The 51664-nt window shown below is 69.2% G+C and carries 57 protein-coding genes and 1 tRNA gene (2 of these 58 only partly in view); 20 read left to right on the top strand and 38 right to left on the bottom strand.

Translation table 11 applies throughout. The annotated features are described in order from the left end of the window. Both ispE and ispD read right to left on the bottom strand, forming a co-directional pair. Positions 1 to 593: the 5' portion of a 4-(cytidine 5'-diphospho)-2-C-methyl-D-erythritol kinase gene (gene ispE / locus ACYQ0J_RS12350; RefSeq protein WP_460172406.1), read on the bottom strand. The gene continues 226 nt to the left of window position 1, outside the view; the window shows 593 of its 819 coding nt (coding positions 1–593); it begins with the start codon at positions 591 to 593; its stop codon lies beyond the left edge, outside the window. Then, positions 581 to 1231, bottom strand: a complete 651-nt coding sequence (gene ispD / locus ACYQ0J_RS12345) for a 2-C-methyl-D-erythritol 4-phosphate cytidylyltransferase (RefSeq protein ID WP_460172405.1) — start codon at positions 1229 to 1231, stop codon at positions 581 to 583. The genes ispE and ispD overlap by 13 nt, the downstream gene beginning before the upstream one ends. 6 nt (positions 1232 to 1237) lie before the next feature. Here ispD and ACYQ0J_RS12340 point away from each other — a divergent pair, with 6 nt between their 5' ends. Then, complete coding sequence (locus ACYQ0J_RS12340) at positions 1238 to 2023, top strand: undecaprenyl-diphosphate phosphatase (RefSeq protein WP_460172404.1); 786 nt, start codon at positions 1238 to 1240, stop codon at positions 2021 to 2023. On the opposite strand, the gene ACYQ0J_RS12335 is transcribed toward ACYQ0J_RS12340, so the two are convergent. After that, a complete protein-coding gene (locus ACYQ0J_RS12335; RefSeq protein WP_460172403.1) occupies positions 2015 to 3076 on the bottom strand; it encodes an aminotransferase class V-fold PLP-dependent enzyme in 1062 nt (353 codons plus the stop codon). The two genes, ACYQ0J_RS12340 and ACYQ0J_RS12335, sit on opposite strands and share 9 nt — an antisense overlap. A gap of 147 nt (positions 3077 to 3223) precedes the next feature. Between ACYQ0J_RS12335 and ACYQ0J_RS12330 the strand changes: the two genes are divergently transcribed. The 3 genes from ACYQ0J_RS12330 to ACYQ0J_RS12320 all read left to right on the top strand — a co-directional run bounded on the left by ACYQ0J_RS12330 (position 3224) and on the right by ACYQ0J_RS12320 (position 5162). After that, positions 3224 to 4273 (top strand): DnaJ C-terminal domain-containing protein, encoded by a 1050-nt coding sequence (locus ACYQ0J_RS12330; protein ID WP_460172402.1) that lies wholly within the window; start codon positions 3224 to 3226, stop codon positions 4271 to 4273. Positions 4274 to 4387: 114 nt separating this feature from the next. Beyond that, positions 4388 to 4609, top strand: coding sequence for a cold-shock protein (locus tag ACYQ0J_RS12325; RefSeq protein WP_014516375.1), 222 nt, complete (start codon positions 4388 to 4390; stop codon positions 4607 to 4609). A gap of 79 nt (positions 4610 to 4688) precedes the next feature. Further along, positions 4689 to 5162 (top strand): GNAT family N-acetyltransferase, encoded by a 474-nt coding sequence (locus ACYQ0J_RS12320; protein ID WP_460172401.1) that lies wholly within the window; start codon positions 4689 to 4691, stop codon positions 5160 to 5162. Positions 5163 to 5248: 86 nt separating this feature from the next. On the opposite strand, the gene ACYQ0J_RS12315 is transcribed toward ACYQ0J_RS12320, so the two are convergent. From ACYQ0J_RS12315 to ACYQ0J_RS12275, 9 genes are all read right to left on the bottom strand, one after another. After that, a complete protein-coding gene (locus ACYQ0J_RS12315) occupies positions 5249 to 5488 on the bottom strand; it encodes a ferredoxin (RefSeq protein WP_015716251.1) in 240 nt (79 codons plus the stop codon). A gap of 61 nt (positions 5489 to 5549) precedes the next feature. Further along, the gene (locus ACYQ0J_RS12310; RefSeq protein WP_460172400.1) at positions 5550 to 6089 is read right to left on the bottom strand and encodes a CBS domain-containing protein; all 540 of its coding nucleotides are present in this window, start codon (positions 6087 to 6089) and stop codon (positions 5550 to 5552) included. Positions 6090 to 6093: 4 nt separating this feature from the next. Continuing rightward, positions 6094 to 6786, bottom strand: coding sequence for an NTP transferase domain-containing protein (locus ACYQ0J_RS12305; protein WP_460172399.1), 693 nt, complete (start codon positions 6784 to 6786; stop codon positions 6094 to 6096). 61 nt (positions 6787 to 6847) lie between these two features. Beyond that, a complete protein-coding gene (locus tag ACYQ0J_RS12300; RefSeq protein WP_460172438.1) occupies positions 6848 to 8464 on the bottom strand; it encodes a PEGA domain-containing protein in 1617 nt (538 codons plus the stop codon). 68 nt (positions 8465 to 8532) lie between these two features. Then, positions 8533 to 9483: an acetyl-CoA carboxylase carboxyltransferase subunit alpha gene (locus ACYQ0J_RS12295; RefSeq protein ID WP_460172398.1), complete on the bottom strand. Its 951-nt coding sequence runs from the start codon at positions 9481 to 9483 to the stop codon at positions 8533 to 8535. Further along, entirely contained in the window at positions 9467 to 10324 is an 858-nt protein-coding gene (accD, locus tag ACYQ0J_RS12290) for an acetyl-CoA carboxylase, carboxyltransferase subunit beta (RefSeq protein WP_460172397.1), read from the bottom strand. The genes ACYQ0J_RS12295 and accD overlap by 17 nt, the downstream gene beginning before the upstream one ends. Beyond that, positions 10324 to 10686 carry a bactofilin family protein gene (locus ACYQ0J_RS12285; RefSeq protein ID WP_460172396.1) on the bottom strand — a complete coding sequence of 121 codons (363 nt, stop codon included), beginning with the start codon at positions 10684 to 10686 and terminating at the stop codon, positions 10324 to 10326. The genes accD and ACYQ0J_RS12285 overlap by 1 nt, the downstream gene beginning before the upstream one ends. A gap of 10 nt (positions 10687 to 10696) precedes the next feature. Continuing rightward, the gene (locus ACYQ0J_RS12280; RefSeq protein ID WP_460172395.1) at positions 10697 to 11596 is read right to left on the bottom strand and encodes a peptidoglycan DD-metalloendopeptidase family protein; all 900 of its coding nucleotides are present in this window, start codon (positions 11594 to 11596) and stop codon (positions 10697 to 10699) included. A gap of 141 nt (positions 11597 to 11737) precedes the next feature. Continuing rightward, the gene (locus tag ACYQ0J_RS12275) at positions 11738 to 13009 is read right to left on the bottom strand and encodes a thymidine phosphorylase (RefSeq protein ID WP_460172394.1); all 1272 of its coding nucleotides are present in this window, start codon (positions 13007 to 13009) and stop codon (positions 11738 to 11740) included. Positions 13010 to 13031: 22 nt separating this feature from the next. Between ACYQ0J_RS12275 and ACYQ0J_RS12270 the strand changes: the two genes are divergently transcribed. Beyond that, positions 13032 to 13550 (top strand): Uma2 family endonuclease, encoded by a 519-nt coding sequence (locus ACYQ0J_RS12270; protein WP_460172393.1) that lies wholly within the window; start codon positions 13032 to 13034, stop codon positions 13548 to 13550. A gap of 88 nt (positions 13551 to 13638) precedes the next feature. Here the strand turns inward: ACYQ0J_RS12270 and fba are convergent, their stop codons facing one another. From fba to panC, 3 genes are all read right to left on the bottom strand, one after another. Beyond that, a complete protein-coding gene (gene fba, locus ACYQ0J_RS12265; RefSeq protein ID WP_460172437.1) occupies positions 13639 to 14556 on the bottom strand; it encodes a class II fructose-1,6-bisphosphate aldolase in 918 nt (305 codons plus the stop codon). 141 nt (positions 14557 to 14697) lie between these two features. Further along, positions 14698 to 15807: a type IV pilus twitching motility protein PilT gene (locus ACYQ0J_RS12260; RefSeq protein WP_460172392.1), complete on the bottom strand. Its 1110-nt coding sequence runs from the start codon at positions 15805 to 15807 to the stop codon at positions 14698 to 14700. After that, entirely contained in the window at positions 15804 to 16634 is an 831-nt protein-coding gene (panC, locus tag ACYQ0J_RS12255; RefSeq protein ID WP_460172391.1) for a pantoate--beta-alanine ligase, read from the bottom strand. The genes ACYQ0J_RS12260 and panC overlap by 4 nt, the downstream gene beginning before the upstream one ends. A 21-nt stretch (positions 16635 to 16655) precedes the next feature. Here panC and ACYQ0J_RS12250 point away from each other — a divergent pair, with 21 nt between their 5' ends. After that, on the top strand, positions 16656 to 16937 hold the full coding sequence (locus tag ACYQ0J_RS12250) for a hypothetical protein (protein ID WP_460172390.1): 282 nt from the start codon (positions 16656 to 16658) through the stop codon (positions 16935 to 16937). A 4-nt stretch (positions 16938 to 16941) separates the two neighbouring features. Here ACYQ0J_RS12250 and rsfS read toward each other — a convergent pair whose 3' ends face one another. From rsfS to secG, 9 genes are all read right to left on the bottom strand, one after another. Next, positions 16942 to 17283, bottom strand: coding sequence for a ribosome silencing factor (gene rsfS / locus ACYQ0J_RS12245; RefSeq protein ID WP_460172389.1), 342 nt, complete (start codon positions 17281 to 17283; stop codon positions 16942 to 16944). A gap of 6 nt (positions 17284 to 17289) precedes the next feature. Continuing rightward, positions 17290 to 18387: an LCP family protein gene (locus ACYQ0J_RS12240; RefSeq protein ID WP_460172388.1), complete on the bottom strand. Its 1098-nt coding sequence runs from the start codon at positions 18385 to 18387 to the stop codon at positions 17290 to 17292. Then, the gene (yqeK, locus tag ACYQ0J_RS12235; protein ID WP_460172387.1) at positions 18377 to 18931 is read right to left on the bottom strand and encodes a bis(5'-nucleosyl)-tetraphosphatase (symmetrical) YqeK; all 555 of its coding nucleotides are present in this window, start codon (positions 18929 to 18931) and stop codon (positions 18377 to 18379) included. Before yqeK ends, ACYQ0J_RS12240 begins: the two co-directional genes overlap by 11 nt. Next, the gene (nadD, locus tag ACYQ0J_RS12230) at positions 18906 to 19466 is read right to left on the bottom strand and encodes a nicotinate-nucleotide adenylyltransferase (protein WP_460172386.1); all 561 of its coding nucleotides are present in this window, start codon (positions 19464 to 19466) and stop codon (positions 18906 to 18908) included. The genes yqeK and nadD overlap by 26 nt, the downstream gene beginning before the upstream one ends. Then, positions 19466 to 20716 carry a GTPase ObgE gene (obgE, locus tag ACYQ0J_RS12225; protein ID WP_460172385.1) on the bottom strand — a complete coding sequence of 417 codons (1251 nt, stop codon included), beginning with the start codon at positions 20714 to 20716 and terminating at the stop codon, positions 19466 to 19468. The genes nadD and obgE overlap by 1 nt, the downstream gene beginning before the upstream one ends. 13 nt (positions 20717 to 20729) lie before the next feature. Next, the gene (rpmA, locus tag ACYQ0J_RS12220) at positions 20730 to 20987 is read right to left on the bottom strand and encodes a 50S ribosomal protein L27 (RefSeq protein ID WP_460172384.1); all 258 of its coding nucleotides are present in this window, start codon (positions 20985 to 20987) and stop codon (positions 20730 to 20732) included. A 3-nt stretch (positions 20988 to 20990) separates the two neighbouring features. Next, a complete protein-coding gene (gene rplU / locus ACYQ0J_RS12215; RefSeq protein WP_460172383.1) occupies positions 20991 to 21296 on the bottom strand; it encodes a 50S ribosomal protein L21 in 306 nt (101 codons plus the stop codon). A gap of 101 nt (positions 21297 to 21397) precedes the next feature. Further along, positions 21398 to 21473, bottom strand: a tRNA-Ala gene (locus ACYQ0J_RS12210). 36 nt (positions 21474 to 21509) lie between these two features. Beyond that, positions 21510 to 21737 carry a preprotein translocase subunit SecG gene (gene secG / locus ACYQ0J_RS12205; protein WP_460172382.1) on the bottom strand — a complete coding sequence of 76 codons (228 nt, stop codon included), beginning with the start codon at positions 21735 to 21737 and terminating at the stop codon, positions 21510 to 21512. Between the two features lie 64 nt (positions 21738 to 21801). On the opposite strand from secG, the gene ACYQ0J_RS12200 reads away from it, so the two are divergent. Next, on the top strand, positions 21802 to 22734 hold the full coding sequence (locus ACYQ0J_RS12200) for a threonine/serine dehydratase (protein ID WP_460172381.1): 933 nt from the start codon (positions 21802 to 21804) through the stop codon (positions 22732 to 22734). A 22-nt stretch (positions 22735 to 22756) separates the two neighbouring features. Continuing rightward, positions 22757 to 24388, top strand: coding sequence for a formate--tetrahydrofolate ligase (locus tag ACYQ0J_RS12195; RefSeq protein WP_460172380.1), 1632 nt, complete (start codon positions 22757 to 22759; stop codon positions 24386 to 24388). On the opposite strand, the gene carA is transcribed toward ACYQ0J_RS12195, so the two are convergent. The 5 genes from carA to ACYQ0J_RS12170 all read right to left on the bottom strand — a co-directional run bounded on the left by carA (position 24389) and on the right by ACYQ0J_RS12170 (position 29030). Continuing rightward, positions 24389 to 25564: a glutamine-hydrolyzing carbamoyl-phosphate synthase small subunit gene (gene carA, locus ACYQ0J_RS12190; RefSeq protein ID WP_460172379.1), complete on the bottom strand. Its 1176-nt coding sequence runs from the start codon at positions 25562 to 25564 to the stop codon at positions 24389 to 24391. It abuts the gene before it with no gap. Between the two features lie 85 nt (positions 25565 to 25649). Then, complete coding sequence (locus ACYQ0J_RS12185) at positions 25650 to 25913, bottom strand: type II toxin-antitoxin system HicB family antitoxin (protein WP_460172378.1); 264 nt, start codon at positions 25911 to 25913, stop codon at positions 25650 to 25652. A gap of 1 nt (position 25914) precedes the next feature. Then, entirely contained in the window at positions 25915 to 26448 is a 534-nt protein-coding gene (locus ACYQ0J_RS12180; protein WP_460172436.1) for an N-acetyltransferase, read from the bottom strand. A 1-nt stretch (position 26449) separates the two neighbouring features. After that, entirely contained in the window at positions 26450 to 27838 is a 1389-nt protein-coding gene (gene argH, locus ACYQ0J_RS12175) for an argininosuccinate lyase (protein ID WP_460172377.1), read from the bottom strand. Beyond that, positions 27828 to 29030, bottom strand: coding sequence for an argininosuccinate synthase (locus tag ACYQ0J_RS12170; RefSeq protein WP_460172376.1), 1203 nt, complete (start codon positions 29028 to 29030; stop codon positions 27828 to 27830). The genes argH and ACYQ0J_RS12170 overlap by 11 nt, the downstream gene beginning before the upstream one ends. A 129-nt stretch (positions 29031 to 29159) precedes the next feature. Between ACYQ0J_RS12170 and ACYQ0J_RS12165 the strand changes: the two genes are divergently transcribed. The 3 genes from ACYQ0J_RS12165 (at position 29160) to ACYQ0J_RS12155 (ending at position 32679) form a co-directional block, all read left to right on the top strand. Then, on the top strand, positions 29160 to 30737 hold the full coding sequence (locus ACYQ0J_RS12165) for a hypothetical protein (RefSeq protein ID WP_460172375.1): 1578 nt from the start codon (positions 29160 to 29162) through the stop codon (positions 30735 to 30737). Between the two features lie 14 nt (positions 30738 to 30751). Beyond that, a complete protein-coding gene (locus ACYQ0J_RS12160; protein ID WP_460172374.1) occupies positions 30752 to 32176 on the top strand; it encodes a S8 family serine peptidase in 1425 nt (474 codons plus the stop codon). 77 nt (positions 32177 to 32253) lie between these two features. After that, positions 32254 to 32679, top strand: a complete 426-nt coding sequence (locus tag ACYQ0J_RS12155) for a hypothetical protein (RefSeq protein WP_460172373.1) — start codon at positions 32254 to 32256, stop codon at positions 32677 to 32679. On the opposite strand, the gene lpdA is transcribed toward ACYQ0J_RS12155, so the two are convergent. From lpdA to ACYQ0J_RS12140, 3 genes are read right to left on the bottom strand one after another with little or no spacing between them, the layout of a single operon-like run. Beyond that, positions 32633 to 34000 (bottom strand): dihydrolipoyl dehydrogenase, encoded by a 1368-nt coding sequence (lpdA, locus tag ACYQ0J_RS12150; RefSeq protein WP_460172372.1) that lies wholly within the window; start codon positions 33998 to 34000, stop codon positions 32633 to 32635. The two genes, ACYQ0J_RS12155 and lpdA, sit on opposite strands and share 47 nt — an antisense overlap. Before the next feature lies 1 nt (position 34001). Then, positions 34002 to 35201 carry a 2-oxoglutarate dehydrogenase complex dihydrolipoyllysine-residue succinyltransferase gene (gene odhB, locus ACYQ0J_RS12145; protein WP_460172435.1) on the bottom strand — a complete coding sequence of 400 codons (1200 nt, stop codon included), beginning with the start codon at positions 35199 to 35201 and terminating at the stop codon, positions 34002 to 34004. 11 nt (positions 35202 to 35212) lie between these two features. After that, entirely contained in the window at positions 35213 to 37891 is a 2679-nt protein-coding gene (locus ACYQ0J_RS12140; protein ID WP_460172371.1) for a 2-oxoglutarate dehydrogenase E1 component, read from the bottom strand. A gap of 89 nt (positions 37892 to 37980) precedes the next feature. Here ACYQ0J_RS12140 and ACYQ0J_RS12135 point away from each other — a divergent pair, with 89 nt between their 5' ends. Both ACYQ0J_RS12135 and ruvA read left to right on the top strand, forming a co-directional pair. Beyond that, entirely contained in the window at positions 37981 to 38745 is a 765-nt protein-coding gene (locus ACYQ0J_RS12135; protein WP_460172370.1) for an enoyl-CoA hydratase/isomerase family protein, read from the top strand. Next, positions 38742 to 39317 carry a Holliday junction branch migration protein RuvA gene (ruvA, locus tag ACYQ0J_RS12130; RefSeq protein WP_460172369.1) on the top strand — a complete coding sequence of 192 codons (576 nt, stop codon included), beginning with the start codon at positions 38742 to 38744 and terminating at the stop codon, positions 39315 to 39317. The genes ACYQ0J_RS12135 and ruvA overlap by 4 nt, the downstream gene beginning before the upstream one ends. Here the strand turns inward: ruvA and ACYQ0J_RS12125 are convergent. Further along, positions 39289 to 40512, bottom strand: a complete 1224-nt coding sequence (locus ACYQ0J_RS12125) for a sensor histidine kinase (protein ID WP_460172368.1) — start codon at positions 40510 to 40512, stop codon at positions 39289 to 39291. The genes ruvA and ACYQ0J_RS12125 overlap by 29 nt on opposite strands. Continuing rightward, positions 40502 to 41161 carry a response regulator transcription factor gene (locus tag ACYQ0J_RS12120; protein WP_460172367.1) on the bottom strand — a complete coding sequence of 220 codons (660 nt, stop codon included), beginning with the start codon at positions 41159 to 41161 and terminating at the stop codon, positions 40502 to 40504. Before ACYQ0J_RS12120 ends, ACYQ0J_RS12125 begins: the two co-directional genes overlap by 11 nt. 101 nt (positions 41162 to 41262) lie before the next feature. Between ACYQ0J_RS12120 and ACYQ0J_RS12115 the strand changes: the two genes are divergently transcribed. Genes ACYQ0J_RS12115 through ACYQ0J_RS12105 form a run of 3 tightly spaced genes read left to right on the top strand, consistent with a single transcriptional unit; the run spans position 41263 to position 43154 of the window. Then, positions 41263 to 42066, top strand: coding sequence for an FAD:protein FMN transferase (locus ACYQ0J_RS12115; protein WP_460172366.1), 804 nt, complete (start codon positions 41263 to 41265; stop codon positions 42064 to 42066). Next, positions 42029 to 42562 carry a DUF2271 domain-containing protein gene (locus ACYQ0J_RS12110; protein ID WP_460172365.1) on the top strand — a complete coding sequence of 178 codons (534 nt, stop codon included), beginning with the start codon at positions 42029 to 42031 and terminating at the stop codon, positions 42560 to 42562. The genes ACYQ0J_RS12115 and ACYQ0J_RS12110 overlap by 38 nt, the downstream gene beginning before the upstream one ends. Further along, positions 42540 to 43154, top strand: a complete 615-nt coding sequence (locus ACYQ0J_RS12105) for a PepSY-associated TM helix domain-containing protein (RefSeq protein WP_460172364.1) — start codon at positions 42540 to 42542, stop codon at positions 43152 to 43154. The genes ACYQ0J_RS12110 and ACYQ0J_RS12105 overlap by 23 nt, the downstream gene beginning before the upstream one ends. A 113-nt stretch (positions 43155 to 43267) precedes the next feature. On the opposite strand, the gene ACYQ0J_RS12100 is transcribed toward ACYQ0J_RS12105, so the two are convergent. Next, the gene (locus tag ACYQ0J_RS12100; RefSeq protein ID WP_460172363.1) at positions 43268 to 43756 is read right to left on the bottom strand and encodes a chlorite dismutase family protein; all 489 of its coding nucleotides are present in this window, start codon (positions 43754 to 43756) and stop codon (positions 43268 to 43270) included. Next, complete coding sequence (gene hemQ, locus ACYQ0J_RS12095; RefSeq protein ID WP_460172362.1) at positions 43753 to 44505, bottom strand: hydrogen peroxide-dependent heme synthase; 753 nt, start codon at positions 44503 to 44505, stop codon at positions 43753 to 43755. Before hemQ ends, ACYQ0J_RS12100 begins: the two co-directional genes overlap by 4 nt. Before the next feature lie 32 nt (positions 44506 to 44537). Between hemQ and ACYQ0J_RS12090 the strand changes: the two genes are divergently transcribed. The 3 genes from ACYQ0J_RS12090 to ACYQ0J_RS12080 all read left to right on the top strand — a co-directional run bounded on the left by ACYQ0J_RS12090 (position 44538) and on the right by ACYQ0J_RS12080 (position 50129). Beyond that, a complete protein-coding gene (locus ACYQ0J_RS12090) occupies positions 44538 to 45593 on the top strand; it encodes a mechanosensitive ion channel family protein (RefSeq protein WP_460172361.1) in 1056 nt (351 codons plus the stop codon). Between the two features lie 10 nt (positions 45594 to 45603). Next, positions 45604 to 47871 (top strand): hypothetical protein, encoded by a 2268-nt coding sequence (locus tag ACYQ0J_RS12085; RefSeq protein ID WP_460172360.1) that lies wholly within the window; start codon positions 45604 to 45606, stop codon positions 47869 to 47871. Positions 47872 to 47948: 77 nt separating this feature from the next. Beyond that, the gene (locus ACYQ0J_RS12080; protein WP_460172359.1) at positions 47949 to 50129 is read left to right on the top strand and encodes a RelA/SpoT family protein; all 2181 of its coding nucleotides are present in this window, start codon (positions 47949 to 47951) and stop codon (positions 50127 to 50129) included. On the opposite strand, the gene ACYQ0J_RS12075 is transcribed toward ACYQ0J_RS12080, so the two are convergent. Together ACYQ0J_RS12075 and ACYQ0J_RS12070 are read right to left on the bottom strand one after the other, a co-directional pair. Beyond that, entirely contained in the window at positions 50126 to 50506 is a 381-nt protein-coding gene (locus tag ACYQ0J_RS12075; RefSeq protein ID WP_460172358.1) for a secondary thiamine-phosphate synthase enzyme YjbQ, read from the bottom strand. The two genes, ACYQ0J_RS12080 and ACYQ0J_RS12075, sit on opposite strands and share 4 nt — an antisense overlap. A gap of 118 nt (positions 50507 to 50624) precedes the next feature. Next, positions 50625 to 51416, bottom strand: a complete 792-nt coding sequence (locus tag ACYQ0J_RS12070; RefSeq protein ID WP_460172357.1) for a class I SAM-dependent methyltransferase — start codon at positions 51414 to 51416, stop codon at positions 50625 to 50627. 34 nt (positions 51417 to 51450) lie between these two features. Here ACYQ0J_RS12070 and ACYQ0J_RS12065 point away from each other — a divergent pair, with 34 nt between their 5' ends. Continuing rightward, positions 51451 to 51664, top strand: the 5' end (the start) of a protein-coding gene (locus ACYQ0J_RS12065) for a glucose-1-phosphate thymidylyltransferase (protein WP_460172356.1). The gene runs 833 nt beyond the window's last position; the window shows 214 of its 1047 coding nt (coding positions 1–214); its start codon is at positions 51451 to 51453; its stop codon lies off the right edge, out of view.

Genomic DNA, 51664 nt, shown 5'->3' with positions numbered 1-51664 from the left:
TAGGGGGGTTCCCGCCCCTGCTCCAGGGCCGCCACGATCTCCGCCACGGGAAGCTCGGGACCGAAGTCGTGGGGTTTCACCTCCCCGTAGACCCTGGGGGTGGAGAGGCGCAGGCCGGGGGCGAAGACCACCACGGGCAAGGGCGGGAGGATGAGGGGCTTGAGCCTTTCCCCCACCCCCCGGGCCTCCGCCGCCCCCCCCAGGAGGAAGAAGGGCACGTCCGCCCCCAGGGACCGGGCCAGGGCCAGGAGGTCCACCTCCGCCGGATAGAGTGCCTTCAGCCCCAAGAGCACCTGGGCGGCGTCCGAGCTACCCCCGCCCAGGCCCGCCCCCTCGGGCAGGGCCTTCTCCAAAACGATGCGCACGCCCCCGGGCCATCCCGCGGCCTGGAGGTAGGCCTCCGCCGCGCGGTAGGCCAGGTTTCTCCGCCCGTAGCGGCCCCGGAAGGCGATGCCCTCGGGGATGGGCTCCAGAAGGAGCCGGTCCCCGAAGGAGAGGGCGGCGAAGAGGGTGTGGAGCTCGTGGTAGCCGTCGGGCCGCCTCCCCAAGAGGGAGAGGCCCAGGTTCACCTTGGCCACGGCTAGCCGCTCCATGCCCTCGCCAGCGCCTCCGCCAGGGGGAGGTCCTCCGGGTAGGTGATCTTGAAGGCCGTCCGCTCCCCTTCCACCAGGGCCACGGGGTAGCCCAGGGCCCGCACCAGCTGGGCATCGTCGCTGGCGGCAAGCCCCCGCTTGCGGGCGTGGGCGTGGGCCTCCCGCAAGAGGGCGGTGAAGAAACCCTGGGGGGTCTGCACCAGGCGCAGGGCCTCCCGGGGCACCACCTCCCCATAGGCCCCCTCCTCGGGGCGGACCAGGGTGTCGGGGACGGGCAAAACCGGCACCGCCGCCCCCGTGGCCCGGGTAGCCCGCAACACCCGCTCCACCAAGGCGGGGCTCACGAAGGGCCGGGCCACGTCGTGCACCAGCACCAGGGGCAGGCTTGCCGCCTCCAGGAGGCGGGCCACGGACTCCTGCCGCGTCCTGCCCCCCTCCAGGAAGGTGGCCCTAAGGCCCTCCGGGGGCCTGGCCCCCGGCGGCAGGGCCACCAGCACCTCCGCCGCCTCCCGGAAGGCCTGAAGCGTCCACTCCAAAAGGCTCTTCCCCCCCACCCGGAGGAAGGCCTTCGGGCCCAGGCCGAGCCGCTCCCCGTTCCCGGCGGCGGGGATGAGAACGGAAACCTCCACGTTGCCCATGGTAGCATGGGCCGCGTGAGCGCCTGGGAAGCCCTTCTCCTGGGGTTCGTGGAGGGCCTGACGGAGTTCCTGCCCGTCTCCTCCACCGGCCACCTGACCCTCCTCTTTCACCTCCTGGACCTGCCCATAGAGACCGAGGCCTTCCTGAAGACCTTCCTCATCGCCATCCAGCTCGGGGCCATCCTGGCCGTCCTCCTTCTCTACGGAAGGCGCTTCCTGGTGGACAAGGACCTCTGGGTGCGCATCGGCGTGGCCTTCGTGCCCACGGCGGTGATGGGCTTCCTCTTCTACCCCCTCATCAAGGGGGCCATCCTGGGCAAGGACGGCATCGTGGTCTTCTTCCTCTTCTTCGTGGGCCTCCTCCTCCTCCTGGCCGACCGGCTGGCGGAACGGGCCCGGTACGGGGACGTGAAGGAACTCCCCCTCCTCCAGGTGGCCTGGATCGGCTTCTTCCAGGGGCTCGCCGCCCTCTTCCCCGGCACGAGCCGGAGCGGGGCCACCATCCTGGGAGGGCTCCTCCTGGGCCTAAAGCGGAAGGCGGCCGCGGAGTTCAGCTTTCTCCTGGCCCTGCCCACCATGCTGGCGGCCGTGGGCTACGACCTGCTAAGGAGCGTCCAGGAGGTGCCGAAGGAGGGCTGGGAACTCCTCCTGTTGGGCTTCGTCGCCGCGATGGTGACCGCCCTCTTCACCGTGCGGGGCATGCTCCTCCTGGTGGAGCGGTGGGGGTTCCGCCCCTTCGCCTACTACCGCATGGGCCTGGCCCTGGTCTACGCCTACTTCTTCCTACGCTAGGGCCAAGACCCGGTCTAAGGCCTCCAGGAAAGCCTGGTAGCGCTCCTTGCGGGCCCCTTCCCCCATGAGGCCGAGCCGGAGCACCTGGCCCCGGGTGAGGCCGATGCCCCCGGCCACCGCCACCCCCTCCCTGTACAAGGCCCCCACCAGGCGGTCCGCCTCCACCCCTTCCGGGGGGCGCACCACCAGGACCGTGGGCAGGGGGCTCGCCTTGGGGTAGGGGCGGAAGCCCCGCTCCTCCAGGGCCTTAAGAACCCAGGCGTAGACCTCCCGGGCGCGTTTTTCCCGGGCCTCTAGGCCCTCCTCCAGGACCAGGTCCAAGGCCTCGAGGAGGGCGTAGTGGAGGAGAACCGGGGTGGTATGGTGGTACCCGCCCCGCTCCCAGTGCTCCGCCACCCTGGCGAGGTCCAGGTACCAGCCCCGCTTGGCGGTGAAGGCCTTGCGCCCTTCGGCGGAAAGGGCGATGGGGGCGAGGCCAGGCGGGGCGGAGAGGCACTTCTGGCTTCCCGTGAAGGCGTAGTCCACCCCCATGCCCCGCATGGAGAAGGGGAGCATCCCCAAGGTGGTGACGGCATCCAGGAAGAAGAGGGCCCCGGCCTCCTTGGCCAGGGCCCCGATGGCCTCCGCGGGGTTCAGGACGCCGGTGGAGGTCTCCCCGTGCACCAGGGCCACCATGCGGTAGCGCCTCCGCCGTAGCTCCCGGCCCACCGCCTCGGGGTCCACGGGCTCCCCCGGGGGAAACTCCAAGATGGTGGGCTCGAGGCCGTGCAGGGCCGCCATCTCCGCCACCCGCTGGGAGAAGGCCCCGTTCACCAGCACCAGGACCGGACCCCGGTCCAGGTTGGCGAGCCCCGCCTCCATGCCCAAGCTCCCCGAGCCCGCCAAGGCCGCCACCAAAGCCCCCTCGCCGGGGTCAAAGAGGGCCCGCAGGCGCTCCTGGATGGCCCGGTTCACCGCCAGGACCTCGGGGTCCAGGTGGCCGCGCACGGGGCGCAGGAGGGCCTTTTGCACGCGTTCGGGGATGGGGGTGGGTCCGGGGGTCAAGAGCAGCATCCTCGTGCCTCCTCAAAAGCCGAGGCCCCCGCGGGCAAACCCGGGGGGGCCCTTCCCGAAGGAAGGGGCCCCCTACCGGATAGCTCGCAGGAGCCTCATTGCCGGGTACTTTAGCAAAACCCCCTTCCCTTGTAAAGTGCTAGCTGGATGAAGGACTACTACGCCATCCTGGGGGTGGGCCGGGAAGCCACCCAGGAGGAGATCAAGAAGGCCTACCGTCGGCTCGCCCTCCAGTACCACCCCGACAAAAACCCCGGGGACAAGGAGGCGGAGGAGCGCTTCAAGGAGATCAACGAGGCCTATGCCGTCCTCTCCGACCCCGAGAAGCGGGCCCAGTACGACCGGGGGCTTCTGGGCGAGCCCGGCTTCCAGACCGAGGACCTCTTTGACCTCTTCGCCCAGGTCTTCGGCTTCCGCACCCCCCGGGCCGCCCCCAGGGGGGAGGACCTGGAGGCCCAGGTGGAGGTGGAACTCCCGGACCTCCTGCGGGGCAAGGAAGCGGAGGTGGCCTACACCCGCCTGGTGCCCTGCGAGGCCTGCCAGGGCCAGGGAGGCAGGCGGGTGGCCTGCCCCACCTGCGGCGGCCGGGGCGTGGTGGAGACCTACCGCCAGGGCCTCTTCGGGGCCTTCGTGCACCGGTCCACCTGCCCCCACTGCAAGGGCCAGGGCCACCTCCTGGCCGAGGCCTGCCCCGCCTGCCGGGGCCGGGGCCGCGTGGCCCGGGAGGAGCGGATCACGGTGAAGATCCCCCCGGGTATGGGGGAGGAGCACCTCCTCCGGGTACCCGGGTACGGCAACCTGGGCCCGGGTGGCCCCGGGGACCTCTACGTGCGCCTTAAGGTGCGCCCCCACCCCCACCTGGAGCGGGAGGGGGTAGACCTGGTCTACCGCCTGAAGATCGGCCTGGCCCAGGCGGCCCTGGGGGCCCGGGTGGAGGTGCCGGGCCTGGAAGGCCCCATCCCCTTGGACCTCCCTCCCGGCACCGGGCACGGGGAGGTGTTCGAGCTCCCCGGGGAGGGCCTCCCCCACCCCGGGGGCCGGGGCCGGGGAGCCCTGCGGGTGGTGGTGGAGCTCAAGGTGCCGAAGAAGCTCTCCCCCAGGGCCAAGGAACTCCTCCGGGCCTACGCGGAGGAGGTGGGGGAGGAAGTGGCCCCCGAGGGCTTCTGGGAAAGGCTCAAGGGGTTCTTCCGCAAGTAGGCCCCCCGTGGTATAGTGAGGTATTCCGGGTCGCTTCAGGGTGGCCCCACAGGGTCTAAAGCAACCCCTAAAGTCCCGGATACGGGCCCTCGGGTCCGGAAGAGAAGGAGCGGTATGCAGAAGGGTCGGGTCAAGTGGTTCAACGCGGAGAAGGGCTACGGCTTCATTGAGCGCGAGGGGGACACGGACGTGTTCGTCCACTTCAGCGCCATCAACGCCAAGGGGTTCCGCACCCTGAACGAGGGCGACATCGTCACCTTTGACGTGGAGCCGGGCAAGAACGGCAAGGGCCCCCAGGCGGTGAACGTCACCGTGGTGGAGCCGGCCCGCAGGTAAAAAGCCCCCGAGGCCGCCCCGGGGCTAGCCCCGGGGCGGCCTCCTTTCATCACCCACCTCTCAGGGAAGGAAGGGTAGCATGGGGGGGATGCAGACCCTACGCCTAAGCCTTCGCCCCGTGCTCCCCGAAGACGCTCCCCTCCTGCACCAGCTTTTCCTGCAAAGCCCCGGCTATTTCGCCTTGATCGGGATGGAACCCCCCACCCTCGAGGACGTGGTCCAGGACCTCCGCACCCTGGCAAAGGACGAGCGCCGCCGGGCCTTCCTGCTCCTTCTGGAGGAGGAGGCCGTGGGCTACCTGGACTACAAGCTCCACTACCCCGAACCCGAGGACGCCACCTTGAGCCTTCTCCTCATCCGCGAGGACCGCCAGGGCCAGGGGCTGGGGCAGAGGGCCCTCAAGTACCTCGTGGGCCACCTGGCGGGGATGGCGCGGCTTTACGCGGTGGTCTACGGCAACAACGCCCGGGCCAAGGCCTTCTTCCAGGGCCAGGGCTTTCGCCACGTGAAGGACGGGGGGCCAGCCCTGAGCTGGTACGTGCGGGAGCTTTAATGCCACCCCATGTCGGCTTAAGCCGATACAGGGCCAAAAGGGAAAACCCCACCCCTTGGGTGGGGGGCAAAGCCAGGGGCAGGGGCCTACCCTAGCCCGGCCAGCTTGCGGTTCTTCTCGATGTAGGACTTCCACTGCTCGGGAACGTCCTCCTCGGGGAAGATGGCGTTCACCGGGCAGGCGGGCACACAGGCCCCGCAGTCGATGCACTCCTCGGGGTGGATGTAGAACTGGTCCCCCCCGTCGTAGATGCACTCCACAGGGCACACCTCCACGCAGGACTGGTCCTTAACGCCGATGCAGGGCTCACAGATCACGTGCGGCATCCTTCACCTCCCGAGCAACCGCTCCCCCCTATTTTAGGCCAGCCGGCCTCCTGTCAACGGCCTAGACCCCGAGGTGACGGAAGAAGGCCTCGCGGGAAAGGGCCCCCAGCACCTCCTCGCCCCGCACCACCAGGACCAAGGGCTGCCGGAGAAAGAGGGGGTAAAGCTCGCTCACCGCCACCTCCGCCTCCACGCTGGGCACCTCCTCCAGGGGCAGGATGTGGTCGGAGAGGCCCAAAAGCCCCACAGGACGCCCCTCCTGCACCAGGAGGGCCACCCCCCGGCCCTCGTAGGCCTCGAGGGCCTCCACCCGGGGCAGGGGCTTGGCCAGGCGCCGGGCCGGGGTGGGCCAGACCAGCCCGGCGGTGAGCAGGGTGGTGCAGGGCACCCGCACCGCCTTCTTGGCCAGGTAGAGGGAGAACGTAAAGACGAGGAGGAAGGCCAGACCCTCCAATAGGCCGAAGAAGTTGAAGCTTCCCCAGCCCAAGCGGCCCCCGCCCCCCAGGAGGGCGTGGACGAGGTAGGAGGAAAGAAGCCCTAGGACCAGGGCGGCCAGGTAGGCGAAAAGCCCGGCCAGGCGGAGCTCCTTCACCGTGCGCATGGGCTTAGCTTACCAGGTCCGCCTCCCGGTCCACGTCCACCCCCACCTCGGGGAAGGGGGTGAGGAGGGCCCGGGCCTCCACCCCCAGAATCCTCCCCGCCCGCGCCTCCAGTTCGGCCACGGAGAGCCGCCCCAGAAGGAGCTTAAGAAGGACGTCCAGGCCGATCATTCGGGCCAGGGCCAGGGGCCTTTTCCTTAGCGCCACCACCCGCTTGGCCAAGGGGAGGGCTTGGAAGAAGAGGGCTCTGTCCAAAAGCACCAGGTTGCCCCCGGTGAAGGTGCCCTCCCTGAGCCGGGCATAGGTGCGCTTCGTGTGGGGAAAGCGGGCCTCCACCCTTTCCTTGGGCACGATGGGGTAGACCAAGGCGGCCGCAGGGGCCCTTTCCAGGACGAAGCGCACGGCCTCGGGGGTGAGGTGGGGGATGTCCGCGGTGGCCACCAGCACCCGGCCCTCCACGTGGGCCAAGGCGGCCTCGAGGTTGGCGAGCAGGCTTCCCTGGTCCTCGAGGCTTAGCCGGGGAGGGGGGGAAAGCCCCGGGTTCTCCCCCACGTAGACCACGCTGAGGCCCGCCTTTTCCAGGGCCTCCAGCACCCACTCCGCCATGGGCCTCCCCCGGTAGGGCACCAAGGCCTTGCTCCTCACCCCGTACTTCTCCGCCCAGGGCTCCTTGCCCCCCGCCAGGACGATGGCCTCCATGCCCCCATGCTACCCCCCATCCTGGCTCTGCCAGGATGGGGGGCCCTCGAGGGCCATGGGGCTAAAGGGGCTTAAGCTCGATCCGAAGCACCTGGTTGCCCGTGAGGCGGAGGCTCTGCACCCAGGTGCGGTAGCCCCTGGCCACCAGGGTGAGCTCGTGGTCGCCATGGGGGACCTCGAGGCGCAGGTAGCCCCCGCGGGCCAGGCCCACCTCCTCCCCGTCCAGGAAGACCCGGGCCTCCACGTTCAGGTAGAGTTCCAGGACCGCCCGCACGGGAAGGAGCTCCACGAAGAGGCGCAGGCTCTCCCCGGGGCGCACCTCCACCTGGGCCCGGTACTCCGCATACCCGGGGGCCAGGACCCGGACCTCGTGCTGGCCGGCCTCCAGGGCCACCCGCAAGGGCGCCCGGCCCATGGGGCGCCCGTCTATGTAGACCTCGGCTCCCTCAGGCCGGGCCTCCAGGTACACCTCCCCGGTGCGGAGGGGCCTGAGGCTTGCGGCAAGACGGGTCTCCCGGCCCCTTTCCACCCGCACCGTGGCCTGATAGGGCTCGTACCCCGGGGCCCGGAGCTCCACCCGGTAGGTGCCCTCGTTCAGGGTGAGGCGCAGGGGGGTGCGGCCCTGGAGGCGGCCCTCCAGGTAGACCTCGGCCCCGGAGGGGCTGGACTCCAAGAAAAGGGTGCCGGTGCGGGGAAGGGGGGTAAGGCGCACGTCCAGCCGGGTGGTCTCCCCCCGGCGCACCTCCACCTGGGCCCGGTAGGTCTCGTAGCCCGAAAGCCTAAGCTCCACCTGGTACCGGCCCTCGGGGAGGCTCAGGGCGAGGGGGGTGCGGCCGCGCAGGGCCCCGTTCACGTGGACCTCGGCCCCGGAAGGGGTGGAGGCGATGGAAAGCGTGCCCGGCCTCACCTCCGGCACCAGCTGGGCGAAGACCTGCACCCGCTCCCCGGGCCTGGGGTTTACCGTCACCCGGTAGGGCTGGTAACCCACAAGCCTGAGCTCCACCTCGTGCCGCCCGGGGTTCACGGAGAGGGTCAGGGGGGTGCGGCCCTGGAGGCGGCCGTCCAGGTAGACCTCGGCCCCCTGCGGCCGGGAGTCCACCCCCAGGGTGGCCGTGGCCGGGGCGGGGGGCGGGGCCGTGATCCGGCCCACGAAGTAGCGGGCCACGTCCGTGACCCAGTCCTTGGCGGGCACGGGCTCGATCACGATGGAGAGGGCCCGGGCCAGGCCCTCAGCCCCCTGGACCCGCACCCGGTTCCCCTCCACGTCCAGGATCTCCCCCAAGGAGAGGGGCCTGCGGCTGGCCACCGCCAGGATGCGGTCCTCCCCCTCGGGACCGGTTACCGTGTAGCGGTAGCGGCCCCCCTCCGGGGGAAAGCGCCGGGTCTCCCCCGCCCGCAGGAAGTTGTCCCGCTCAAAGGCGTTGGGGAGAATGGGGTCAATGCGCCCGTCGGCGTTGATGTTGAAGAGGTAGACATAGGCGTCCTGGTTGACGCTCACGTAGATGTAGATGGGCTCGCCCACCTGGTAAAGGGCGTTCCCCCGCTTGCCCGGGTCCTTGTCCACCCAGACCCTCACCTGAAGGTCCGTGGGCACCGGGTTCACGATGATCCCCTGGGGACTCATCTGCTGGGCCAAGGCCGCCCCCAGACCCAGAAGCGCGAGAAGGAGTTTCCGCATCTTCCTCACCTCCGCCCTCAGCCTAGGGCATCCCTGTGAAAATCCCGAGGGAGAAGGGACAAGGAACCTTAAGGCTCCGCGTAAGCCCCCAAGGCGCGGAAGCGGCGGTAGCGGTCCTGGTAGAGGGCCTCCGGGGAGAGGCCCTTGAGTTCCTCCAGGGTCCTTAGAAGGGCCTCCTTGATGTTTTGGATGGCCTTCCCGGGGTCCTTGTGGGCCCCGCCCTCGGGCTCGGGGACGATGGCGTCCACCACCTTCTGGGCCAGGAGGTCCTCTGCGGTGAGCTTCAAGGCCTCGGCGGCCTTGGGGGCCTCCTTGGCGTCCCGCCAGAGGATGGCGGCGCAGGACTCGGGGCTGATCACCGAGTACCAGGCGTTCTCCAGGATGAGGACCCGGTTGGCCACCCCGATGGCCAAGGCCCCCCCGCTTCCCCCCTCCCCCAGGATGAGGGCGATGGCGGGCACCTTGAGGCGGCTCATCCGCTGGATGCTCTGGGCGATGACCCAGGCCTGGCCCCGCTCCTCCGCGGACACCCCGGGGTAGGCCCCAGGGGTGTCGATGAAGCTGAGGAAGGGGTAGCCGAAGCGGTCCGCCAGGTCCATGAGGCGCATGGCCTTGCGGTACCCCTCGGGGTGGGGCATGCCAAAGTTGCGCTGGAGGTTTTCCTTGGTGTCCCGCCCCTTTTGGTGGCCCACCACCACCACCTTCTCCCCCTCCAGGTAGGCGAGCCCTCCCACGATGGCGGGGTCATCGGCGAAGGCCCGGTCCCCGTGGAGCTCGATGAAGTCCTGAAAGGCCTTCTCCAGGACATCCAAGGTGGTGGGCCGCCCCTGGGCCCGGGCCAGCTGCACCCGTTGCCAGGGGGTGAGGTTGGCGTAGGTCTCCTGCTTGAGCCGGGCCAGGCGCTCCTCCAGGAGGCGGATCTCCGCCTCGAGGTCCACCCCTGTGGCGCGGGCGGTCTCCTTGAGTTCGGCGATGCGTTTTTCCAGCTCCAGGATGGGCTTCTCAAACTCCAGGGGCATAGGGTACTCCCGGGTGCAGGTGGCGAAGGACCTGGACCAACTCCACCTTGAGCCGGCGGCGATCCGTGACCCGGTCCACCATGCCGTGCTTCAAGAGGAACTCCGACCGCTGGAACCCCTCGGGAAGCTCCTGCCGGATGGTCTGGCGGATGACCCTAGGCCCGGCGAACCCGATCAGGGCTCCGGGCTCGGCGAAGATGACGTCGGCCAGGGCGGCGAAGCTGGCGGTGACCCCGCCCGTGGTGGGGTCGGTGAGAACGGCCACGTAGGGGAGGCGCTTTTCCCAGAGGCGATCCAGGCTCATCACCGTCTTGGCCATCTGCATGAGGGAAAGGGCCGCCTCCTGCATCCTGGCCCCCCCCGAGGCGGCCACGATGACGAGGGCCCTCCCCTCTGCCGCCGCCCGTTCTGCCCCCCGGGCGATCTCCTCCCCCACCACGCTCCCCATGGACCCCCCGGCGAAGGCGTAGTCCATCACGAGGAGCACCGCGGGCACCCCCCCGATCTGGCAGGTGCCCCCCAGGATGGCATCGGGCCTGCCCGTTTCCTTCTGGTAGGCGAGGAGGCGCTCCGCGTAGGGCTTGGTGTCCACGAAGCCCAGGGGGTCCAGGGGCCGGAGCCTTGTGGTCTCCTGGAAGGTGCCCGGGTCGGCCAGCATGGCCACCCGCTCCCCGGCGGGAAGGCGGTGGTGGTGGCCGCACTTGGGGCAGACGTAGAGGTTTTCCCGGAACTCCTTCTTGTAAAGCTGGGCCCCGCAGGCCTCGCACTTGGTCCAAAGCTCCGGGACATCCCGGTTCTCCCCGCTGGGGCGTTTTCTGCGGAAAAGCCTCTCCAGGGCCATCAGGCCTCCTTGGGGGCCTCGAGGGCCTTGTGCTCCCCGGCCACGCTCTGGCCGATGAAGACCGCCCCCGCCTCCACGTCCAGGGCCTGGGCCCGCACGGTGCCGGTGAAGCGGGCGGTCTTGGAAAGGGAGACCCTCCCCGCCACCAGGTCGGCCCGGACCTCCCCGTGAATCTGGACCGCCTGGGCCTCCACCCTTTCCCCTTCCACCCGGCCCGTGCGGCCCACCTCCAGCTCCCCTTCCACGTAGACCGAGCCCCGCACCAAGCCGTCTATGCGGACCTGGCCCTTGGCCTTCAGGTCCCCCTGGACCTCGGTGTCCGGGCCCAGGTAGGTGAGAACCCCCTGTTTCCTGCCAAACATCCGCCCCATTTTACCGGTGGGCGAGGGGGGGGTCCAGGTAGGGCCTGGGGTCCAAGGGGGTGCCGTGGCGGTAAACGGCGTAGTGCAGGTGGGGGCCGGTGGAGCGGCCCGTGGAACCCACGTAGCCCAGGACCTGCCCCCTTTCCACCCGCTGCCCCGGGCGCACCGCCAGGCGGGAAAGGTGGCCGTAGAGGCTCTGGTAACCCTCCGCGTGGTCCAAGAGGACGGCCAGGCCATAGGGGCCCATCCACCCCGCCCGGGCCACCACCCCGGTTCCCGTGGCGTAAACGGGAGTCCCGTAGGGGGCGGCAAAGTCCAGGCCGTCGTGGAACTCCCACCCGGGGCCGAAGGGGTTTCTCCGCAGGCCAAAGGGGGAACTCACGCCCCCGTGCCCCCGCAAGGGCAGGCCCAAGGGGCGGCTTCGTTCCACCTCCAGGGTGCGCTCCAGGGCGGGGGCCACCTCCTGAAGCTGGTTCCTCAGGTCCAAGACCGCGGCCCGCACCTCCGCCCAGGCCCCCATGGCCCCGCCCCCTTGCCCCCCCGCCTGGTAGCGCACGGGCCGGGCGTTCAGGGGGGAAAGCCCCGCCCGGCGGCGGAGCTCCTCTATGGCCTTCCTGAGCTCCTCCAGCTCCTTTTTGGTGCGGGCCGCCTCCTGGGTAAGGGTTTCCTTCTGGGTCCTCTCCGCCTCCAAGGCCAGGGAAAGCCTCCTGGCCTCCTGGGCAAGGGCCCGAAGGCGGGCCTCCAGGGCCCGGGCCTCCCGGCTCTTGTGCCAGAAGTAGAGGTTGGCCCCGGACCACAGGCCGAGGAGGGCGAGGAAAAGGAGAAGCGCCCATCCCGGCAGGGAAAGGGCGCGGCTCCCCCCGCCGCTTCGGGCCAGGAGGAGGGTGTAGCGCACGGGCCGCCTTTTCATCCCTGGCAGTATACCAGCCCCCTCCCCCCAAGGCCCCATCTCCCCCTTCGTCCTGGGAGATGGGAGAGTCCGGCGCCAGGCTCTTTGGCCAGCCCGCTAGGGCTTCGCGGGAACCTTTTTGGGGCCTCCACTCTGAGGTACTTAGACCACCTCGAGGACCAGGGGCAGGGGCCTGGCCTCCTCCCCCAGGGCGTAGGCCTCCCGCAGGTGCCCGAGGGCCTCCTCCAGGCCCCGGCCCCGGTGGTAGACCAGGGCCAGGGCCTCTCCCCGCTCCACCCGGTCCCCGGGCTTTTTGAGGAGGTAGACCCCCACCCCGTGGTCGATGGCCTCCCCTTTCCGCCTCCGCCCCCCGCCCAAGGCGAGGACGGCGAGGCCCACCCGGTAGGCGTCCACCTCCCGCACCACGCCTTCCTCCTGGCTCAAAAGGGGAAGCTCCTCCCCCAAGGGGAGGAGGGAGAAGTCCTCCACCACCCGGGGATCCCCCCCTTGGGCCTCGAGGAAGGCGCGGAACTTCTCCAAAGCGGCCCCGGTCTCCAGGGCCTTCCGGGCGAGGGCAGGGTCCAGCCCTTCAAGCTTCAAGGCCTCCTCCGCCAGGGCCAGGGCCACCGCCAGGAGGTCCCCAGGGCCCTCCCCCTTAAGGGCCGCGATGGCCTCCCGCACCTCTATGGCGTTGCCCACCGCTTGTCCCAGGGGGGCCTCCATGGAGGTGAGGAGGGCCCGCACCCTCCTTCCCGCCCCCTGGCCGATGGCCACCATGGTCTTGGCCAGGAGGCGGGCCTCCTCCCGGGTCTTCATGAAGGCCCCCCGGCCCACCTTCACGTCCAAGACGATGCTCCGCGCTCCCGCCGCCAGCTTCTTGCTCATGATGGAGCTGGCGATCAGGGGGACGCTCTCCACCGTGGCCGTCACGTCGCGCAGGGCGTAAAGCTTCCCGTCCAGGGGGGCGAGGTCCGGGCTCTGGGCGGCGATGACCAGGCCAACTTTCCGGGCCAGCTCCAAAAACTCCGCCTCCGTCATCTCCCCCCGCCAGCCCGGCACCGACTCCAGCTTGTCTACGGTCCCCCCGGTGTGGGCCAGGCCCCGGCCCGACATCTTGGCCACCGTGCACCCGCTTGCGGCCAGGATGGGCCCCACCACCAGGCTCACCTTGTCCCCCACCCCCCCGGAGGAGTGCTTGTCCACGGGATGGGGAAGGCCGGAAAGGTCCAAAACCTTCCCCGAGCGGGCCATGGTCTCGGTGAGCCAGAGGGTCTCCTCCAGGTCCAGGCCCCGCAGAAAGGCCGCCATGAGCCAGGCGGAAACCTGGTAGTCCGGCACCTCGTCCCGGAGGTAGCCCAGGAGGAAGGCCTCGAGGTCCTCCCGGCGGTGCTTCATCCCTTCCCGCTTCTCCCGGATAAAGAGCACGGGGTTCATGGGCCCATGCTACGCTAAGGCCATGGCCACCCGGTACCGGTTCGAGCTGGAGGAGTACGAAAGGCTCTTCCGGGGGGTACGGGACGTGGAGCTTTTGGCAGGGGAGGTCTACCGGATGAGCCCCATCGGTCCCAAGCACGCCTGGAGCGTGGCCCGGCTTAACCGCCTCTTCACGGAAGCCCTGGGGGATCGGGCCGTGGTCTGGCCGCAAAACCCCATCCGCATCCCCCCCCACTCCGAACCCCAGCCCAACCTGGCCCTTCTCCGGCCCAAAAGCTATGGGGAGGGGCTTCCCACCCCCGAGGACGTGCTCCTCCTGGTGGAGGTGGCCGAAACGAGCCTGGAGCACGACCAGGGTCTTACGCTTTCCCTCTACGCCCAGGCGGGCATCCCCGAGGTGTGGGTCCTGGACCTCCAGGAAAACCGCCTCCACGTCTACCGCACCCCCAAGGCCGGGGTATACACGGAGCACCGCATCCTCCTCCCCGGGGAGGAGGCCGAACCCCTCGCCTTCCCCGGGGTAAAGGTCCCCTGGGATTAAGCGCCAGCGCCTTGTTTCCGCCGCGCGCCTTCGGCCCTATCTCCTTCGCTGGGGCCCCCATGCCGGCCTAGGCCGGCATGGGGTGGCATTAAGCCTTCCCGACGGAGCCAAAGAGGGCCATGCGGTTTTTCACCACCTCCTTCACCGCCTCCCGGGCCGGCCCCAGGTACTTCCTCGGGTCGAACTCCTTGGGGTTTTTCCCCAGGGCTTCCCGAATGAGGGCAGTGAAGGCCAGGCGCAGGTCGGTGTCGGTGTTGATCTTGGCGATGCCCAAGGAGATGGCCTTCTTGATGTCCTCCGGGTGGATGCCCGCGGCCTCCCCGATCTCGCCCCCTGCGGCGCGGAAGCGCTCCACCAGCTCAGGGGGCACGGCGCTCGCCCCGTGGAGGACCAGGGGGGCGGGCACCAGGGCCGCGATCCGCTCCAGGCGGGGGTGGTCGATGAAGGGCCTTCCCTTCCCCTTGTAGGCCCCGTGGCTCGTGCCGATGGCCACCGCCAGGTAGTCGGCCCCCGTCCTCTCCATGAAGAGGCGGGCCTCCTCGGGGTTGGTGAGGAGGGCGTCCTTCTCGTCCACGGCCACGTGCTCCTCAATCCCCGCAAGCCGCCCAAGCTCCGCCTCCACCGTGACCCCCACCGCGTGGGCCGCCTCCACCACCCGCTTGGTCTCCCGCACGTTGGCCTCAAAGTCCTCGTGGGACTTGTCGATCATGACGCTGGTGAAGCCCTCCCTCAGGGCCCTTAGGACGCTCTCGTAGCTAGAGCCGTGGTCCAGGTGGATGGCCACGGGCACCCGGGCCTCCTGGGCCAGGGCCACCGCCATCCGGGTGAGGGCCCTTCCCCCGTACTTCAAGGCCCCTTCCGAGAGGGCCAGGATCACGGGGCTTTTCGCCTCCTCGGCGGCCTCGAGGATGGCCTGGGTCAGCTCCATGTTGTTGGTGTTGAAGGCCCCCACCCCGTAGCCCTCCGCCCGCGCCTTCTGCAGGATCTCCAAACCGGTCACCAGCATAACCGCCTCCACCCGGGATTATACCCATCCCCTTATGGAAGCGTGGAAACCCTTGGGTTGTTGGCTCCCTTGCCGCAGGAAATCCCCACCAGGCCTCCCTACCGGGGCCCCCATGCTGGCCCAAGCCAGCGTGGGGTGGTATCAGTAGGCCTGCCCCGTGGCCTTGGTGAGGAGGAGGCGGAACTCGTGGGGGCTGGTGGCGGCGGAAAGGGCGTCCTCCAAGGAGATGAGGCCCTGGGTGTAGAGCTCCACCAGGTGCTGGTCAAAGGTGCGCATGCCATGGATGGCCCCCTCCATCATGGCCTCCTTGATCTGGGGCGTCTTGTCCTCGTCCTTGATGAGCTCGCGCACATAGGGGGTGGCGATGAGCACCTCGAGGGCCAAGACCCGCCCCGTGCCGTCCGCCCGGGGCAAAAGGCGCTGGGAGAGGATGCCGAGAAGGGACTCCGCCAGGAGGATGCGCACCTGCTGGTGCTCGTGCAGGGGGAAGAACTCGATGACCCGGTTGATGGTGCGCCAGGCGTCCAGGGTGTGCAGGGTGGAGAGGACCAGATGCCCCGTCTGGGCGGCCATGAGGGCGGCCTCCACCGTCTCCTTATCCCGCATCTCCCCGATGAGGATCACGTCCGGGTCCTGGCGCATGGCGTACTTGACCCCGGAGTAGAAGCTGTCCGTGTCCAGGCCCACCTCCCGCTGCACCACCAGGCTCTTCTTGTGCCTGTGCAGGAACTCTATGGGGTCCTCAATGGTGATGATGTTCTTGGCGTAGTGCAGGTTGATGTGGTCGATGAGGGCCGCCAAGGTGGTGCTCTTGCCCGATCCCGTGGGCCCCGTGACCAGGATGAGGCCCCGCTCCTTGGCGGCGAGGCCCTCCAGCACCTCCCGGGGGAGGCCCAGGGCCTCAAAGCTCGGGATCACCTCGGCCACCACCCGCATCACCAGGCCAAAGCTCCCCCGCTGCCTCATGAGGTTGCAGCGGAAGCGGGCCACCCCGGGGATGGTGTAGGCGAAGTCCATCTCCTTGCGGTACTCCACCTCCTCCAGCTGCTCCGGGGTGAGGAGGGCCTTGGCGATGGCCTCGGTGTCCTTGGGGGTCAGGGGGCGGTTGCCGAAGGGCCTGAGCTTCCCGTCCACCCGGATGACGGGCGGGGCCCCCGCCTGCAGGTGGATGTCCGAGGCCCGGGCCTGGACCATGGCCTTGAGCATCTCCAAGAGGCTCTGCTTCCCCTCCTGGGCGTAAGCCTCGCTCATGGGTAGACCTCCAGGTTGTCGATGAGGCGCACCTCCGGGAAGCGCCCGGCGGCGATGCCCCTGGCCCCCGGGACCCAGTCGGAAAGGGGCAGGAGGGTCTCGGGGTGCACGAGGGCCAGGTAGTCCACGCGGAACTCGGGCACCTCCCGCAGCACCGCTTCCCCCTCCCGCAAGGCCAAGGCCACGCTCCCTCCCCGCTGGGCCACCTCCCGCATGGCCGAGAGGGCCCGGTAGAGGACCGTGGCCTTCTTCCGGGTCTCCGGGGCGAGGTAGACGTTGCGGCTGGAAAGGGCCAGGCCGTCCTCCTCCCGCACCGTGGGCACCCCCACCACCTCCAGGGGAAAGCCCAGGTCTCGGACCATCTTCCGGATCACCAAAAGCTGCTGGTAGTCCTTCTCCCCGAAGTAGGCCCTCTCTGGCCCCAAAAGGAGGAAAAGGCGCGCCACCACCGTGGCCACCCCCTGGAAGTGGCCGGGGCGCACCGCCCCCTCCCAGAGGGCGGTGAGGGGTCCCTCCACCCGGACCCGGGTGGCGAAGCCCTCGGGGTACATCTCCTCCACGCTGGGGGCGAAGAGGAGGTCCACCCCCGCCTCCTCCAGGAGGGTCTGGTCCCGCTTTAAGTCCCGGGGGTAACGGTGGTAGTCCTCCCCGGGACCGAACTGCAAGGGGTTCACGAAGATGGAAACCGCCACGAAGGCGTTTTCCCTCCGGGCCCTTTCCACCAGGGCCAGGTGGCCCCGGTGGAGGTAGCCCATGGTGGGCACGAAGCCCACGCCCTTCCGGGGCAGGGCCGCCCGAAGGTCGGCCACGGTGCGGACCACGTTCACGGGGCCCAGTATACTTTGCCCGTGGGCAAGAAGAAGCGGGAGGAGAAACTGAAGAAGAAGGCGCTGAAGGAGTGGGAGGAGCGAAGGCCCAAGTCCTTCCGCGAGGCCCTCAGGTACTTTCCCGGGGTCTTCCTGCGCACCACCTCGGTCATGGCCTTGGCGGTGGCGGTCCTCGTCCTCCTGGCCGGGCTTGGGCTTAGGCTAGCGGAAAGCTTCTGGTTCCAGCTTCTGGTTTACCTGGGGTTTTACCTGGCCTTCCAGAGATTCATCATGGGGCCCTTGGCTCCCCCCCGGGTCAAGTAGGGCCCTAAATCCGCTCCGCGTCGGCCCAGAAGCCCTCGAGGTCGTAGTACTCCCGGGCCTCGGGGGTCATGAGGTGGACCACCACCTCCCCGTAGTCCAGGACCACCCAGCGGGGGCTCTGGCCCTCGGTGGGCCGGGGGCGGAGGCCCTCCTCCTCCAGCTTCTCCTGCACGTGGCGCTCCAGGGCCTGCAGGTGAGGGGCGCTGGTGGCGCTGGCCACCACGAAGTAGTCCAAGCTCTCGGAAACGGCCCTCAGGTCCAGGGCCACCACCTTCTCCGCCTTCTTTTCCCAAAGGAGATCCTTGATGCGTCCGACCAGCTCTACCGCCTCCTTGGTCTTCACCATCCGCCCTCATTGTACCAGGTCCTTCCCCAGCTCCACCACCACGCCCGGCGTGGGCCCGTGGGGCAGGAGGAGGGGCAGGTGGAAGAGGTCGGCGTAGTAGGCCCCGGCCTTGAGGTCCTGGGCGTACACGGCGCTCCGCGCCACCACCGCCTCCTCCAGGATGGGCTCCACCCCCTCCCGCCGCAAAAAGGCCTCCCCCCAGAGGAGGAGGCCGCGCTCCCCTCTAAGCCGCACCGGGACCTGGGGGGGCAAGGCGGGCGGTGTCGCCCCCAGGAAGTCCTGGAGGATCCGGGCCCTGGCCGCCTCGTCCACGTAAAGGAGGGTCCCCGGCCCCTCCCAGGTGGGCAGGGTGGCCAGGGAAAGCCGCAGGCCCCGGACCCCGGGCAGGTACCCCAGCACCTCCTCCAGGGAGAGGTCGGTGTCCAGCTCCCGCCAGGCCTCCCGCAGGGCCAGGGCCAGGGCAGGCCAGGTGCGGGGGTCCTGGGCCTTCTTGAGCACCTGGCCGAGCACCCCCTTGATGCGGTCCAGGCGGGCGTAATCCCCTAGGGCATCGTGGCGGAAGCGCATGTACTTCACCGCCTCCTCCCCGCTTAGGTGCACGTACCCCGCGGGGAGGTCGATGAAGAGCCGGGCCGCCCGGTCGGTGTAGCGCATGGGCCTTTCCAGGTAGACCTCCACCCCCCCCACCGCGTCCACCACCCGGGCCACGCTCTCCAAGGTGAGGATGAGGTGCCTCTCCACCACCAAGCCCGTGGCCTCCTCCACGGCCCTCTTAAGCAGTTCCGCCCCGCCCCGGCCGTAGGCGGCGTTGATCTTGCCCCCGGCCAGGGGGCTGTAGAGGTCCCGGGGCACGGCCAGCCCCCTCACCTCCTGTCCCGCCAGGCGCACGTAGAAGATGGTGTCCGTGCGGCTCCCGGGGCCGCAGGGGGTGTGGTAGCCGCAGTAGTCGATATCCCGGGCCGCCACCACCACTGCCACCTCCGGCAAGGGCCCCACCCGCTCCGGGCGCAAGGCCTCGTTCCCCTTGCCCCGGGGCCAGGAGAGCACCCCGCCCAGGGCGAAGAGGGCCAGGCCCAAGAGGAGAAAGGAAAGCCTAGGGCGCATGGAGGCTACGGTAGACCGCGAGGGTCCTGGGGTGGATGGGAACCCCCTTGGCGGCGAGGTAATTCACCTTGTTGGCCACCGCCAGCCGGTAGGCCTCGAGGAGCCCCCCCCTTAGGGCGAGCTCCCGGATCTCCCCGTTGACCCCCCTTCCCGGCTCGGAGACATCGGCTACGTAGAGGGCCATGCCGATGCCGTTTTTGGGGTCCACCCCGTAGACATGCCCCTCCACCGCCTCCAAGATCTCCCCGTCCCCAACCCCCCAGGCCTCCGCCAGCCTCCGGGCGGCCCGGCCGTGGAGGGAGAGGGGGTGGGCCTCCTCCACCTCGTTTTCCGGGGGGGCCAGGCGCCTTAGCTCCCCCTCGGGGAGGTCCCGGGCGGCGTCGTGGAGGAGGCCGGCCAGGTACGCCCTCTCCCCGTCCAGGCCGTTGCGCTCCGCGATCTCCCGGGCCAGGTGGGCCACCCGCAGGATGTGCTCCAGGCGCTCGGGGCGCACCAGGGCCCTCACCTTCTCCAAGAGTTCACCGGTAGAGACCGTGCTTCGCAAGGTACACCTCCACGGGCCGGGGCACCCAGTGGCGCACGCTCCGCCCCTCCTTGAGCCTGCGCCTTATCTCCGTGCTGGAAATCCCCACCTCGGGCACCAGGAGGGGGACCACGGGAACGGGCACCCCCTCCAGGGAATACCCGGGCCGGGCCACGGCCACCAGGGTGGCGAGCCTGGCCAGCCGATGCCCCTCCTTCCAGGTGAGCACGTCCCGGTAGGCGTCGGCCCCGGTGATGAAGAAGATTTCATCCCCCGGATAAAGCCTCCGGGCCTCCTCCAAGGTGTCCACCGTGTAGCTGGGCCCGGGCCGGTCCAGCTCCAGGCGGGAGGCGAAGAAGCGCTCCTCTTCCGCCGTGGCCAGCAGGACCATCTCGTAGCGGGCCTCGGGAGGGGCCACCGGGGTCTTGTGGGGGGGACGGGCCGCCACCACGAAGAGCACCCGGTCCAGGCTTAGGGCGCTTGCCGCCTCGCTGGCGGCCAGGAGGTGCCCCAGGTGGATGGGGTCAAAGCTTCCGCCGAAAAGGCCCAGGCGCATCAGACCTCCGGGACGTACTCAAACTCCAGGCCCGCCAGGCGCACCACATCCCCGGCCCGCACCCCCTTGGCCCTAAGGGCCGCCTCCACCCCGTGGCGCTTGAACACCTCCTGGAGGTAGCCTGCGGCCTCGGAGAGGTCCCCCTTGAGGCGCTTGAGGTAGCGCTCCACCTCGGGGGCCCGCACCTCGTAGACCCCTTCCGCCACCGGCACCACCTCCACCCCCGCCTCTACCTCGGCCCTGGGCGCGGGCTTGGGAAGCTCGGGGGCCGGGGTGGACCGGACCAGGCTCCAGAGGGCCTCCTTAAGCTCGGCCAGGCCCTCCCCCGTGAGGGCGCTCACGGGGAGGACGGGAAGGCCCTCTTGGGCCAGCTCCCCCACCCGGGCCCTGACCTCCTCGGGGGAGAGGAGGTCCACCTTGTTGAGGGCGATGAGGCTCGGACGCTGCAGGAGGTCCTTATCGTAGGCCCCCACCTCCTCCCGCAGGGTGCGGAAGGCCCGGAGGGGCTCCTCCGTGGCGTCCAGCACGTAGAGGAGCACCCGGGTGCGGGCGATGTGGCGCAAAAACTCCAGGCCCAGGCCCTTGCCCTGGCTCGCCCCCGCGATGATGCCGGGGATATCGGCCAGGGTAAACCGCCCCTCCTCCCCCACCTCCACCACCCCCAGGTTGGGGCTCAGGGTGGTGAAGGGGTAGGGGGCGATCTTGGGGTGGGCCCGGGTGGTGGCGGCCAGGAGGCTGCTCTTCCCCGCGTTGGGGTAGCCCACCAGCCCCACGTCGGCGATGAGCATGAGCTCCAGCCTGAGCCTGCGCCGCTCCCCCTCCTCCCCCGCCTCGGCGAAGCGGGGGGCCTGGCGGGTGGGGGTGACGAAGTGCAGGTTGCCCCTGCCCCCTTCCCCGCCTCGAGCCACCAAAAGGGTCTCCCCCTCCTGGGTGAGGTCGCCCAGGAGTTCCCCGGTGTCGGCATCGTAGACCCGGGTGCCCCGGGGCACCTCTATGTAGAGGTCCCGCCCGGCCCGGCCGTGCTGGCCGCTTCCCTTGCCGTGTTCTCCGTCCTCGGCCTTGTAGGTGCGCTTGGAAAGCTCCGAGAGGGAGTCCACGCTGCCCTTGGCCCTCAGGTAGACGTTCCCCCCCCGCCCCCCGTCTCCCCCGTCCGGCCCTCCCTTGGGCACGAACTTCTCCCGGCGGAAAGAGACCGCACCGTCGCCACCCCTGCCGGCGGCGACGGTGATCTGGAGAACGTCTTGGAACACCGAGGTTAGCGGCCTACGCCAAAGGGCGCACGCTCACGAAGCGGCCCAGCCGCCCCTTGTCCTGGAACTCCACCACCCCGTCCACCAGGGCGAAGAGGGTGAAGTCCCGGCCCATGCCCACGTTCTTCCCGGGCTTGAACTTGGTGCCCCGCTGGCGGACCAGGACGTGGCCCGCCCGCACCACCTGGCCCCCGTAGCGCTTGACCCCGAGGCGCTTCGCCTGGGAGTCGCGGCCGTTCTTGGTGGAACCCAGACCCTTTTTATGCGCCATGGCTCACCCCCGGATCTCCTTGATGAGGATCTCGGTGTAGGGCTGGCGGTGCCCCTTCTTGCGGCGGTACTGCACCTTGGCCTTGAAGCGGGAGATGGTGATCTTCTTGCCCCGGCCGTGGGCGAGGACCTCCGCCACCACCTTGGCCCCCTCCACCACGGGGGTGCCCACCGCGGCTTTCTCCCCGCCGAGGAAGAGGACCGGAAGCTCTACTTGGCTGCCCGGCTCCGCCGCCAGCCTCTCCACCCTTAGCTTCAGACCGGGCTCCACCCGGTACTGCTTGCCTCCCGTCTTGACGATTGCGAACATGGCCTTCCCCTTCCCAGGGCCCCGAAGGGCCTACCGGTCTTTCACTATACCGGAGGCCCCGGGCTCCTGCAAGCCAAAGCCCCCCGTGCGGGGGGCTTTCCTGGTGGAGCCGAGGGGATTCGAACCCCTGACCTCCTCAATGCCATTGAGGCGCGCTCCCAACTGCGCCACGGCCCCAGGCAACGCCTATGGTACCGAGGGGGAGGCTTCTTGTCAACGGGGCCAGAGGCCGATGAGGAGGGCCAAGGCGGCGAAGACCGCCCCCAGGATGACGGTGAGGCGGTAGAGGCCCCCGGTGACGCCGCGGGCGGAGAAGAGGTCCGCGGAGCCGCCCATGAGGTCCCCCGCCCCCTGCTTGGGCTCCTGCACCAGCACCAGGTAGACCAAAAGCCCCGCCACGCCGAGGAAAAGGAGGATGACCAGGGTGTAGAGGAAGTCCATACCTCTCCCACTTTAGCGCGGGGAAGCGGGGGTGTCCACCCCAACGAAGGGGCAAGATGGGGCCATGGACCTGTCCGAGATCCACGCCGCCTTCCGGCGCATCGCCCCCTACACCCACCGCACGCCCCTTTTGACCTCGAGGCTCTTGGACGAGCTTCTGGGCAAGCGCCTCCTCCTCAAGGCCGAGCACCTGCAGAAGACCGGGAGCTTCAAGGCGCGGGGGGCGCTTTCCAAGGCCCTCGCCCTGGAAAACCCCAAGGGGCTTCTGGCGGTCTCCAGCGGCAACCACGCCCAAGGGGTGGCCTACGCCGCGCGGGTGCTTGGGGTCAAGGCCCTCATCGTCATGCCCGAGGACGCAAGCCCCCTCAAGAAGGCGGCCACCCGGGCCTACGGGGCCGAGGTGGTGGACCAAGGGGTCCGGGTGGAGAACCGGGAGGAGGTGGCCGAGGCCCTCCTCCGGGAGACGGGCTACGCCTTCATCCACCCCTTTGACGATCCCCTGGTCATGGCCGGGCAGGGAACGGCGGGGCTGGAGCTTCTGGCCCAGGCGGGGAAGCGGGGCCTCTTCCCCGAGGCCGTCCTCGTCCCCGTGGGGGGCGGGGGGCTCCTCGCCGGCATCGCCACGGCGGTGAAGGCCCTCTCCCCCAAGACCCTGGTCCTGGGGGTGGAGCCCGTGGGGGCCGACGACGCCAGGAGGAGCCTGGAGGCGGGAAGGATCCTCCGCCTGGAGGCGCCCCCCAGGACCCGGGCGGACGGGGTGCGCACGCTAAGCCTGGGCAAGCACACCTTTCCCATCCTCAAGGAGAAAGTGGACGGGATCCTCACGGTGAGCGAGGAGGCGATCCTCGAGGCCGAGCGCCTCCTCTTCACCCGCACCAAGCAGGTGGTGGAGCCCACGGGGGCCCTGCCCCTGGCCGCGGTGCTGGAGCACGGGGCGAGGCTTCCCAGGATCCTCGCCCTCCTCCTCTCCGGGGGCAACCGGGACTTCTCTCCCTAAGGGGGTGGGGTAAGCTTACCCCGTGATCGTCAAGGAAACCCTCCTACCCATAGAGGAAGTGGCGGCGAAGCTCGGCCTAGGCCGGGACAGGCTTTACCTCTACGGCCCCCATATGGCCAAGGTGCTGGGGGAGCCCCCAAAGGCCAAGGGCCGGCTCATCCTGGTCACGGCCATCACCCCCACCCCGGCAGGGGAGGGCAAGACCACCACGGCCATCGGCCTGGTGGACGCCCTGTGGCGCCTGGGGAAGCGGGCGGCCCTGGCCCTAAGGGAGCCCTCCCTGGGCCCCGTCTTCGGGGTCAAGGGCGGGGCCACGGGGGGCGGAAGGGCCCGCGTGGAGCCCCGGCACGAGATCAACCTCCACTTCACCGGGGACTTCCACGCGGTGACCAGCGCGGTGAACCTCCTGAACGCCCTCCTGGACAACCACCTTCACCAAGGGAACGAGCTCGGCATAGACCCCAGGCGCATAGAGCTCAAGCGGGCCATCGACATGAACGACCGGGCCCTGAGGCACGTGGTCCTGGGGCTCGGCGGCAAGGCCCACGGGGTCCCCCGGGAGGGGAGCTTTGAGCTCACCGTGGCCAGCGAGGTCATGGCCCTCATGAGCCTGGCCCGGGACTTCAAGGACCTGAAGCGGCGCCTCGGCCGGATGCGGGTGGCCTTCACCCACGAGGGCAAGCCCGTCTACGCCGAGGACCTCCAGGCGGTGGGGGCCATGGCCGCCCTCCTCCGGCAGGCCTTCCTCCCCAACCTGGTGCAGACGGCGGAGGGCAACCCCGCCTTCGTCCACATGGGGCCTTTCGGCAACATCGCCCACGGGACCAACTCCCTTAGGGCCAGCCTCTTCGCCTTGGGCCTGGCGGACTACGTGGTGCAGGAGGCGGGCTTCGCCACGGACCTGGGCCTGGAGAAGTTCATGGACGTGGTGGCCCGCGCGGGCGGGCTGGTGCCGGAGGCGGTGGTTTTGGTGGCCACCCTAAGGGCCCTCCGCTACCACGGGGGCCAGGACGCCTACGAGATGCCGGACCTCGAGGCGGTGAAAAGGGGCCTCGCCAACCTGGAAAAGCACGTGGAGAACGCGGAGCTTTTCGGCTACAAGCCCGTGATCGTCCTCAACCGCTTCCCCAGCGACGCCCCGGAGGAGATCGCCCTCGTCCAAGGCTTCGCCCAGGAGCGGGGCCTCCTCTTCGCCCTAAGCGAGGTCTACGCCAAGGGGGGGGAGGGGGGTCTGGACCTGGCGGAGAAGGTCCTCGAGGCCCTCGCCCTTCCCCACGCCTACCGGCCCCTCTATCCCCTGGAAGCCCCCCTGGAGGCGAAGGTGGAGGCCATCGCCACCCGGGTCTACGGGGCGGATGGGGTGGAGTGGAGCGAGGAGGCCAAAAGGGCCCTCAAGGCCGCCAAGAAGGAGGGTTGCGAGGCTTTGCCCGTGGTGATGGCCAAGGCCGCCACCTCCCTCTCCGACAACCCCAGGCTCCGGGGCAGGCCCAGGGGCTTCCGCGTGCGGGTCACGGACCTGAAGTGCCGCCTGGGCGCGGGCTTCGTGGTGGTCTACATGGGGGGCATAGAGACCCTCCCCGGCCTCCCCAAGACCCCCCAGGCCTTCGGGATTGACGTGGACGAGGAGGGAAACATCCGGGGTATGGATTACTAGCTAAATCCCGTGCTGGTCCGCCCGTTGCTTCTCCACGGGAAGCCCCGTGGCCCCGTGGAAGGCCTCCACCTCCTCCAGGAAGCGGCGGAAGAGGTAGAGGGCATCGTGGGGCCCGGGGGCGGCCTCGGGGTGGTACTGCACGGAGAAGACGGGGTAGCGGGTGTGGGCCATGCCCTCGAGGGTGCCATCGTTCAAGTTCACGTGGGTGGGGCGGAAGTCCTTGAGGGAGTCTATGTCCACCGCGTAGCCGTGGTTCTGGCTGGTGATCTCGATCTTCCCCGTCTGCAGGTTCTTCACCGGGTGGTTGGCCCCCCGGTGGCCGAACTTCATCTTGTAGGTGCGCCCCCCCGCCGCCAGGGCCAGAAGCTGGTGCCCCAGGCAGATGCCGAAGGTGGGCAGAAGCCCCATTAGCTTCCAGATGGTCTCGTGGGCGTACCGGGGCATGGAGGGGTCGCCGGGGCCGTTGGAGATGAAAAGCCCGTGGGGCTCCAGGGCCATGATCTGGCTGGCCGGGGTCTTCCCGGGGACCACCAGGATCTCGAAGCCTAGGGCGGCCAGGTTCTCCACGATGGCGTGCTTGATGCCGAAGTCCATGACCACGATGCGCCGCCCCGACTTCAGGGTGGGCCAGGCGTAGGGCAGAGGGGTGGAGACCTCGGGGGTCATGTCCCGGCCGTCTATGTCCGTCCAGGCCTTGGCCTCCTGGCGCAGGGCCTCGAGCTCCTCTTGGGCGAAGGCGTGGTCGGGAGGACCAAAGAGGCTCGCGTGGGCGATGGTCCCCTTCAGGACCCCCCCTTCCCGGATCTTCCGCACCAGGGCCCTTGTGTCTATGCCCTCAATCCCCACCACCCCGTAGAACTCCATGAACTCCCCCAGGGTCTGCTGGGCGCGGGGGTTGGAGGCGAAGCGGCTGAATTCCTTGGCCACGAAGCCCTTGACCCAGGGGCGGTTGGACTGCATGTCGTAGACATTCACCCCGTAGTTGCCCTGGTGGGGGTAGGTCATGACCACGATCTGCCCGTGGTAGCTGGGGTCGGTCATGATCTCCTGGTAGCCCGTCTGGGCGGTGTTGAAAACCACCTCCCCCACCGTCTTCCCCCGGGCGCCGAAGGCGTAGCCGTGGTAGACGGTGCCGTCTTCCAGCACCAAAACGGCGCGCTCCCTCACCCTAGCCATTCCTCCTCCTCTATCCCCGCTTGCTTCAGGATGCGCTTTAGAAGGTCCACGCCAATCTCACCCCGGTGGGGATCAGGACACCAGCCTAGGCCGCCTCGCCATGGGGTAGCTCAATGCGGACCTCGCCCAAGGGCGGGGGCGTCTCACCCCGGGAGAGAAGAAAGAGAAGCCAGTCCTCCAGGGCCGCCTGCAGGTTGGCCTCGCACTCCCTCAGGCTCTTCCCCGTGGCCCAGACCCCGGGTAAGTCCGGGACTTCCCCGTAGTAGGGCTCCTCGTCCGCGATGAGCTCGTAGCGGGCCCGGGCCATGGCCTCCGCCAAGTAGCGGGTCAGGGTGCCCATCCCACCCATTCTAGCCCCCGAAGGGCGCCGGGGAAAGCTCCTTGATGACGGCGATCTCCCGGCAGTTCTCGTAGAAGGGGCAGGCGTTGCACTCGCTCCAGACCTTAGGGGGCAGGGCCTCCCGGGTGGTCACCTGGTAGCCCAGGGCCCGGAAGAAGCCCACCTGGAGGGTCCAGGCGAAGACCCGGGGAAGCCCCAAATCCCGCGCCTCCCGCTCCGCCCCCAGCACGAGCCAGCGCCCGAGGCCCTGCCCCTGGCGCTCGGGGTGCACGGCAAGGCCCCGGACCTCGGCCAGGTCCCGCCAGAGGACGTGGAGGGCCACCGTGCCCACGATGTGGCCGTCCTCGTCCTCGAGGACCTGAAAGTCCCGGATGTTCTCGTAGAGATGGCTGTGGCTACGCACCAGCATGAGGCCCTTCTCCGCCCAGTAGCGGATGAGCCAGTAGATGGCGTCCACGTCCTTTAGGCGCGCCTTCCTGAGCTCCACCGCGGCCTCCCGGCGCACCTCGGGGAGGACCACCGGGAAAAGCGGGAGCCCTTTCACCTCAGTCAAGGCCCACCTCCTTCTTGGCCTCCAAAAGCCTTTCCCGCACCGCCAGGGGGGCCGTGCCCCCATAGGAGCGGCGCCTGTGGATGGCGGTCTCCAGGTGAAGGAGGGGGAGGGCGTCCTCGGCGAAGAGGGGATGGTGGGCCTGGAGCTCCTCCAGGGTGAGGTCCTTGAGGGCCCGCCCCTCCTCCAGAAGCCGCCGCACCAGCCTTCCCACCACGTGGTGGGCCTCCCGGAAGGGAAGCCCCTTTTCCGCCAGGTAGTCGGCAAGCTCCGTGGCGAGGGCATAGCCCTCCTCCGCCGCCCGCCACATCCTCTCCCGCCGCCACCTGAGCCCGGGGAGCAGGGCGGCGAGGAGCCTGAGGCTATCCCGGTAGGTGGCGAGGGCATCCAAAAGGGGCTCCTTGTCCTCCTGGAGGTCCTTGTTGTAGGCAAGGGGGAGGCCCTTCACCACCGCGGAAAGCCCCACCAGGGCCCCCAACACCCTCCCCGCCTTGGCCCGGATGAGCTCCAGGACGTCCGGGTTCTTCTTCTGGGGCATGATGGAAGACCCGGTGGCGAAGGCGTCCGGCACCTCCACGAAGCCGAACTCCTCGGTGCTGAAGAGGATGAGCTCCTCGGCGAGGCGGGAGAGGTGGAGCATGCCGATATTCAGGGCGGAAAGAACTTCTAAGGCGAAGTCCCGGGAGGCCACCGCGTCCAGGGAGTTCCGCATGGGGGCCCTAAAGCCTAGCTCCCTTGCGGTGTAGTGCCGGTCTATGGGGAAGCCCGTCCCCGCCAGGGCGGCCGCCCCCAGAGGGCTTTCGTTGAGGCGCTCCCGGGCGTCCTCCAGGCGCCCTGCGTCCCGCCCAAGCATCTCGTAGTAGGCCAAAAACCAGTGGGAGAGGAGCACGGGCTGGGCCCGCTGCAGGTGGGTGTAGCCGGGAAGGACATAAGGGGGGTCCAGATGCCTCTCCGCCTCCCGCACCAGGGCCCGCCTGAGCTCAAGGAGAAGGGCCAAGAGCTCGTCTATAGCCCCCCGTAGGTAAAGCCTCAGGTCCGTGGTCACCTGGTCGTTGCGGCTACGGGCGGTGTGGAGCTTGCCCCCTGGGGGGCCCACAAGCTCCGTGAGGCGGGCCTCGAGGTTCATGTGCACGTCCTCAAGCTCCTCCCGCCAGGGGAAGGTGCCCGCCTCGATCTCCTCCTCTATCCGGTCCAAGCCCTTCAGGATGGCCTCGAGCTCCTCTGCGGTGAGGAGGCCCACGGCGTGGAGCATGCGGGCGTGGACCCGGTTTTGCCAGAGGTCCTCCCGCCAGAGGGCCCGGTCAAAGGGGAGGGAGGCGTTGAAGCGGAGGGCCAGGGCATCCGGCCCCTCCCCGAAGCGCCCGCCCCAGGTCCTATGCGCCATGGCCCTCCCTCTCCAAAAGGGCCCGCACCCTCAGGCGCAGGGCCTGGATCTTGATGAAGCCCTCGGCGTCCTTCTGGTCGTAGCCCCCAAGCTCGTCAAAGGAGACCAGGTCCTTCCGGTAGAGGCTCTTCGGGGCCCTCCTCCCCACCACGTAGACCCCTCCCTTGTAGAGCTTGAGCCGGGCCACCCCCGTGACCGCCCTCGCCACGTGGTCAAAGTAGGCCTGGAGGGCCTCCCGCTCCGGGGCGTACCAGAAGCCGTAGTAGACGAGTTCCGCGTACTTGGGGGAGAGCATGTCCCTTTGGTGGAGGACCTCCCGGTCCAGGGTGAGGCTTTCCACCGCGCGCCGGGCATGATAGAGGATCGTCCCCCCCGGGGTCTCGTAGACCCCCCGGGACTTCATGCCCACGAAGCGGTTTTCCACGATGTCCACCCGGCCCACCCCGTGCCGCCCTCCGATCTCGTTAAGCCTTTGCAGGAGGGCCGCCGGGGAAAGCCTTTCCCCGTTCACCGCCACCGGGTCCCCCTCAAAAAATTCCACCTCCACGTACTCCGGGGCGTCCGGGGCCTCCTCGGGGTCTTGGGTCATGCGGAACATCCCCTTGGGGGGCTCGGCCCAGGGGTCCTCGAGGACCCCCCCCTCGTAGGAAATATGCAGGAGGTTGGCGTCCATGGAGTAGGGCTTCTCCTGGGTCACGGGGACGGGGATGCCGTGGGCCTCGGCGTAGGCCATCATCTCCTTTCGGCCCTGGAAGCGCCACTCCCGCCAGGGGGCGATGACCCGGATGTCCGGCTTCAGGGCGTAGGCGGTGAGCTCAAAGCGCACCTGGTCGTTCCCCTTCCCCGTGGCCCCGTGGGAAACGGCCTCCGCCCCCTCCTCCTCGGCGATCCTCACCAGGTGCTTGGCGATGAGGGGCCTCGCGATGGCGGTCCCAAGGAGGTAGTAGCCCTCGTACACCGCCCCAGCCCGCATCATGGGGAAGACGAAGTCGCGGACGAACTCCTCCTTGAGGTCCAAGGCGATGGCCTTGGAGGCGCCCGTCCTCAGCGCCTTCTCCCGGGCCTCCTCTACCTCTTCTCCCTGGCCGATGTCCGCGGTGAAGGCGATGACCTCGGCGTGGTAGGTCTCCTTGAGCCACTTCAGGATGACGCTGGTGTCCAGTCCGCCGGAGTAGGCCAAGACGATCTTCATGTCCCTCCCAGTCTACCCCCCTCGAGGGGCATGCATAAGTATACATCACGAAAGCCCCGGCTCAAGCCCTGTGCTTGACGGGTTTAGGGTTGAGTGCAATAATGTCCTTGCCTTGAAAGGAGGTCAGGTATGAAAAGACGCTGGCTGACCGCCTTAAGTTTCTTGGCCTGGGGCCTTTGGGCCTGTACCCCCCCTCCCCCTCAGGGCATCCAAGGGCACGTCTTCACTAGCCCTAGCGCCGGGGGGCAGCCGGTCCACGGGGCCAAGGTGGTGGTGAAAGCGGGCAATCAGACCGTTCAGACCAGCACCGGTCTAGACGGGGGCTTCACGCTGCAAATCCCCGGCAACGCACAGACGTTCACCCTCACCGTCATTCCTCCTGCAGGCCAGGGAATGGCGGCCCTCACTTACGAAGCAGTCCCCCTGGCAGCCTACAAGTCTCCCTACGGCGCCGCCTCGGAGATGAACCTCTACCTACCGGCTCCGGCCTCGAGGACCCTCCCCGGCTACCCCACCCGCACGGGGTACGTGGCAGGCACGGTGACCCTAAACGGCAATCCGGTGGCGAGCACCACACCCAGGAACGCTTCCCAGCTCTCTCTCCCCCCTGCACCTTGCGAAGACGGGCTCGTCGTCTTCGGCGGTTTCCGTACCGTGACCACGAACGCGGGCGGCCAGTACCAGATCCCCGTGGCCTCCACCAACAACCTCTACGCCGCCTCAGGAAGCCTCTGGGCGGGGAACTACACGGGAACCGACACGGGGGACTGCAACACCGCCACCGAGTACTACTGGAGCGAGTTCCAGTACATCCCCGAGGTGAGGGTGTACCTGAACGGCTCCACCACCCCTCAAGACGTGGCTCTGGAGGCCTTTGACCCCGGGGCCAACCCGAGCCGGGTTGCCACCCTCCAGGTGGCCCACGACTACTCCGGCCTCTCCGGGTTCAACTTCAACCCCAACGACCCCAATTGGAACGCCTACGGCGTAAGCGTTCCCTCCTTCGCCCACGCCATCCACTCGGGGGAGGTGGAGCTCGGCCAGTACTACTACCTCGGGCAAACCACCAAGGCGGTTCGGGTGTACAAGATCCCCTCTGGAACCACCGCCCAACAAATCTCCTTCCTTCACATGGCCCTGCGGCTGGACCCGGATACCTTTGAGGTAAAGGATTTCTCCCGGGTCTATCAGTGGCGGGACGGCACCAACCTTGGCCAAGGCCTCACCGCCACCTTCCTGGACACCCCCAAGCTCCAGGTGAACGACGGAGCAAGCCTGGGGGCCAACCCCACCCTTTCCTGGAGCCCGGTGAACGGAGCCAAGATCTACGTGGTCTCGGTGTACGATGCCCAAGGCGCCCTTGTTTGGGCTGGCTTCACCCCCAACACCTCCATCACCGTCCCCGTGGCCTTGCAAAGCGGAGCCACCTACTTCTGGGACGTTTACACCGACGACCAGACGGAAATGCTGGAGTACATCGGCATGGACCCCGCCGCCCTTCAGGCCCGGCTGTACCTGGATTTGGAACGCTACCCGCGCCTGCAGCACTTTAGGGCCGCTCCGGTCAGCCGCTACCGGGGCGAGCTGGCCCAGGCCTTCCGGGAAAGCCTGGGCCACCTTCCCGGCCCCCAGGCCGCCTACCAGAACCTCCTGCAAAACGGCTACCGGGAGAGCGTGAGCGAAACCCGCTCCTTCACGGTCCAGTAAGCAAGGAGGAAGCCATGCGCTTCTGGAAGAACCTGATCCCCCTTGTCCTACTGCTTGCCGCTTGCGGCCAAAACCCGCAAACCCAGGTCCCTCCCTCCGGACCTAGGCTCACCGCTATCGGGGGCGAGCCCGCGGTAGCTGGGGAGATTCTGGTCAAGTACAAGCCCGGCCTCCAGCCCCAAAGCCTGGCGCCCTTAGGGGAGAGTTGGGCGATGCAACACCTTTCCGACCCCGTTTGGGGCAGCCTGGTGCGGGTGAAGGTCCCCGAGGGGCAAGAAGAGGCCTACATCCAGGCGTACGGCGCGCGTCCCGAGGTGGAGTACGCCGAGCCCAACTACTGGGTGGCCAACCCCGCCCGGGAGGTCCTCACCGCCCTAAGCCTTCCTCAAACGCCCCAGGCTTTAAGGCCCCAGGCCTATTCGGACAGCGTCACCGACCCCTACTTCACCAGCGTCCCACCTGGAGATCCTTTGGCGACCACGGGGGCGGACGGCACCTCCTACACCAACGTCCCCTACCTCTGGGGTATCCACCGCATCCGGGCCCCTGAGGTCTGGGACCAGGGCTACCGGGGCCAAGGCGTGGTGGTGGCCGTGGTGGACGAGGGAGTAGACCTCGCCCATCCCGACCTCCAGGCCAACCTCTGGACCAACCCTAACCCAAACAGCGCCGCCTGCCCCGGTCTCCACGGCTACGACTTCGTGGACGACGACACCGACCCCTCCGACTCCGGCGGCCACGGCACCCACGTGGCGGGCACCATCGCCGCCGCGGCCAACGGCCAAGGAGTGGTGGGCGTCGCCCCCGAGGCCAGGATCATGGTCCTGCGGGGCTTAGGCTACTTCGGCGGCACCAACTACATGCTGGTGCGGGCCCTGAAGTATGCCGCCGACTGCGGGGCCAAGGTGGTGAACAACTCCTGGGGTTCCGGGGCCCGGAGCAAGGCCTTCCTGGACGTCCTCCAGTACGGAACGAGCAAGGGGGTGGTCTACGTTTTCTCCGCCGGGAACTCCTACCGCTCCGGCAACCTGCCCTCCTATCCTGTGAGCTACAGCACCCTCCTCCCTGGGGTGATCGGCGTGGGGGCCAGCAGCAACGATAACCGCCGGGCGGGCTTCTCCAACGCCGGGCCCTACGTCACCGTGGTGGCCCCCGGGGCGGCGATCCTCTCCACGGTGCCCGTGGCCCAAAACCCCGGCGATCCCTACGCCTTCCTGCAGGGCACCTCCATGGCCGCACCCCATGTAACCGGTGTGGTGGCCCTCCTGCTTTCCGCCCAACCCAGCGCCACCCCGGAGGCCATCCGGCAGGCCCTGGAACAAGGGGCCAACGCCAAGCTTACTGCCCAGGCCGCCAAGCCGGACTACGCCGCCGGGGGGCAGTACGGCTACGGCCTCGTGGACGCCAAGGCCAGCCTGGACATCCTCTTGGGTCAATAGCATCTGGGGTCAATAGCATCTGGTTTATTTAGGCCCCCGGCCCCACCCGGGGGCCCGTTCAATCCGGGAGGTATTCCATGAGAATCAAAGTCGGCCTTTTCTTGCTCTTCTTAGGCCTCGCCCTAGCCCAAGCCCCCATTCCTCGGCCGAAGCCCCCGGAAGAACCGAAGCCCATCTGGCTTTTGCGAGTAGGAGTCACCAAGGGCAACGTGCCCCTAGCCAACGTTTTGGTCCAACTCCAGGAGATCTCCCCCAACCGCTTGCCCCTCCGGCAGAGTCTACCGAGGCTCACCGGGGCCGACGGTGCGGTGGAGCTACCCCTCGAGGCCAGCCCAGAGCGTTACCTCCTTTTGCTCTACAGCCGGGAGGAAAACCTCAGGCTTCAGGCACCCCTAAGCGTCCTCCTGGGCACCTGGAGCCTCGGACCTTACCGCCTCAGCCTGGCGCTAAAGGCTCCTACAGGTGAATCGGCCGCTCCCACGCCGCCAGCGCCGCCTCCTTGAGGATCTCGGGGAGGGAGGGGTGGGCGTGGGGGGCGCGGCCTAAGTCCTCGGCGCTGGCCTTGAAGAAGATGGCCAGGGCGGCCTCTGCCAGGATGTCCCCCACCCGGGCCCCGATGCCGTGAACCCCCAGGATGCGGTCGGTCTTGGCGTGGGCCAGGACCTTGACGAAGCCCTCGGTCTCCCCCATGGCCCGGGCGCGGCCGCTGGCGGAGTAGGGGAACTTCCCTACCTTGTAGGGGATACCCTTTTCCTTGAGTTCCTCCTCGGTATAGCCTACCCCGGCCACCTCGGGGTGGGTGTAGACCACGCTGGGGATGGCCTGGTAGTCCACGTGGCCGAAGCCCCGCGCCATGTGCTCCACGGCGGCGATTCCCTCCTCGCTCGCCTTGTGGGCGAGCATGGGCCCCCGCACCACGTCCCCGATGGCGTAGATGTGGGGGACGCGGGTCCTCAGGTGCTCGTCCACGGGGATGCGGCCCTTCTCGTCCGTGGCAAGCCCGGCGTTCTCCAAGGCAAGGCCTTCAGTGTAGGGCCTCCGGCCCACGGCCACGAGGACCCGGTCCGCCTCCAGGACCTCGCCCCCCTCAAGCTCCACCCGGGCCCCCTCGGCCTCGGGCACCACGGCGGTGACCCGCACCCCGGTGCGGATCGTGAGGCCCTGCTTCTTGAAGACCCTCTCCGCCGCCCGGGAGACCTCGAGGTCCATGGTGGGGAGGATCCGGTCCAGGTACTCCAGGACGAGGACCTCCGCCCCCAGGCGGTGCCAGACCACCCCGAGCTCCAGCCCGATCACCCCGCCCCCCACCACGATGAGCCTCTTTGGCACCTCGGGGAAGGCGAGGGCCTCGGTGGAGGTCACCACCCTTTCGTAGTCCACCTGGGCCCAAGGGGGGATGAGGGGGGCGCTTCCCGTGGCGATAAGGATGAAGCGGGCTTCTAGCTCCTCCCCCGTCTCCTCCACCAAGACCTTGCGCTCAGAGAGGAAGCGGGCCGTGCCCTGATGGCGGGCGATGCCGTTTTTCTTGAAGAGGAACTCGATCCCCTGGGTGTTGGCCTGGACCACCTTGTCCTTGTGGGCCATGAGGGCGGGAAGGTCCAGGCTAAAGCCCTTCACCTTGGCCCCCAGAAGGCCCTTCTTGGCCTCGTAGATGCGCTCGCTGGTCTCCAGGAGGGCCTTGGAGGGGATGCACCCCACCCTGAGGCAGGTCCCCCCGAGGGCCTTTTCCTTCTCCACCACCCCCACCTTCATCCCGAGCTGGGCCGCCCGGATGGCGGCCACGTACCCCCCGGGACCGGCGCCGATGACCAGAAGGTCGTACACGCTACACCTCCAGAAGCAGGCGGGCCGGGTTTTCAATGAGCTCCTTCACCCGGCGGAGGAAGGTCACCGCCTCCCGCCCGTCCACGATGCGGTGGTCGTAGGAGAGGGCGAGGTACATCATGGGGCGGATGACCACCTGGCCGTCCCGGGCCACGGGCCTTTCCTGGATGGCGTGCATGCCAAGGATGCCCACCTGGGGCGGGTTGAGGAGGGGGGTGGAGTTCAGGGAACCGTAGATCCCCCCGTTGGTGATGGTGAAGGTGCCCCCCATGAGCTCCTCGGGCTTGAGCTTCTTGGTGCGGGCCCGCTCGGCGAAGTCCGCGATCTGGCGCTCGATTTCGGCGAAGGAGAGGCGGTCGGCGTCCCGGATCACGGGCACCACCAGGCCCTCGCCCCCGCCCACGGCGATGCCGATGTCGTAGTAGCGGTGGTAGACGATGGCGTTGTCCCGGATCTCGGCGTTGAGCTCGGGGATCTCCTTGAGGGCCTGGACCACGGCCTTGACGAAGAAGCTCATGAAGCCCAGCTTCACCCCGTGCTTCTTCTGGAAGGCCTCGCCGAGTTCCTTCCTCAGGGCGATCACCGCCGCCATGTCCGCCTCGTTGAAGGTGGTGAGCATGGCCGTGGTCTGCCGGGCCAGGAGGAGACGCTCGGCGATCCGGCGGCGCAAGGGGGTCATGGGGACCACCTCATCCACCCGCCAGGGCTTGTCGGCGGGGGCCTGGGCGGGCGGGAGCGGCGCGGGCCGGGAAGGGGGGGGTGCGGCCTCTACGGGCTTTGGGCTTGGGGCCGGGTGGGTCTCCAGGTGGCGCTCCACGTCCTCCTTGAGGATGCGGCCACCGAGCCCCGTGCCCGCCACCGCCTCCGGGGAGACCCCCTTCTCCCGCATGAGCCGCTCCGCGGCGGGCATGGCCAAAGGCTCCGGGGCTTCCGCGGGCGCTTGGGCCTGGGGCCTGGCCTCCACCGCCCCCTCCTCCAGGAGGGCGATGGCCTCCCCCACCCGGGCCGTCTCCCCCGTGTTCTTCAGGATCTTCTTCAGGGTCCCCGCAAAGGGGGCGGGGAGCTCCAGGGTGGCCTTGTCGGTGATGAGCTCCACCAGGGGCTCATCGGCCTGGAAGGCTTCCCCTTCCCGCTTTAGCCAGGTACCCACTTCCACTTCCACGATGGACTCGCCCACGGAGGGCACTTTCAGCTCTTGCACGGCTACCTCCCTCACTTGAAGGCCTCTTCCAACAGCCTTTCCTGCTCCAGCTTGTGCACCTTGGAGGAGCCCACGGCGGGGCTTGGGGACTCGGGCCGGGCCACCACGGAGAAGGGGTGGCCGTAGATCTCCCCGCAGAAGCGGGCGGAGAGGTACCACCAGGCCCCTTGGTTCACGGGTTCCTCCTGCACGTAGACCACGGGGGTTCTCTTGGGATAGAAGCCCAGCGCCTCCTTCAGGTCCTCCTCGGGGAAGGGGTAGAGGAGTTCCAGCCTCAGGAGGGCCACGTCCTCCGCCTGAAGCTCCCGGCGCTTCTGCAGGAGGTCGTAGTAGACCTTGCCCGAGGTGAGGAGCACCTTCCTCGCCCCCTTGACCCTCTCCGGGATCACCTTCTGGAAGCGGCCTTGGGCGAGCTCCTCCAGGGTGGAGACCACCTCGGGGTGGCGCAGGAGGCTCTTGGGGGTCATGACGATGAGGGGTTTGCGGATGGGCCGCTTCACCTGGCGGCGCAGGAGGTGGAAGAGCTGGGCGGGGGTGGTGGGGTAGGCCACCTGGAGGTTGTCCTGGGCTCCAAGCTGGAGGAAGCGCTCCAGCCTGGCCGAGGAGTGCTCGGGGCCTTGCCCCTCGAGGCCGTGGGGCAGGAGGAGGACGAGGCCCGAGAGGCGGTTCCACTTGGCCTCGGCGCTGGCCAGGAACTGGTCTATGTAGACCTGGGCCACGTTGACGAAGTCCCCGAACTGGGCCTCCCAGAGGACGAGCCCCTCGGGGTAGTCCAGGCTGTAGCCGTACTCAAAGCCCAAGACCCCGGCCTCGGAAAGCGGCGAGTTGTAGATCTCCACCTCCGCCTGCCCCTCGGTAAGGTGCTGGAGGGGGATGTAGGGCCTGCCCGTCCGGTAATCGTAAAGGGCCGCGTGGCGCTGGGTGAAGGTGCCCCGGAGGGCGTCTTGGCCCGTGAGGCGCACCCTATGCCCCTCGGCGGCCAAGGAGCCGAAGGCCAGGGCCTCGGCCGCCGCCCAGTCCAGGGGGCGCTTCTCCTCCGCCATCTCCAGGCGGGCCTCGAGGAAGCGCTTGAGCTTGGGGTGCACCTGGAAGCCCTCTGGGACCGAGCCAAGCCGCACCAGGAGGTTCTTCAAGGCCTCCTTGGGCACGCGGGTGTCCGCCTCGGGCACCCGGTGGTCCGGGCCACCCACGTACCCCCGCCAGATGCCGGAAAGCCCGTGGGGCACCACGGGGCCAGGCTCGGCCTTCACCTGGGCGAAGGCGCTCTCCAGCCGCTCCAGGTAGGCCTCCTGCATGGCCTTAAGCTCCTCGTCCGCCACCTCCCCCTCGGCCAGGAGCCTTTCCCCGTAGACCCGCCAGGGCTCGGGCTTCTTGGCGATGAGGGCGTACATGTCCGGCTGGGTGAAGGTGGGCTCGTCCGTCTCGTTGTGCCCCCGGCGGCGGTAGCCCACCAGGTCTATCACCACATCCTTGCCGAAGCGCTGCCGGTATTCCAGGGCCAGGCGCAGAACGAAGAAAAGCTCGTCCACCGCCTCGGCGTTCACGTGGAAGATGGGGGCCCCCACCATCTTGGCCACATCCGTGGGGTAGCGGCAGGAGGTGTACTCCGAAGGGAGGGTGGTGAAGCCCAGCTGGTTGTTGGCCACCACGTGGAGGGTGCCCCCCACCCGGTAGCCGGGGAGCCCTGAGAGGTTCAGGGTCTCCTGGACGATCCCCTCCCCCACGAAGGCCGAGTCCCCGTGGACCAGGATGGCCAGGCCCCGCCGCCTCTCCCGGTCCCCGAAGCGGTCCTGCTTGGCCCTTAGCCTCCCCAGGGTCACGGGGTTCACGAACTCCAGGTGGCTCGGGTTGAAGTTGAGGGAGACGTGCACCTTTCCGTGGGGCGTCTCCAGGTCGTTGGAGAAGCCCAGGTGGTACTTCACATCCCCGGCATAGCCCTCGGGGAAGATCTCCTCAAACTCCCGGAAGATGCGGTCAAAGGGCTTGCCCACCACGTTGGCCAGGACGTTGAGCCGCCCCCGGTGGGCCATGCCGAGGACCACCTCCCGCACCCCGTGGCGGGCCGCCTCCACCACCGCCTCCTGGAGAAGGGGGATGAGGCTTTCCAGGCCCTCCACGCTGAAGGTCTTGGCCCCCAGGTACTTCCTCTGCAAGAAGGCCTCGAAGAGGCTGGCCTGCATGAGGCGCTCCAGGAGGCGGCGGCGCACCTCCTTTGGGGGCTTCTCCCAGGGGGCCTCTATGCGGGCGCGGAGCCACTCCCGCTCCTCGGGCGCCACATGGGCCAGCTCAAAGCCCACGGGGCCCAGGTAGGTGGCCTCGAGGCGCTCCAGGAGAGCCCCTAAGGTGGGGGCGCCGAAGAGGGGGGGAAGGGGCCTCCCCAGGTCCTTGGGGGAGAGGCCGTGGGCCTCGAGGGAAAGCGCCTCGGGCCTCGGCCTTTCCCGGCCCAAGGGGTCAATCCGGGCCGCCAGGTGCCCGAGCTCCCGGTAGGCCTGGCGCAAGGCCTCCACCTTGAGGAGGAAGGCCAGGTCCAAAGCCTCTGCGGGAGCCACGGGCGGGGTTTCTCGTCGGCCGTCCTCTAAGGCCAGGGCGGAGAAGTAGCGGCGCCACTCCTCCGGCAGGGCAAACGGGTCCTCCAGGTAGGCCCGGTAGAGGGCCTCCAGGTAGCCTTGGCTTTCCAGCGTGAGCTCCATGCCTCGCCTCCCAAAGGGGGCGGTATACCCCCTTCATCTACGCTACACCAAAAGGCGGTGTAGGGGCCCCGGCCCTTTACAATGGGGCCATGGTCCTGAAGGAGAAGAGGGAAGGCGTCCTGCTCCTCACCCTGAACCGGCCGGAAAGGCTCAACGCCCTCACGGGTAGCCTCCTGGAGGAACTGCACGAGGCCTTGCGGCAGGGCAACGAGGATCCCGAGGTCCGGGCCCTCCTCCTCACCGGGGCCGGGCGGGCCTTCTCTGCGGGGCAGGACCTCATGGAGTTCGGCGAGGCCAAGCCCGACTACGAGGCCCACCTGCGCCGCTACAACCGGGTGGTGGAGGCCTTGAGCCGCCTGGAGAAACCCCTGGTGGTGGCGGTGAACGGCCCCGCCGCCGGGGCGGGGATGAGCCTCGCCCTCTTTGGGGACCTGCGCCTCGCCGCCGTGGGGGCGAGCTTCACCCCGGCCTTCATAAAGATCGGCCTCGTCCCCGATTCGGGGATGAGCTTCCTCCTGCCCCGGCTCTTGGGCCTGGCCAAGGCCCAAGAGCTTCTCCTCCTCTCCCCCAAACTCTCCGCGGAGGAGGCCTTGGCCCTGGGCCTGGTGCACCGGGTGGTCCCGGCGGAAACCCTCCTGGAGGAGGCCCTCTCCCTGGCCCGGGAGCTCGCCCAAGGTCCCACCCGGGCCTACGCCCTCACCCGGAAGCTCCTCCTGGAGACCTACCGGCTCTCCCTTTCCGAGGCCTTGGCCCTCGAGGCCGTCCTCCAGGGGGAGGCGGGCCGCACCCTGGACCACGAGGAAGGGGTAAGGGCCTTCCGGGAAAAGCGGCCCCCCAGGTTCCAGGGGCGATGATCCGCTACCTGAAGGGCACGGTCCTGAAGAAGGAGGAGGGGGGCTTCCTCCTCCTGGTGGGCGGGGTGGGGTTTTACCTGCAGGCCCCCTCGCCCTTTCTGCAGAGCCTCCGGGAGGGCCAGGAGGCCGAGGTGCACACCCACCTCCAGCTCCGCGAGGATGGCCCCGCCCTCTACGGCTTCCCCGACGAGCCAAGCCTCACCCTCTTCCAGCTTCTCCTCTCCGTGAGCGGGGTGGGGCCCAAGGCGGCCTTGGCCCTCCTCTCCGCCCTCACCCCCAAGCTCCTGGCCCGGGCCCTGGCGGAGGGGGACCTGAGGCTCCTCACCTCCGCCAGCGGGGTGGGGAGAAGGCTTGCCGAGCGCATCGCCCTGGAACTCAAGGGCAAGGTGCCCCTGGAGCTCGTGGGCGGGGAAAAAGTGAGGAGCGAGGCGGCGGAGGAAGCCGTCCTGGCCCTGGCGGCCCTGGGCTTCAAGGAAGGCCAGGCCCGGGCGGTGGTCCTGGACCTCCTGGCCAAGACCCCCGAGGCCAAGGCCCAGGACCTCATCAAGGAGGCCCTGAAGCGGCTCCGCTGAGGGCCTTGGCTAGCCAGAGGCGCGCCCTGAGGCCCGAGGGAGGGTGGGGCAGAAGCTCCAGACGCCCCCCGTGGGCCTCCGCCACCTTCTTGGCCACGGAGAGGCCCAGGCCCTCCCCAGGCCTGGGGGAGGCGCGGAAGAAGGGGCGGCCCGCTTCCCTAAGGGCCTCCTCGGGCATCCCCGGGCCCTCGTCCTTCACCTCCAGGAGGACTTCCCCGCCCTCCACGGCAAGCCTTACCTCCACCCCTTTCCCCTCCCCGTGGAGGAGGGCGTTTTGCAGGAGGTTCCTGAGGGCCTGGGCGAGGAGGAGGGGGTCCCCCTCGTAGGGCAGGCGCTCCGGCCCCCGGTAGGGCACGCCGAGGGCCTCGGCCTCCTCCCGCGCCAGGGCGGCCAGGTCCAGGGCCACGCGCTCCACCCGCCCTTCCCGGGCCAGGACGAAAAGGGCCTCCACCAGGCGCTTCATCCGCAAAAGCTCCTCCTCCAGCGCTCCTAAGACCTCCTCCCGGGGGAGGTACCCCGCTTTGGCCGCCTCCAGCTGGGCCAAGGCGGCGGCCACCGGGGTCCTGAGCTCGTGGGCCGCGTCCCGGGTGAAGCGGCGCTCCCGCTCCAGGAAGGCCTCGAGGCGTTCCAGCATGTGGTTGAAGGCCTCGGCCAAGGCCGCAAGCTCCCCACCGCCCTCAGGGGCCACCCGCTGGGAAAGGTCCCGGGACTCGGCCACCCGCCGGGCCACCTCCGTGAGGCGGCGCAGGGGCCTCAGGGCCTCCCCCGCGAGCCGGGAGGCGAGGAGGAGGGAGAAAAGGGTGAGGGCCCCGCCCACCCCCCAAAGGGCCAGGCGGAAACGGGAAAGCGCCAGGACCACCCCCTGGTCGTAGCGGGCCACGGTGAGGGTGCCCCCGGGCACGGCCAGGACCAGGACCCGCCAGCCCTCCCACCAGTAGGCCCCCGGGGGGCGCTCAGGGAAGCCCGGAAAGTTCGGGCTTTGCGCCCGCTCCCCTTCCCGCACCAGGCGGAAGGCAAACTCTCCCCTGGGGCTTGACCGCCCCTCGGCGAGGGCCCGCACGTAAAAGAAAAGGGAACGGTCCAGGTCGGCCTCCACCAGGCGCTTGAGGGCAAAGTAGCTCAAGGCCCCCTGGAAGAGGAGGGCAAGCCCCAGGGAGAGAGCGAAGAAGAGGGCCAGACGGGCCCTAAGGCTCATGGCCAAGCCGGTACCCCCCGGGCACGGTGCGCACCACCCTGGGGTGGAGCTTCTGCCTGAGGTAGTGCACGTAGACCTTCACCGCCCCCACCTTCTCCCCATCCCCGAAGACCCGCTCCGCCAGCTCCTCGGGGGAGAAGACCCGGCCGGGGTGGAGGAGGAGGACCTCGAGGAGGGCGAACTCCTTCACGGAGAGATCCACCCGCCGCCCCTCCCAAAAGACCCCCCGCCCCGCCAGGTCCACCTCCAGGGGCCCAAGCCGCACCCGGCTCTCCTTGACCTCCGCCACCCGGCGCAGAAGGGCCCGAACCCGAGCCAAAAGCTCCTCCAGGTGGAAGGGCTTGACCAAGTAGTCGTCCCCGCCCAGGTCCAGGCCCTGGACGCGGTCCTCCAGGGCATCCCGGGCGGTGAGGAAGAGGATGGGCCCCTTGTAGCCCATGGCCCGCACCTCCTCGGCGAAGCGGAAGCCCCCGTCCCCGTCCTCGGGCAGACGGACGTCCAGAACCATAAGGTCGGGCTCGAGCTCCAGGAAGGCCTCCCTGGCCTCCCCCAAGGCCTTGGCCCAGCGCACCCCGTAGCCTTGGGCCAGCAAGGCTCCCTCCACCGCCCGGCCCAGGCGGGGCTCGTCCTCGAGGAGAAGCACCTGCACCCCTTCAGTATCCCCCCTTCCGGTTAGGGCGGGGTTATCCCAGGCCCCCAAGGCGCTACGCCCTAACAACCGCCTAACCGGCCTTCCCTACCCTTAGTCCCATGGGCCGGTACGGGGCCAGGTGGGAGGGGGTGCTGGGAAGCTACCTGGAGGTGCAGCTCGTGGCCCCCCCTTGGCGGGCCCGTAGGGCCTTTTTCGCGGCGTTGCAGGAGGTGAGGCGTTTGGAAGGCCTCTTCAGCCGCCACCGGGAAAGCGAACTCACCCGCCTGGTGCGCCAGGGGGGCGGAAGGCCGAGCCCGGAGATGCGGGAGGTGCTTCTCACCGCCCAAAAGCTCCAAGAGGCCACGGGCGGGGCCTTCCACCCCGCTCCCCGCCACGGCGGAGAGGCCCTGCGCTTCCTGGGAACGGAGGTGGAGATCCTGGCCCCCTTGGACCTGGACGGCCTGGCCAAGGGCTACATGGCCGACCGGGCGGCGGAGGCGGCCCTAAGGGCCGGGGCCAAGGCCGCCCTGGTGAACCTGGGCGGGGACCTGGCCCGCCGGGGTCCGGGGCAGGCGGAGGTGGCGGTGGAGCCCCCTTTGGGCCCCGACAACGCCCCGCCCGCCCTGGTGTTCCTCCTGGGGGAGGGCGGGGTGGCCACCAGCGGAGTACGCCACCAGGGATCCCACCTCCTGGACCCCCGCACGGGGAAACCCGCCCCCGGCCTCCAGGCCACGGTCTTGGCCCCTTCCGCCTGCCTGGCGGACGGCCTGGCCAAGGCCCTCTTCGTCCTGGGGAAGGCCGCCTGGCCCACCCTTTTAGCCTTCGCGGCCAGGGGGGTCCTCTTCACCCCGGAAGGCCCCGTACTCGGCCCAGAGGGAGGGAAGGATGCTGAAGCGGTATTACAGCCGGAGAAGCTTCCTTAGGGTGGTCTCGGGCGCCCTGGCCCTAGGCCTGGCCCGGGCCCAGGGGAAGCCCTGGCCCCAGGGGATGGAGCTTGCGGTCTCCTTCGCCTACCAAGGCGGCGGGTTCCGCTACCGCGCCCCCTACGTGGCGGTGTTCGTGGAGGAGGAGGGAAACCTGGTGCGAACCCTGGCCCTTTTCCTCATGCCCGGGAAGGGGGAGCGCTGGTGGAACGAGCTTCGGCGCTACTTTGGCCTATCGGACCCGGAGAGGATGCGCACCTTCTCCGGCCCCACCCGTCCCCCGGGCCGCTACACCGTGGCCTGGGACGGGAGGGACGAAAGGGGAAGGACCGTGGCCCAGGGCACCTATTACGTGTGCGTGGAGTACGCCCGGGAGCACGGACCCTACGAGCTCTTCCGGGAAAAGGTGGAGCTTTCCGAAAAGCCTTTCCAAAAGGTTTACGCCCTGAAGGGGGAGCTCCAGGAGGTGGCCCTTGACTACCGCCGGAAAGCCTAGGCCAGGGGTGAGCCCCTGGCGGAGCCGGCTTTACACCCTAAGCCGCACCCTCCACCTCTACCTTTCCCTCCTGGCCTTCCTCACCCTCCTCTTCTTCGCCCTCACCGGCCTTACCCTGAACCACCCGGAGTGGTTCGGGGAGGGAAGCCCGAGGAAGGTCTCCGGAACCCTGCCCGGGGCGCCTTACCTGGAGGGGCAGGCCGTGGACTGGCTGAGGCTCGCCGAGGACCTCAGGGCCTTGGGCCTGCGGGGCCGGGTGGCCGACCGGGGCGAGGCGGGGCAGGAAGTCTGGGTCTCCTTCCGGGCCCCCGGGTACGCCGCGGACGCCCAGGTGGACCCCGGGACGGGGGCCTACCGCGTGGTGGTGACGGCGCACGGTCTGGTGGCCGCACTAAACGACCTGCACAAGGGCCGGGACACGCCGGGAGGCTGGAGGGTCTTCCTAGACCTCTCCGCCCTCTTCCTGGCCCTGGTGAGCCTCACCGGGCTCCTTCTCGGCCTCTTCCTGCGCAAAACCCGGCGGGCAGCCCTCCTTAGCCTTCTTTTGGGCTTCCTGCTCTTCGGGGGGATGGCCCTATGGGCAAGCCTTTAGGGACGCCTACGAACCCCGGGCAGGGACCCAGCAAAGACCCTTAACGCCCTTTCCGGAAACCCCCACCCGGACCCCCATCCCGGCCCAGGCCAGCCTGGGGTGGCATAAAGCGCCTAGAGCTCGTCCAGGGCTTCCCTGGGGGCGCGCCTCGTCCCCAGGTGGCCCCCTTCCCGCAGGACCAAGGGGAAAAGGGCCTCCCAGGGGCCTTCCAAGGCCTGGAGCCCTTCGCCCCGGAAGGCCTTAAGCCCCTCCGGCACGGGGCCTTCCAGGCCGTAAGGGAAGAGGGCCAGGGGACCCGCCCCCGGCTCCCCCGGCCCCCGGTCCAGGTAGAGGGCCACGGGCTCCAAGTAGCCCAGGAAGCGGGTGCGGTGCATCTCCCGGCGCAGGGCCTGCAGGGCCTTGAGGTCCTCGGCCCCTTGCCAGAGGAGGAGGTCGGCCTCCGCGGAAAGGCCCACCAGGCTGTAGACCGCCAAGAAGCCCTCCCTGGCCTGCCAGCGGGCGAGGAGGAGGGCAAACTCCTCCTTCAGGTGCTCCTGGACCTCGGCCTCGAGGCGGCGGAACTCCGGCAGGAGGCGGAAGAGGCTGAAGGCCCAAAGCCTCATACCGCCCCCAGGAAGCGGGCCAGGGTCTCCTCCGTGAGGTGCTTGCCCACGTAGAAGGGCCCGAACTCGCCAAACCGGGCGGAGACCTCGTCAAAGCGCATCTCGTAGACAATCTTCTTGAACTGGATGGGGTCCTCGCTGAAGAGGTCCACCCCCCACTCCCAGTCGTCCAGGCCCTGGGCCCCGCTGATCACCTGCAGGACCTTCCCCTGGTACTTCCGGCCCGTCTCCCCGTGGGCCTTCATGAGGCTGGCCCGCTCCTTGGCAGGGAGCATGTACCAGTTGTCCTGCCCTTGACGCCGCTTGTTCATGGGGTAGAAGCACACGTACCCCCCCTTGGGCACCCTGGGGGTGAGGCGGGGCTTCACGTAGGGGGCCTCGGGGTCCAGGGGGCCCGTCTGGCTTCCCAGCTCCACCACCGAGTAGAAGCCGTAGGCCGGGCGCAGAAAGCGGGCGAGGAGGCTCTTGTTCAGGGCCTCCTCCGCCTCCAAAAGGGCGTCCAGGTTCTCCCTCAGGTTGAGGAAGAGGAGGTCCGCCTTCTGGGTGACCACCTGGTAGACCCCGTAAGACCCCCGCCCCTCGGCCTCCACCCGGGCCCAGGCGGCGAGGATCCCCTTAAGCTCCTCCCAAGCCTCCCGCCGGACCTCCTTGGGGGCGGAAAGCCACCCGGGGAAGTCCAGGCGGCGAAAATCGTGGAGGATGTGCCAGCCCTCGAGGGTAAAGGTGGGTTCGGGGACGTGCCCTTCCATGGCCCCAATATACCCTCCGGTATACTGCCCCCATGGTGGTCTTGAAGGCCCTTTTGGTCCTGCTCCTGGCCTGGATCCTGGGGCGCTACGGGGCCAAGGCCCTGAACCTGGTGGGCCGCCTCACCCCCACGGCGAAGGACGACCGCTTCTTCCGGCTTTTGGGCTACCTGTGGTGGGGAGGCGTCCTGGTGGGGGCCCTCAGCTACCTGGCCCACCTCCTCGCCCTTCCCTACGAGCCCCTGGCCTCCTGGGGGCGCTCCTTGGCGGGCTGGCTTGGGGAGCGGGGCCTCGCTGCCTTGGCGGTCCTGGCCCTCACGTTCCTGGGCTACCGCCTCATCCCCCTCCTCCTCGCCCGCCTCCCCGAGGCAGAGGAGGAACTCAGCCGCGAGGCCATCCGTAGGCGGACCCTGCGGGTGGTCTCGGAGTCGGCCCTAAAGGGCACCCTCTTGGTCCTGGGGGGGCTACTCCTCCTCTCCAACCTGGGCCTCAACGTCACCGCCCTCCTGGCCGGGGCCGGGGTGGCGGGGCTCGCCTTGAGCTTCGCCGCCCAGAACCTCATCCGGGACTTCATCAACGGCTTCTTCATCCTCCTGGAGGACCAGTACGGGGTGGGGGACATCGTCCAGATCAACGGGGTGGGGGGCGTGGTGGAGAAGTTCAACCTGCGCCTCACCGTGCTAAGGGACCTGGAGGGAAGGGTCCACTTCATCCCCAACTCGGAGGTGCGCCAGGTCACCGTCCTCACCCAGGAGTGGAGCCGGGCGGTGGTGGACGTGGGGGTGGCCTACAAGGAGGACCTGGACCGGGTGCTGGCCGTCTTCCAGGACGAGGTGGCGCGCTTTTCCCAGGACCCCGGGTGGCAGGACCGCTTCACCGCCCCCCCCGAGGTCCTGGGGGTTCAGGACCTGGCCAACTCCGCCGTGGTCATCCGCGTCCTTTTCAACACCAAGCCCGCCCAGCAGTGGGCCGTGGCCCGGGAGTTCCGGAGGCGCATTAAAAACCGCCTGGACCGGGAGGGGATAGAGATCCCCTTCCCCCACCAGAAGCTTTACTTCGGGGAGGCCTTGCGGCTGGAAAAGGGGGTGTAGGCTAAGGGGGATGCCGGAGGTCTACGGGGAGATCCTGGAGGTGCTCCAGCCCCACCTGGGGCCGCGGGCGGAGGTGGTGCTGGAAGAGGGGTTGAAACGCCTGGGGAAGCGGCCTTCCGAGCTCACCCCAGAGGACGGCGCCTACCTCCTCAAGGGCCTGGTCTTCCGGGAGCTCCAAGCCCGCCTCTCCCCCCAGGAGGCCCGAAAGGTGGTGGAAGGGGCCCTAGGGCGGATAACCGCCCGAAGCGCGACCCTGGAAGCCCTGGAGGGAGGCCTTAAGCGCTTCGGCCTCTACGTGGACTGGCCGGAGGTGGGCCGCCTCAGGGCCTTGGTGAACCGCCTGCGCCAGGAGCCCGACCCCGCCCTCTTGGCCGAGGGCAAGGAGCTCCTCGCGGCCCTGGAGGAGAAGCTGGAAGAGGCCCTCCTGCGCCAGGCCAAGGACCTGGCCCACCTGGAGGAGGCCCTGGAAAGGGTGCGCCACCTGGGAGGGCCCAAGGTGAGGCGGCTGGAAAGCCTCCTGGAGACCATCCGCCGCGCCCACGCCGAGGGGCTCTTCGCCCAGGCGGAGGTGGAGCGGGCGCGGGGCCTGGCCCTGGAGCTCAGGAAGTTCCTGGAGTCCAGCGCCGTGCGGGCCCCCACCCTGCCGGAGATCGTCTTTGAAACCCAGGAAAAGCCTCCCGAAACCCCCAAGCACCCCACCGACGTCCTCCTCACCGTGGAGGAGGCCTCCGAGCTGGAGGGGGAGCTGGTGGTGGACCTGGAGGCCCTCTCCGAGGAGGCCTCGAGGCGCATCCAGGCCCTGGAGGTGGAGGAGGAGCGGCGCAGGCTGGAAGAACTCCTGGCCCGCCACGCGGCCCTCCTGGAGCGGGCCACGGTGAGCCCCTTGCTGGCCGAGGTCCAGGCCCTCCTGGAGGCGGGCACCCCGGTGGGGGAGAAGCTAAAGCTCCTGGAAGAGGCCTTCCAGGAGGCGGAGCGGAACCTTAGGGCGGAGAAGCGGGCCCGCCTCATCCAACTCCAAGAGGCCCTGCGAACCCTCCCCCTCCCCGAGGAGGCCAAGGCGCCCCTGGAAAGGGCCCTGCGCCTGGCGGAGGAAACCCTGGAGGAAGGGGGCCACCCCGACCTCCTCCCCCTGGAAGAAGAGCTCCGGCGGCTGGAGGAGGAGGCCAGGCGCAAGGCCGAGGAGGAAAAGCGCCTCCTGGAGGAAAAGGAGGCCCTGCTCCGGGAGCTATTGGCCAAGGGGGAGGCCTTCCGGCCCCTCTGGGAGGAGCTCCGGGCCTTGCCCCCGGAGGCCCTGCCCCAGGGCCTGGCCCGGGTGCGCGCCCGCTACGCGGAGCTCCTTCGCGCCCAAGGGGAGGAGGCCGCCCTCAAGGCCAAGCTGGCGGAGGCCGCCCAGGCCCTCCAGGGCCTCAAGCCCGAGGCCGAGGCCCTGGGCCTGGAGAGTGCGGTGGCGGAGGCCGAGGCCCTCCTCCGCCAGGGGCGCCTGCCCGACCTGGAGGCCCTGCGCCTCCGCCTGGCCGAGGCCAAGGCCCAGGCCCGCCAGGAGGCCCTTCAGGAGCTCTCCCGCCTCCAGGCCCTGGCCGAGCGCTTCCGGGGCTTCGGCGGGGAGGGGGTCTTGCGGGCCATTGAGGAGGAGAAGCGCAAACCCCTCCCCGACCCCGCCCCCGTGGCCCGGGCCCTCCAGGCCTTGAGGCGGCGCCTCGAGGCCAAGCGGGAGGAGCTCACCACCCGCCTCACCGCCTTCTTCCAGGCGGAGGCCCGCCTCAGGGGCTTCCAAAGCGATACAAAGCGCCGCCTCAAACCCCTCCTCTCCGTGCTCCAAAGCGCCCAGGAAAAGCTCCCCCGCCTGGGCCCCCAGGGGCTCGCCCAGGTGGAGAAGACCCTGGGCCAGGCGGAAGGCCTCCTGCGGGAACTGGAAAGGGAGCAGGAGGCGGCCAGGACCGTGCTCCAGGAAATCCGGGGGGCGGACCTGGAGGCCCTCCTGGGGGTCTTTGACCAGCGGGAAGGCCAGGCCCAGGAGGACGCCCTCGCCCCCTTGCGCCTCCCCGGGGTGGAGGCCTTGGGCTACCTGGAAGACCCCCTCCCCTTCCCCAAGGGGCCCCTCCTGGAGCTGAAGCGGGCCCTGGACCGCCTGGACGAGGGTCTGGGGCAGTCCCGGGGGCCCGCGGTGGTCCTCCTGGGGGAGAAGGCCCTGGTCCTGGCAAAGCGAAGGGGCCGCACCCTGGTGGCCCTTCTGGACAAGACCAGCCTCTCCGCCTTTCTCCTGGAGCTCGCCTCCTAAGTACCCCGCAGCCCCAACCCGGGCGGCCCGCCTCGCGAAACCAGGGCTGGGGGCTTAGGGTGCTAAACTAAAGAATAGTGGTAACCGCCTCCGCCCTTTGGGAAAAGCTTGCATCGCTTCTATCCTACCTCTCCCCGGAGGAGCGGGAGAAGGTGAGGGAAGCCTACCTCTTCGCCGAGGAGGCCCACCGGGGCCAGCTAAGGCGAAGCGGGGAGCCCTACATCACCCACCCGGTGGCCGTGGCGGAGATCCTGGCCGGCCTGCACATGGACGCGGACACCGTGGCCGCCGGCCTCCTCCACGACACCCTGGAGGACTGCGGGGTGGGAGGGGCGGAGCTGGAAAGGCGGTTCGGCCCCGCCGTGCGCCGGATCGTGGAGGGGGAGACCAAGGTGAGCAAGCTGTACAAGCTTGCCAACCTCGAGGGGGAGGAGCGGCGGGCCGAAGACCTCCGCCAGATGTTCATCGCCATGGCGGAGGACGTGCGCATCATCATCGTCAAGCTGGCGGACCGCCTGCACAACCTGCGCACCCTGGAGCACATGCCCCCCGAGAAGCAGAAGCGGATCGCCCAGGAGACCCTGGAGATCTACGCCCCCCTGGCCCACCGCCTGGGGATGGGCCAGCTCAAGTGGGAGCTGGAGGACCTCTCCTTCCGCTACCTCCACCCCGAGGCCTACCAGGCCCTCCTCTCCCGCATCCGGGAGACCCAGGAGGCCCGGGAAAGGGTGGTCCAGAAGGCCATGGCCGCCTTGGAGGAGGCCCTGAGGAAGGACGAGCTCCTCCAGGCCCAGCTCCAGGGCCTGGAGGTCACGGGCCGGCCCAAGCACCTCTACTCCATCTGGAAGAAGATGGAGCGGGAGGGGAAGGCCCTGGAGCAGATCTACGACCTCCTGGCGGTCCGGGTCATCCTGGACCCCAAGCCAAGCCCCACGGAGGAGGCCAAGGCCCTCCGGGAAAAGCAGGTCTGCTACCACGTCCTGGGCCTGGTGCACGCCCTGTGGCAGCCCATCCCCGGAAGGGTCAAGGACTACATCGCCGTGCCCAAGCCCAACGGCTACCAAAGCCTCCACACCACGGTCATCGCCCTGGAGGGGCTCCCCTTGGAGGTGCAGATCCGCACCCGGGAGATGCACCGCGTGGCCGAGTACGGCATCGCCGCCCACTGGCTCTACAAGGAGGGGCTCACCGACCCCGAGGAGGTGAAGCGCCGGGTCTCCTGGCTCCGGAACATCCAGGAGTGGCAGCAGGAGTTCTCTAGCTCCCGGGAGTTCGTGGAGGCGGTGACCCGGGACCTCCTGGGAGGAAGGGTCTTCGTCTTCACCCCCAAGGGGCGCATCATCAACCTGCCCAAGGGGGCCACCCCCGTGGACTTCGCCTACCACATCCACACCGAGGTGGGCCACCACATGGTGGGGGCCAAGGTGAACGGGCGCATCGTCCCCCTCTCCTACGAGCTGCAAAACGGGGAGATCGTGGAGATCCTAACCAGCAAAAACGCCCACCCCTCCAAGGGCTGGCTGGAGTTCGCCCGGACCCGGAGCGCCAAGAGCAAGATCCGCCAGTACTTCCGCGCCCAGGAGCGGCAGGAAACCCTGGAAAAGGGCCAGAACCTCCTGGAGCGTTACCTGAAGCGGCGCGGCCTCCCCAAGCCCACGGACAGCCAGCTGGAGGAGGCGGCCAAGCGCCTCTCCCTCACCCCCTCCCCGGAGGAGCTCTACCTGGCCCTGGCCCTGAACCGGCTCACCCCCAGGCAGGTGGCGGAGAAGCTCTACCCCAAGGCCCTCCTCAAGCCGGAAAAGCCCAAGCCCGCCCCCAGAAACGAGTGGGGCATCCGCCTGGAGCAGGACCTGCAGGCCCCCATCCGCCTGGCCTCCTGCTGCGAGCCCATGAAGGGGGACGGCATCCTGGGCTTCGTGACCCGGGGCCGGGGGGTCACCATCCACCGGGCGGACTGCCCCAACCTGCGCCGCATCCTGCAGGGGCCGGAGGCGGACCGGGTCATCGGGGCCTACTGGGAGGGGGTGGGGGGGAAGGTGGCCACCCTCGAGGTCCTGGCCCAAGACCGCGCCGGGCTTCTCCGGGACGTGATGCAGGTGGTGGCCGAGGCGGGGAAGAGCGCCCTGGGCTCGGAAACCCGCATCCTGGGCCCCCTGGCCCGCATCCGCCTGCGCCTTTCCGTGCAAGACGGGGAGCGGGAAGGCCTTATCCAGGCCCTGAAGGGGGTGAAGAGCGTGCAGGAGGTGCGCTGGGTCTAGAGGGGGTGAACCCAGACCTCCCGTTCCCTGGGCCCGTCAAACTCCGCCAGAAAAACCTGCTGCCAACGGCCCAGCAAAAGCCTCCCTCCCCGGGCGAGGAGGAGGAGGTGGACCCCGGTGAGGAGGCTCTTCAGGTGGGCGTGGGAGTTGCCCTCGGCGTGGAGGTCCTTGGGGTGGTGGCGGGGGGCCAGCTCGTCCAGGCGGGCCAGGAGGTCGTGGGCCACGTGGGGGTCCGCCCCTTCCTGCACGGTGAGGCCGCAGGTGGTGTGGGGCACGAAGAGGTAGACGAGCCCCGTGTGCCCCTCCAGAACCGCCTCCACCCGCTTGGTGATGTTGACCAGCCCCTCGGGAGGCGTTTGAACCGAAAGGCGCTTCATGCCCCTGAGAATAGCCTAAACGCCAAGGCCTTGATTTCGCCACACGCCAGCTTCGGTCCGTCTCCGTGGGCATGGCCTTTTTGGGGCCCCCACCGAGGCTTCGGCCGCGGTGGGGTATTCAGCCCAGGCGGGAGGTGCGCAGGTGGAAGCTCTTCTCCACCGGGAAGCTCTGGTCCAGGTCGCCGAACTCGGCCTCGGCCAGGGCCCAAAGCCGGGGCATGACCCGCTGGTGGACCTCCTCCGGCACGGCCTGGGTGAAGGAATAAAGCCTCTCCTGCAGGGCCTCGAGGGCCTCCCTTACGGAACGCTCCTCCCGCCAGGCCACCACCTGCCGCGCCTTGGGCCGCAGGCCGAGGCGCCGCAAGGCCTCCTCCACCTCGGCGAGCCGCCGCTGGTGGAGGCCCCGCTCCACCCGGACCCCCTCGGCCTCCACCAGGGCCCGCCACGCTTCCTGCAAGCGCCACTCCACCTCGGCCTCCATCCGGTCCCAGCCCTCCAGGAGCACGCCGCCCGGCTTCAAGACCCTTAAGGCCTCCGCCAGGGCCTTGGGCCAGTCGGGGAGGAGGTGCCAGAGGTGGACCGCGATCACCGCGTCCACGCTCTCCCCCGGAAGGGGGATGGCCCGGGCATCCGCCAAGAGCAGGCGCACCTTGCGCATGACCCCTGCCGCCTTCTGCCGGAAGACCTCCAGCATGGCCGGGTTCACGTCCAAGGCAATGTAGCGGTAGCCGCGGGCGATGAGGGGCAAGGCGATGCGTCCCGTACCCACCCCGAGCTCCAGGAGGACGGGCTCCTCTCCCTTCCCCTGGAGGGCGCCCCCCATGGCGGTGGCGATGCGGCCCGCCACCTCCGGCGGGTAAGCCCGGAGGCGGTCGTAAGCGTAGGCCACCCGGGTAAAGGCGCTGGACATGTCCCCTTCTATTGTACGGGGTATACTTCCCGCCATGAAGGGGCTTATCCTGGCCGCCGGGCGGGGCACCCGCCTCCGCCCCCTCACCCACACCCGGCCCAAACCGGTCATCCGGGTGGCCGGGCGGCCCATCGTCCACTATGCGGTGGAGAACCTCCTGGAAGCGGGGGTAAGGGAGATCGGGGTGGTGGTCTCCCCGGAAACGGAAAAGGACATCCGCGAGGCCCTTTCCGGCTACCGGGTACGCT

The organism is Thermus sp. FJN-A (assembly GCF_054655095.1).
This window is presented reverse-complemented; position numbering and strand designations above follow the sequence as displayed.

Excerpts from the sequence above, each read along its gene's own strand:
- ispD (WP_460172405.1), bottom strand. The coding sequence starts at position 1,231 with ATGGGCAACGTGGAGGTTTCCGTTCTCATCCCCGCCGCCGGGAACGGG.
- ACYQ0J_RS12340 (WP_460172404.1), top strand. The coding sequence starts at position 1,238 with ATGGGCCGCGTGAGCGCCTGGGAAGCCCTTCTCCTGGGGTTCGTGGAG.
- ACYQ0J_RS12335 (WP_460172403.1), bottom strand. The coding sequence starts at position 3,076 with ATGCTGCTCTTGACCCCCGGACCCACCCCCATCCCCGAACGCGTGCAA.
- ACYQ0J_RS12330 (WP_460172402.1), top strand. The coding sequence starts at position 3,224 with ATGAAGGACTACTACGCCATCCTGGGGGTGGGCCGGGAAGCCACCCAG.
- ACYQ0J_RS12325 (WP_014516375.1), top strand. The coding sequence starts at position 4,388 with ATGCAGAAGGGTCGGGTCAAGTGGTTCAACGCGGAGAAGGGCTACGGC.
- ACYQ0J_RS12320 (WP_460172401.1), top strand. The coding sequence starts at position 4,689 with ATGGGGGGGATGCAGACCCTACGCCTAAGCCTTCGCCCCGTGCTCCCC.
- ACYQ0J_RS12315 (WP_015716251.1), bottom strand. The coding sequence starts at position 5,488 with ATGCCGCACGTGATCTGTGAGCCCTGCATCGGCGTTAAGGACCAGTCC.
- ACYQ0J_RS12310 (WP_460172400.1), bottom strand. The coding sequence starts at position 6,089 with ATGCGCACGGTGAAGGAGCTCCGCCTGGCCGGGCTTTTCGCCTACCTG.
- ACYQ0J_RS12305 (WP_460172399.1), bottom strand. The coding sequence starts at position 6,786 with ATGGAGGCCATCGTCCTGGCGGGGGGCAAGGAGCCCTGGGCGGAGAAG.
- ACYQ0J_RS12300 (WP_460172438.1), bottom strand. The coding sequence starts at position 8,464 with ATGCGGAAACTCCTTCTCGCGCTTCTGGGTCTGGGGGCGGCCTTGGCC.
- ACYQ0J_RS12295 (WP_460172398.1), bottom strand. The coding sequence starts at position 9,483 with ATGCCCCTGGAGTTTGAGAAGCCCATCCTGGAGCTGGAAAAACGCATC.
- accD (WP_460172397.1), bottom strand. The coding sequence starts at position 10,324 with ATGGCCCTGGAGAGGCTTTTCCGCAGAAAACGCCCCAGCGGGGAGAAC.
- ACYQ0J_RS12285 (WP_460172396.1), bottom strand. The coding sequence starts at position 10,686 with ATGTTTGGCAGGAAACAGGGGGTTCTCACCTACCTGGGCCCGGACACC.
- ACYQ0J_RS12280 (WP_460172395.1), bottom strand. The coding sequence starts at position 11,596 with ATGAAAAGGCGGCCCGTGCGCTACACCCTCCTCCTGGCCCGAAGCGGC.
- ACYQ0J_RS12275 (WP_460172394.1), bottom strand. The coding sequence starts at position 13,009 with ATGAACCCCGTGCTCTTTATCCGGGAGAAGCGGGAAGGGATGAAGCAC.
- ACYQ0J_RS12270 (WP_460172393.1), top strand. The coding sequence starts at position 13,032 with ATGGCCACCCGGTACCGGTTCGAGCTGGAGGAGTACGAAAGGCTCTTC.
- fba (WP_460172437.1), bottom strand. The coding sequence starts at position 14,556 with ATGCTGGTGACCGGTTTGGAGATCCTGCAGAAGGCGCGGGCGGAGGGC.
- ACYQ0J_RS12260 (WP_460172392.1), bottom strand. The coding sequence starts at position 15,807 with ATGAGCGAGGCTTACGCCCAGGAGGGGAAGCAGAGCCTCTTGGAGATG.
- rsfS (WP_460172389.1), bottom strand. The coding sequence starts at position 17,283 with ATGGTGAAGACCAAGGAGGCGGTAGAGCTGGTCGGACGCATCAAGGAT.
- ACYQ0J_RS12240 (WP_460172388.1), bottom strand. The coding sequence starts at position 18,387 with ATGCGCCCTAGGCTTTCCTTTCTCCTCTTGGGCCTGGCCCTCTTCGCC.
- nadD (WP_460172386.1), bottom strand. The coding sequence starts at position 19,466 with ATGCGCCTGGGCCTTTTCGGCGGAAGCTTTGACCCCATCCACCTGGGG.
- rpmA (WP_460172384.1), bottom strand. The coding sequence starts at position 20,987 with ATGGCGCATAAAAAGGGTCTGGGTTCCACCAAGAACGGCCGCGACTCC.
- rplU (WP_460172383.1), bottom strand. The coding sequence starts at position 21,296 with ATGTTCGCAATCGTCAAGACGGGAGGCAAGCAGTACCGGGTGGAGCCC.
- secG (WP_460172382.1), bottom strand. The coding sequence starts at position 21,737 with ATGGACTTCCTCTACACCCTGGTCATCCTCCTTTTCCTCGGCGTGGCG.
- ACYQ0J_RS12200 (WP_460172381.1), top strand. The coding sequence starts at position 21,802 with ATGGACCTGTCCGAGATCCACGCCGCCTTCCGGCGCATCGCCCCCTAC.
- carA (WP_460172379.1), bottom strand. The coding sequence starts at position 25,564 with ATGGCTAGGGTGAGGGAGCGCGCCGTTTTGGTGCTGGAAGACGGCACC.
- ACYQ0J_RS12185 (WP_460172378.1), bottom strand. The coding sequence starts at position 25,913 with ATGGGTGGGATGGGCACCCTGACCCGCTACTTGGCGGAGGCCATGGCC.
- argH (WP_460172377.1), bottom strand. The coding sequence starts at position 27,838 with ATGGCGCATAGGACCTGGGGCGGGCGCTTCGGGGAGGGGCCGGATGCC.
- ACYQ0J_RS12170 (WP_460172376.1), bottom strand. The coding sequence starts at position 29,030 with ATGAAGATCGTCTTGGCCTACTCCGGCGGACTGGACACCAGCGTCATC.
- ACYQ0J_RS12165 (WP_460172375.1), top strand. The coding sequence starts at position 29,160 with ATGAAAAGACGCTGGCTGACCGCCTTAAGTTTCTTGGCCTGGGGCCTT.
- ACYQ0J_RS12160 (WP_460172374.1), top strand. The coding sequence starts at position 30,752 with ATGCGCTTCTGGAAGAACCTGATCCCCCTTGTCCTACTGCTTGCCGCT.
- ACYQ0J_RS12155 (WP_460172373.1), top strand. The coding sequence starts at position 32,254 with ATGAGAATCAAAGTCGGCCTTTTCTTGCTCTTCTTAGGCCTCGCCCTA.
- ACYQ0J_RS12140 (WP_460172371.1), bottom strand. The coding sequence starts at position 37,891 with ATGGAGCTCACGCTGGAAAGCCAAGGCTACCTGGAGGCCCTCTACCGG.
- ACYQ0J_RS12135 (WP_460172370.1), top strand. The coding sequence starts at position 37,981 with ATGGTCCTGAAGGAGAAGAGGGAAGGCGTCCTGCTCCTCACCCTGAAC.
- ruvA (WP_460172369.1), top strand. The coding sequence starts at position 38,742 with ATGATCCGCTACCTGAAGGGCACGGTCCTGAAGAAGGAGGAGGGGGGC.
- ACYQ0J_RS12125 (WP_460172368.1), bottom strand. The coding sequence starts at position 40,512 with ATGAGCCTTAGGGCCCGTCTGGCCCTCTTCTTCGCTCTCTCCCTGGGG.
- ACYQ0J_RS12115 (WP_460172366.1), top strand. The coding sequence starts at position 41,263 with ATGGGCCGGTACGGGGCCAGGTGGGAGGGGGTGCTGGGAAGCTACCTG.
- ACYQ0J_RS12110 (WP_460172365.1), top strand. The coding sequence starts at position 42,029 with ATGCTGAAGCGGTATTACAGCCGGAGAAGCTTCCTTAGGGTGGTCTCG.
- ACYQ0J_RS12100 (WP_460172363.1), bottom strand. The coding sequence starts at position 43,756 with ATGAGGCTTTGGGCCTTCAGCCTCTTCCGCCTCCTGCCGGAGTTCCGC.
- hemQ (WP_460172362.1), bottom strand. The coding sequence starts at position 44,505 with ATGGAAGGGCACGTCCCCGAACCCACCTTTACCCTCGAGGGCTGGCAC.
- ACYQ0J_RS12090 (WP_460172361.1), top strand. The coding sequence starts at position 44,538 with ATGGTGGTCTTGAAGGCCCTTTTGGTCCTGCTCCTGGCCTGGATCCTG.
- ACYQ0J_RS12085 (WP_460172360.1), top strand. The coding sequence starts at position 45,604 with ATGCCGGAGGTCTACGGGGAGATCCTGGAGGTGCTCCAGCCCCACCTG.
- ACYQ0J_RS12075 (WP_460172358.1), bottom strand. The coding sequence starts at position 50,506 with ATGAAGCGCCTTTCGGTTCAAACGCCTCCCGAGGGGCTGGTCAACATC.
- ACYQ0J_RS12070 (WP_460172357.1), bottom strand. The coding sequence starts at position 51,416 with ATGTCCAGCGCCTTTACCCGGGTGGCCTACGCTTACGACCGCCTCCGG.